45 protein-coding genes are annotated in these 46816 nt (G+C 61.5%); 31 read left to right on the forward strand and 14 right to left on the reverse strand.

Annotated features, from left to right (window positions below):
- The 7 genes from AC6CDK_RS05140 to AC6CDK_RS05170 all read right to left on the reverse strand — a co-directional run.
- Positions 1-329, reverse strand: a 329-nt coding sequence (locus AC6CDK_RS05140) for an AIR carboxylase family protein (protein ID WP_496639758.1), incomplete at its 3' end; no start/stop codon positions are given.
- Positions 330-355: 26 nt separating this feature from the next.
- Positions 356-919: a peptidoglycan-associated lipoprotein Pal gene (gene pal, locus AC6CDK_RS05145; protein ID WP_192905410.1), complete on the reverse strand. Its 564-nt coding sequence runs from the start codon at positions 917-919 to the stop codon at positions 356-358.
- 170 nt (positions 920-1089) lie between these two features.
- The gene (locus tag AC6CDK_RS05150; RefSeq protein WP_039643700.1) at positions 1090-1437 is read right to left on the reverse strand and encodes a hypothetical protein; all 348 of its coding nucleotides are present in this window, start codon (positions 1435-1437) and stop codon (positions 1090-1092) included.
- Between the two features lie 83 nt (positions 1438-1520).
- Complete coding sequence (locus AC6CDK_RS05155) at positions 1521-2669, reverse strand: Na+/H+ antiporter NhaA (protein WP_039643702.1); 1149 nt, start codon at positions 2667-2669, stop codon at positions 1521-1523.
- Between the two features lie 32 nt (positions 2670-2701).
- A complete protein-coding gene (locus AC6CDK_RS05160; protein ID WP_039643704.1) occupies positions 2702-3490 on the reverse strand; it encodes a trehalose-phosphatase in 789 nt (262 codons plus the stop codon).
- A gap of 230 nt (positions 3491-3720) precedes the next feature.
- Positions 3721-4071 carry a hypothetical protein gene (locus tag AC6CDK_RS05165; RefSeq protein ID WP_226048325.1) on the reverse strand — a complete coding sequence of 117 codons (351 nt, stop codon included), beginning with the start codon at positions 4069-4071 and terminating at the stop codon, positions 3721-3723.
- 286 nt (positions 4072-4357) lie between these two features.
- Positions 4358-5806 (reverse strand): tetrathionate reductase family octaheme c-type cytochrome, encoded by a 1449-nt coding sequence (locus tag AC6CDK_RS05170; RefSeq protein ID WP_192905412.1) that lies wholly within the window; start codon positions 5804-5806, stop codon positions 4358-4360.
- A gap of 203 nt (positions 5807-6009) precedes the next feature.
- On the opposite strand from AC6CDK_RS05170, the gene AC6CDK_RS05175 reads away from it, so the two are divergent.
- Both AC6CDK_RS05175 and AC6CDK_RS05180 read left to right on the forward strand, forming a co-directional pair.
- Positions 6010-6972: a hypothetical protein gene (locus tag AC6CDK_RS05175; protein WP_192905413.1), complete on the forward strand. Its 963-nt coding sequence runs from the start codon at positions 6010-6012 to the stop codon at positions 6970-6972.
- A 172-nt stretch (positions 6973-7144) separates the two neighbouring features.
- On the forward strand, positions 7145-9415 hold the full coding sequence (locus AC6CDK_RS05180) for a sensor histidine kinase (protein ID WP_226048326.1): 2271 nt from the start codon (positions 7145-7147) through the stop codon (positions 9413-9415).
- A gap of 59 nt (positions 9416-9474) precedes the next feature.
- Here the strand turns inward: AC6CDK_RS05180 and AC6CDK_RS05185 are convergent, their stop codons facing one another.
- On the reverse strand, positions 9475-10389 hold the full coding sequence (locus AC6CDK_RS05185) for an HDOD domain-containing protein (RefSeq protein WP_192905415.1): 915 nt from the start codon (positions 10387-10389) through the stop codon (positions 9475-9477).
- A 358-nt stretch (positions 10390-10747) separates the two neighbouring features.
- On the opposite strand from AC6CDK_RS05185, the gene AC6CDK_RS05190 reads away from it, so the two are divergent.
- Complete coding sequence (locus tag AC6CDK_RS05190; RefSeq protein WP_226048327.1) at positions 10748-11176, forward strand: hypothetical protein; 429 nt, start codon at positions 10748-10750, stop codon at positions 11174-11176.
- On the opposite strand, the gene AC6CDK_RS05195 is transcribed toward AC6CDK_RS05190, so the two are convergent.
- Positions 11131-11670, reverse strand: a complete 540-nt coding sequence (locus AC6CDK_RS05195) for a cytochrome C (RefSeq protein WP_192905417.1) — start codon at positions 11668-11670, stop codon at positions 11131-11133. The genes AC6CDK_RS05190 and AC6CDK_RS05195 overlap by 46 nt on opposite strands.
- Before the next feature lie 264 nt (positions 11671-11934).
- On the opposite strand from AC6CDK_RS05195, the gene AC6CDK_RS05200 reads away from it, so the two are divergent.
- Positions 11935-12087, forward strand: coding sequence for a hypothetical protein (locus tag AC6CDK_RS05200; protein ID WP_158514093.1), 153 nt, complete (start codon positions 11935-11937; stop codon positions 12085-12087).
- Positions 12088-12254: 167 nt separating this feature from the next.
- On the opposite strand, the gene AC6CDK_RS05205 is transcribed toward AC6CDK_RS05200, so the two are convergent.
- Complete coding sequence (locus AC6CDK_RS05205; RefSeq protein WP_039643717.1) at positions 12255-12635, reverse strand: hypothetical protein; 381 nt, start codon at positions 12633-12635, stop codon at positions 12255-12257.
- A 516-nt stretch (positions 12636-13151) separates the two neighbouring features.
- On the opposite strand from AC6CDK_RS05205, the gene ald reads away from it, so the two are divergent.
- Positions 13152-14249 (forward strand): alanine dehydrogenase, encoded by a 1098-nt coding sequence (gene ald, locus AC6CDK_RS05210; protein WP_192905418.1) that lies wholly within the window; start codon positions 13152-13154, stop codon positions 14247-14249.
- An 8-nt stretch (positions 14250-14257) separates the two neighbouring features.
- Here the strand turns inward: ald and AC6CDK_RS05215 are convergent, their stop codons facing one another.
- The 3 genes from AC6CDK_RS05215 to AC6CDK_RS05225 all read right to left on the reverse strand — a co-directional run bounded on the left by AC6CDK_RS05215 (position 14258) and on the right by AC6CDK_RS05225 (position 17515).
- Positions 14258-15325 carry a 3-deoxy-7-phosphoheptulonate synthase gene (locus tag AC6CDK_RS05215; RefSeq protein WP_192905419.1) on the reverse strand — a complete coding sequence of 356 codons (1068 nt, stop codon included), beginning with the start codon at positions 15323-15325 and terminating at the stop codon, positions 14258-14260.
- Between the two features lie 125 nt (positions 15326-15450).
- Positions 15451-16056 carry a nicotinamidase gene (locus AC6CDK_RS05220; protein ID WP_039643723.1) on the reverse strand — a complete coding sequence of 202 codons (606 nt, stop codon included), beginning with the start codon at positions 16054-16056 and terminating at the stop codon, positions 15451-15453.
- Between the two features lie 13 nt (positions 16057-16069).
- Positions 16070-17515, reverse strand: coding sequence for a nicotinate phosphoribosyltransferase (locus AC6CDK_RS05225; protein WP_039643725.1), 1446 nt, complete (start codon positions 17513-17515; stop codon positions 16070-16072).
- Between the two features lie 331 nt (positions 17516-17846).
- Between AC6CDK_RS05225 and AC6CDK_RS05230 the strand changes: the two genes are divergently transcribed.
- On the forward strand, positions 17847-19409 hold the full coding sequence (locus tag AC6CDK_RS05230) for a sensor histidine kinase (protein WP_192905420.1): 1563 nt from the start codon (positions 17847-17849) through the stop codon (positions 19407-19409).
- 47 nt (positions 19410-19456) lie between these two features.
- A complete protein-coding gene (locus AC6CDK_RS05235) occupies positions 19457-19867 on the forward strand; it encodes a response regulator (RefSeq protein WP_039643729.1) in 411 nt (136 codons plus the stop codon).
- An 88-nt stretch (positions 19868-19955) separates the two neighbouring features.
- Here the strand turns inward: AC6CDK_RS05235 and eno are convergent, their stop codons facing one another.
- A complete protein-coding gene (gene eno / locus AC6CDK_RS05240; RefSeq protein ID WP_039643731.1) occupies positions 19956-21242 on the reverse strand; it encodes a phosphopyruvate hydratase in 1287 nt (428 codons plus the stop codon).
- A gap of 224 nt (positions 21243-21466) precedes the next feature.
- On the opposite strand from eno, the gene AC6CDK_RS05245 reads away from it, so the two are divergent.
- The 24 genes from AC6CDK_RS05245 to AC6CDK_RS05360 all read left to right on the forward strand — a co-directional run.
- Positions 21467-23878, forward strand: coding sequence for an HD family phosphohydrolase (locus tag AC6CDK_RS05245; RefSeq protein ID WP_039643732.1), 2412 nt, complete (start codon positions 21467-21469; stop codon positions 23876-23878).
- The gene (ybeY, locus tag AC6CDK_RS05250) at positions 23775-24227 is read left to right on the forward strand and encodes an rRNA maturation RNase YbeY (protein WP_039643734.1); all 453 of its coding nucleotides are present in this window, start codon (positions 23775-23777) and stop codon (positions 24225-24227) included. Before AC6CDK_RS05245 ends, ybeY begins: the two co-directional genes overlap by 104 nt.
- Entirely contained in the window at positions 24220-24990 is a 771-nt protein-coding gene (locus AC6CDK_RS05255; protein WP_275451505.1) for a diacylglycerol kinase, read from the forward strand. The genes ybeY and AC6CDK_RS05255 overlap by 8 nt, the downstream gene beginning before the upstream one ends.
- A gap of 67 nt (positions 24991-25057) precedes the next feature.
- Positions 25058-25912, forward strand: coding sequence for a hemolysin family protein (locus tag AC6CDK_RS05260; RefSeq protein ID WP_039643737.1), 855 nt, complete (start codon positions 25058-25060; stop codon positions 25910-25912).
- Complete coding sequence (gene lnt, locus AC6CDK_RS05265; protein WP_192905421.1) at positions 25912-27471, forward strand: apolipoprotein N-acyltransferase; 1560 nt, start codon at positions 25912-25914, stop codon at positions 27469-27471. Before AC6CDK_RS05260 ends, lnt begins: the two co-directional genes overlap by 1 nt.
- 83 nt (positions 27472-27554) lie before the next feature.
- A protein-coding gene (gene prfB / locus AC6CDK_RS05270; protein ID WP_145915386.1) for a peptide chain release factor 2 occupies positions 27555-28674 on the forward strand; the annotation gives its coding sequence in 2 pieces (ribosomal slippage) (positions 27555-27623 and positions 27625-28674; 1119 coding nt in all).
- Positions 28675-28680: 6 nt separating this feature from the next.
- Positions 28681-29484, forward strand: coding sequence for an NlpC/P60 family protein (locus tag AC6CDK_RS05275; RefSeq protein WP_192905423.1), 804 nt, complete (start codon positions 28681-28683; stop codon positions 29482-29484).
- 15 nt (positions 29485-29499) lie between these two features.
- Positions 29500-30741, forward strand: a complete 1242-nt coding sequence (locus tag AC6CDK_RS05280; RefSeq protein WP_192905424.1) for a DUF1015 domain-containing protein — start codon at positions 29500-29502, stop codon at positions 30739-30741.
- Positions 30742-30771: 30 nt separating this feature from the next.
- Positions 30772-31263, forward strand: coding sequence for an EVE domain-containing protein (locus tag AC6CDK_RS05285; RefSeq protein ID WP_066357226.1), 492 nt, complete (start codon positions 30772-30774; stop codon positions 31261-31263).
- Between the two features lie 19 nt (positions 31264-31282).
- Positions 31283-31753, forward strand: coding sequence for an FKBP-type peptidyl-prolyl cis-trans isomerase (locus AC6CDK_RS05290; RefSeq protein ID WP_039643746.1), 471 nt, complete (start codon positions 31283-31285; stop codon positions 31751-31753).
- Between the two features lie 25 nt (positions 31754-31778).
- Positions 31779-32744, forward strand: coding sequence for a hypothetical protein (locus AC6CDK_RS05295; RefSeq protein WP_066357227.1), 966 nt, complete (start codon positions 31779-31781; stop codon positions 32742-32744).
- A 75-nt stretch (positions 32745-32819) separates the two neighbouring features.
- Positions 32820-34031, forward strand: a complete 1212-nt coding sequence (locus AC6CDK_RS05300; RefSeq protein ID WP_192905425.1) for an RCC1 domain-containing protein — start codon at positions 32820-32822, stop codon at positions 34029-34031.
- A 153-nt stretch (positions 34032-34184) separates the two neighbouring features.
- The gene (gene lysS, locus AC6CDK_RS05305) at positions 34185-35660 is read left to right on the forward strand and encodes a lysine--tRNA ligase (RefSeq protein WP_039643752.1); all 1476 of its coding nucleotides are present in this window, start codon (positions 34185-34187) and stop codon (positions 35658-35660) included.
- Positions 35661-35748: 88 nt separating this feature from the next.
- Entirely contained in the window at positions 35749-37020 is a 1272-nt protein-coding gene (locus AC6CDK_RS05310; RefSeq protein WP_039643755.1) for a lipoprotein-releasing ABC transporter permease subunit, read from the forward strand.
- Positions 37013-37687, forward strand: a complete 675-nt coding sequence (locus tag AC6CDK_RS05315; protein ID WP_192905426.1) for an ABC transporter ATP-binding protein — start codon at positions 37013-37015, stop codon at positions 37685-37687. The genes AC6CDK_RS05310 and AC6CDK_RS05315 overlap by 8 nt, the downstream gene beginning before the upstream one ends.
- Before the next feature lie 66 nt (positions 37688-37753).
- The gene (bamA, locus tag AC6CDK_RS05320) at positions 37754-40051 is read left to right on the forward strand and encodes an outer membrane protein assembly factor BamA (protein ID WP_039643758.1); all 2298 of its coding nucleotides are present in this window, start codon (positions 37754-37756) and stop codon (positions 40049-40051) included.
- A gap of 38 nt (positions 40052-40089) precedes the next feature.
- Positions 40090-40608, forward strand: coding sequence for an OmpH/Skp family outer membrane protein (locus AC6CDK_RS05325; protein ID WP_039643760.1), 519 nt, complete (start codon positions 40090-40092; stop codon positions 40606-40608).
- 1 nt (position 40609) lies between these two features.
- Entirely contained in the window at positions 40610-41653 is a 1044-nt protein-coding gene (lpxD, locus tag AC6CDK_RS05330; protein WP_192905427.1) for a UDP-3-O-(3-hydroxymyristoyl)glucosamine N-acyltransferase, read from the forward strand.
- Between the two features lie 100 nt (positions 41654-41753).
- Complete coding sequence (gene fabZ, locus AC6CDK_RS05335) at positions 41754-42206, forward strand: 3-hydroxyacyl-ACP dehydratase FabZ (protein ID WP_010942905.1); 453 nt, start codon at positions 41754-41756, stop codon at positions 42204-42206.
- On the forward strand, positions 42207-42977 hold the full coding sequence (gene lpxA / locus AC6CDK_RS05340; RefSeq protein WP_039643765.1) for an acyl-ACP--UDP-N-acetylglucosamine O-acyltransferase: 771 nt from the start codon (positions 42207-42209) through the stop codon (positions 42975-42977).
- Entirely contained in the window at positions 42974-43906 is a 933-nt protein-coding gene (locus tag AC6CDK_RS05345; protein WP_039643766.1) for a Gfo/Idh/MocA family protein, read from the forward strand. Before lpxA ends, AC6CDK_RS05345 begins: the two co-directional genes overlap by 4 nt.
- A gap of 88 nt (positions 43907-43994) precedes the next feature.
- Positions 43995-45086 carry a DegT/DnrJ/EryC1/StrS family aminotransferase gene (locus AC6CDK_RS05350; protein WP_192905428.1) on the forward strand — a complete coding sequence of 364 codons (1092 nt, stop codon included), beginning with the start codon at positions 43995-43997 and terminating at the stop codon, positions 45084-45086.
- 66 nt (positions 45087-45152) lie between these two features.
- Positions 45153-46307 carry a lipid-A-disaccharide synthase gene (lpxB, locus tag AC6CDK_RS05355; RefSeq protein WP_192905429.1) on the forward strand — a complete coding sequence of 385 codons (1155 nt, stop codon included), beginning with the start codon at positions 45153-45155 and terminating at the stop codon, positions 46305-46307.
- Positions 46307-46816: ABC transporter transmembrane domain-containing protein (locus tag AC6CDK_RS05360; protein WP_496639762.1), on the forward strand; the 510-nt coding region annotated here is incomplete at its 3' end. The genes lpxB and AC6CDK_RS05360, both read left to right, overlap by 1 nt.

Below are 46816 nucleotides of genomic sequence, written 5' to 3' on the forward strand. Positions count from 1 at the left end.
CCCGAAAGGGGGCCGTTGCCGAGCGGCAGGCCGATGACAGGCAACCGCGTGTGTCCGGCGATCACGCCCGCCAGGTGGGCGGCCACGCCGGCGCAGCCGATCAGTACCTGCACCCCTTCCGTATGGGCCCGGTCCAGGTAGGTGAGGACCTTGTCGGGGGTCCGGTGGGCTGAGGCCACCACGATCTCGCTCGGGATGCCGAGCTCGGTCAGGGTGTCGCGCACCTTCACCACCGTGGGCAGATCATTGGGGCTCCCGGTCAGGATTCCCACCAGCGGCGCGCGGTCGGCGAGAGTGCCGGTTGCGCTCGATGTTGCGGCTTTTTCCATTGCTATCTCCTTGCGAATGGGCAGATTCAGCGCTTGGGGATGAACTCGACGCGCCGGTTCCCGGCCCAGGCGGACTCATCGTGGCCTTCGACGGCGGGCTTCTCTTCTCCGTAGCTCACCACGGTCATGCGACCCGCATCGATGCCGAGAGTCTGCAGGTACTTCATGGCAGATTTGGCCCGCTGCTCCCCCAGGGCGAGGTTGTAGGCGTCGGATCCCCGTTCGTCGGTATGTCCTTCGAGGGTGACCGCCACTCCGGGGTTTTTCCGGAGCCATTCGGCATTGGCGGCCAGGATTTCCCGGGCCGCAGCGGTGAGGACCCAGGCGTCAAAGTCGAAGTAAACGGTTTTCAGGGGACTTGCCTGGGCCGCAGTGCCGGCCGGTGCTGTGCGATCCTCGACAATGTCCGCTGCGGCAATGGGTTCGTGTGCGTCAATCGTCGCTGCCGGCGGCGCAGCAGGTTCCGTGGCAGGGGGCTGGGCCGATGCGGAGGTGACCGCCGGCTCCGGCACGATGAGCTCCTTCTTGGCACAACCTGTGGCACAGGCGATGCTGAAAACGACGAGAAGCGTGGCGCGTAGGTATTTCATTGGATTCTCCTTGAGTGTGGTGGTCATGCAATGGTCAGATCGCGGCCGGCGAGGACATGCCGGACGCACGCATGCGCAGGCACGGGCGACAATGGCAAACCTCCCGTGTCGCGTGCCCTGCACTGGGAACGACTATGCGTTGCTGCAGTTACTCTTGCGTCGGTGATGCGTCAGGCGATGTTCTGGGGGGGGACGGAAATCTCCGGATACACCTGTGGCGGCAGCCGGAACGGCTCGGCGAACAGGAGGCGGGATTCGCTGGGCTGGTAGATGGGAACAAGCCCGCTGGGGCAGAAGTAGGTGGTATAGTCGATAAACGAGTGCTTCGGCGGCTTGAAGTCGTCAATATCCGCCTGGGCGCCGTCCGCCTCGATGTTGGCGCTGCAGCAGAAGGCAATCTGCTCCTGAAGGGGGGCAAAGGCCTGCCCCGTGAGCATGAGGGAGCAGCCCGCCACGTGGAGGATAACGATAAGCAGCAGGAGCGCCTTGGCTCTTTTCTGACAACCGTGACGGTACATGGCCGGATCTTTCCTGGAAGATCATGAATCATCCGCATCTTAATCAGGGACGCACATTTGTCAAGATGCAATTTCCGGCCAACTCAGGGGATGCGTCGCACGTTCAGTGCCCTTCCGAGCACGATCGCCACAATGGAGATACCTCCCGACAAAAGGGCTCCCATTTTGGCGGACCCCTGGATGTCCGGCTCGATAAAGGCCACTCCAGCCACAAACAGGGCCACGGTGAGGCCGATGCCCGCCACCAGCCCCGTCATTGCCAGTTCCTTGGCACCGACCTGTTGCGGAAGGGGAAAACCGAGGGTTTTGCCAATGTATCCCATGACAAAGATACCGAGAGTCTTGCCGATAACGAGCGATGCCAGCACGAGCCAGGTTGCCGACCCCACGGACGAAAAGCCGACTCCCGCATTGGCAAGGCCAAACATGAAGAGGCCGAAATCCACGATGACCTTCCAGTCGTGCTCGAATCGGGCGAGGGTCGAGCTGTCATACGGATCGGCCTCGAACAGGTGAGCCGTTTCACGGGGGGGATGGGGCAGGAAGGGGATGATGAAGACGAGGGCAAGGGCGGGATGCAGATGGGCCTTGAACAGGCCGGTCCACGCAAGCCCCCCCCCCACGATGACATAGGGCCAGTAGTTTCTCAATTTCAGGCTTCTGAGGATGTAGGCGGCAACCATGCCTGCAACCGTCAGGAAAAGCCAGGCCGGTTCGCTCGGATGGCTCGGGTCGGGATAGAACACGGCAATGATGGCAAGCCCTATGGCATCGTCCGCCACGGCGAGCAGAAGCAGGAACGATACCGCCGGGTGCCCGGCTCCAAAGACGAGCCGGGCCACCAGCCAGGCCAGCGCGATGTCGGTGGCGGTCGGAATGCCCCAGCCGCGTGTCAGCTCCGGGCCGCCGATGACGGCATTGAGCCCCAGATAGACGAGCACCGGGCCCACCACCCCCCCGAGAGTTGCCAGAAGCGGATTGACCGCCTTTCGCAACGGGTTCAGATCGCCGCCCGGCAGGCAACTCTGGGTTATTTCCACAGCAGCGATACCGAAAAAAAGGACCATGAACAGCTCGTTCACCACGAAGTGGAAGCTCATCCCTCCGAAGAAAGGCTGTTCAATGAAGGAGTGGTAGCCGGCCGGGTCAAAGTTGGCCCAGAACAGGGCAACCACGACCCCTGCGATCAGCGGTACCGAAAATTCACGCAGCAGATTGATCCTTTTTCTCAAGCTCTATCCTTTCAGTCAGCCATACGCGACTGCTATGCGGCATTGCAGAGCCGGCGTCCCGCCATTCTCATCCGATGGTGCTCGTCGATTCCCGCCAGATCGCGTACGTGACGGGCCAGGGACCTTACGTCCACTACCGGTCGCGCCCCCGGCACGAGCGGGTCCCTGCCGAGGCTGAGCGCAGTTCCCCCCTGGTTGAGGGTCCAGCGCAGGGCCGTGGCGTCGTTCTCGTCACTGCCGGCACAGACCACTTCTCCGCGGTATCCCAGGAACCGGCACAGCGCGCGGGCGCCGAACTCCATGGTGATCTCGGGAAGGAACTGGATCTCCACCATGGTGGTATTCCGGTAAAGGGCCACCCTCCACCCCTTGAGCACGGCGGCGAGTCGGGCAAAGAGCGTCTGGCGCGCCTTGGTGCTCGCCTCCTGGGTGTGGAGCGCCGCGGACCAGCGCCGGTCTTCCAGTTCCACGCCCGGCAGGTCGGCGACTGCCCGCAGCGCAGGCAACAGGGCGTCGCGGGTTTCCATCAGCATATCCTTGGGCTTGCCCGAAAGGGTCATTGATTCGCCGCCCGGAATGTGCCATTCGGTCCCGCAACTGCCGCCGAGGTAAATGCCCTCGATTGGCACGCGGGAAACCAGGTCGTCGAGGGGACGGCTGGACAGAACAGCGACACGGTGGCCGGGGAGCGCGGCAAGTTCTTCCAGGAACTGGCGCGTCACCCGGTGCAGGCGAGCCTTGGCGTAGCAGGCTCCGGCCGCGGTGAGCGTCCGGTCGAAAGAGAAAATCCAGAGACGTTTCAAGGTATCTGTAGCAAGCATCGTTGCACCTCCGTTTTCCCGGGACCGCGGTGGGCGGTTTCCCGGAATGCTGTTGCGGCCGAGATTAATGGTAAAAAACGGCCGAGCGCACTATCGGTTGACAGGGACGGGGAGAAACGGTGAATCAGCGCCGGCTGGCGACAAACCAACGACCGGCAGCGCTCTGATCTGACCGGGCCCGGTGAACGAGCGGCCGGTGGGAACGTCATGGCACCGAGGGCTGATTCGCTTCAGACCTGATTCTGTGGTGGGACAAACCAGTCAAGATAGACCTGGGGCGGTGCGCTCAGGGGGTCGTGAGCAGCGAGCAGGGCGAAGGACGGGCAATAGGCCAGGAGGAACGTCTCTTCCGCACAGCAGGGGGGCAGGTCCCCGTGGGCGGAGGAGCACTCGGACGCCGGTGGCGAGCCGCCGTCGTTCCGCTCTTCGTCCGTGGGGCAGAGCCGGTCGGTATCGTGGTGGTGGGACGAATCGACCACCGTGGGGACGACCAGGTGACACGCCACGCCGAACCCCGCGGTGGAGAAGAGGACGATTGCTGTCGCCAGAACTGCCGCCAGGCAGGTATGGAAGATACTCATGGTATGCATACAGGTTATTTTGTACAACATTATGATAATTTTTGTCAAGAACAAGGGAGGCCGGTGCCGCTGAAGCCGTTTGAGTAACTTCGGTAATTGATCAGTCGGTTGATGTCGAAAAGGCCCCGGGTTACGCTGCTCTGACAGCGGGATGCCGGCTGTCGCGAGCCTGCAGCCGTGGAACGGCGTGTGCCCCGTGTGCCAGCGAGGGGCAGGAACGCTGAATGAAATATAATGGCGGAAATGAAAGAGGGCGGCCCGTGGGCCGCCCTCAATGCGAGGCGGTCTATTTTTTTGCAGCCCTCTTTGCGAAGCGTCCGCCGGTCTGCATCGGGTCCCCTTTGTACCCCAGGGCCTTCCAGTTCATCCGGTTGCCCCCCATGTGGCACTCACCGCACTGCAGCGCCTTGTCCCCAGTCGCCACCTCGTGGTTGATGCTGCCGTAGAAGGCGGTGTTCACGAACTGGTACCTGCCGCTGTAGGGGACCTGGGATCCCTTGGCGCCTTTCTTCAGGGCGTTTTCCCAGTCATAGTCCTTCCAGAGCGCATTGTGGGTCTGGGGAATCAGGAGGCAGTTGCTGAGCGAATCCATGGGCTGTTTGCCCGTGTGGACCTTGAAGGGGAAAATTCTGGCTTTCTTGTCAGTGATATCCCCGAGCGGCTTGGAGATGTTGACCACCTTTGTCGGGTCCTTGACCTTCTGCCCCTTCAGGTAGCGCTCGATGGAGCCGTTATACCAGGCATAGGTGGGGATGACGTCCTTGCCCCAGGTAAAGGTTCCCTTGTGCTTCATGAAGGTCTCCTTGTCGAACTGCTCGCCGGCTTCGATATCCTTGCCCACGTCTGACCAGTCCCAGCTCATCTTGGTTGCCTGTCCCTTGGCAAAGACCGGAATGTGGCAGGTCTGGCAGGCAACCGTGGCCAGGTGCCGGTTGATGAGGGCTCCGTTTTTCGACTTCTGGTGAGGGGCATTGGCGCCGGTGTGGCAGTCCTCGCACGCAACGCGCTCCGAATAGGTGGCAAGGAACGTGGATGCCCCGGCGATCTGGTGATGGCTCGTCTTGTGGCACTGCTGGCAGGTCATTCCCTGGCCGCCGCTCTCGGTGGTGCCCATGTGGACGTCATGGTCCCGCTTGGGCTTCTCCATGGTCGAGTCGAGATCGCCGTGCTTCACCGCGTCGCCGCCGCCGCCGTAGAAGTGGCAGACTCCGCAGTTCGCAAGCCCCGGCTTGCCTACTTTCTGGGCCGCCCTTTCCAAGTCGAGCTTGCCGGCCGCAATGGCCTTGGGGTCGGGTTGGCCGGCCAGCCCCTTTTTGTACTGCCGGTCGCTGGTGTGGCACACGAGACAGTCGATGTTGTTCTTGTTGGTGAAGTCGAAGGTGTTGTCGGTCCAGCCATAGCTCGGATGGCATTTGGCGCAAAATTCCTGGTTGTCGCACCGGTCACCCCCCTCGATGGAGATGCAGAAATTGTTGATCAGGTTCGCCTTGCCATACTCGACCGTGCTCTTCTCCAGCCCCTTCACCAGTTTGGGCGGTCCCTTCCACTTCCAGTGGGGAGAGGAAAGAACCTGATCCCCGGCCTCGGTGTGGCATTCGAGGCAGGCCTTGGTCACGTCCTGGCCGGTCTTGAAGGGGCCCTTCACGAACTCCGCGTGGTCTGCGCCGGCAAAGGCGCTGATGGCAGCCATTGTGATGACTGATGCTGCGATGATTGATCCCGTTTTCACTCTCATGCGCTGATTACCCCCGTTGTACAAGCTTTATATGTAAGGCAGCATATATGAACATATGTATAATTTTGTGTCAACATTTTGTTTAGTTGCATCAGTCCGTTCCGTATCCGCACATACGGCACGAAGGACTGGACAGTCTCGCGTGCAGCGGAGTAGTATGCACTGGTGAGATAACCGCCATCCGCAAAGAAAGAGCATAACCCGTGAAAAAAAGAGTGATTGCCATGGCCTGCGCGGCCATCATGCTCGGCCATGGTGCCGAGGGGAACGCTTCCGAGGTGGCGGGTGCGCCGCCGGAATCGCTCACCTGCGAGGAGTCGCTTGAGCGCCGGCAACAGCTCGTGGAGGAGCTTCAGGCTCTCCAGGTCAGGCTGGAGCAGAAAATCCGGGAGATGGAGTGCAGTCCCACCGTTTCCGGCAGCGAACTGCTGGCGAAGAACGTGCGGCACCTGCAGGAACTCTCGGCCAACACCCGCGCCCAGCGCCAATCCATGGCCGATTTCGAAAAATTCGTCACCTGGATGAGTTCAAGTCTGGCCGGCTACGAAAAGTACATCCAGGCCGGCTCCATGGTGGCAGGCTTCGCCCGGGTCCTGCCGATCCCCTACGCGGGACAGGCATCGGTCCTGACCAAATTCGTTTCCCAAGGGGTCCTCTCCCTGAACGCCGCATCAGGTTCCATTGCCTCGTACCTCAAAATCTCAGACAGGTACCTGGCCATGGTCGACGCCATAGATCCCGCCCGGCCCGATGCCGCCCGGGTCTCTGCCGCTGCCCGCTATGCGGATGGCGAGCTCCTGCGCGCCATGACCGATGTCCAAGCTAAACTGCGGACTTCGGCCGATGTCTCAGCGTCCACCCTCTCGTTCCTGGAAACCCTTGATCATTACGCTGGGAATACCGATGAATACTGGGCAAAGACAAAGGCTTTCGTCACCCGCAACGACGCCTATAAAAACGATAAAAGCTATCTGGCCACCAGTATCGAGGGGCTCAGGAACCGCACGGCAGGCTTCAACGGGCGGCTCAGACTTTTCGAAGAGGCGGCGAAAAAGGATCTGCCCCTCATCAAGAACCTGGTGGCCTATGATGATCTCATGCGTGAACTGGACAGGAAAAGGGCGTCCGGTGGCGGGAACGGCGCGACGACACATGTCGTAAATTGACTTGTATAATTGACAATGCGAATATTTAAATGTAATGTTGTTTACTCATTGGTTTTATCGATAGCGCGAACGGCCATGACCCCGGGAGGGGCTTTTATACGCAGGTCTGACGGCGTTTTGCCACGCTTCGGCAAGAACCGCGTGGGTCCGGGTAATGAATCTCAAACAGAGAATGACACTCGCCATATCGGCGTTGATGGTTTTGTTCGCCGTGTTTATGGCGGTAGTCGCGGTCGGCTATTTCGAGCGCAAACTCAACGAGACCATTATCGATCAGCAAAGCTCGCTGGTCAGTTACATTGCCGGTGAAATCGACAACACCCTCGGCATTGCCCAGGGCCTTCTCGTTGCGAGCGCAACCTTTGTTCCCGTCGATGCCCTTGATTCCCCGGAGCGAACCCGGCGCTTCCTCCAGAGCAGGACGAGCCTCAACAAGTTGTTCGGCAACCGCCTGCTGGTCGTCTCCGCCGACGGACGGCTGGTCGCCACGTCCCATACCGTTGCCGGTAGCAAACCTCCGCCCAATTTTACCGACACCCCTTTTTTCCGCGAAACCCTCAGAAAGCGAATTCCCCTCATCTCCGAGATAACGACCTGCTGCATCTCACCCCATTCTTCGGAAATCGTCATGACCGCGCCGATCTTTGGCGCGGGCAACGAGGTGCGGGGAGTTCTCGCCGGGACCATAGCCCTGCGCGAAACGAACCTGCTGTCGCGCTTCGGTTCCCTTCGCATCGGCAAAAGAGGCTATCTTCAACTGGCAACCGCGGGCCAAGCCTTGATCCTGCACCCTGAACGGGAGTGCATTCTCCAACAGGTCGGACCCCTTCACGGTGATCTTGTGGCGGATGCTGTCACGGGATTTTCAGGCACCCGGCGAACGGTGAACAACAGGGGCGTTCCCATGTTCACCACGGCGCGCAAGCTGGCGTTGAAGGATTGGGTCGTGATGGCCAACTATCCCGAAAAGGAAGTGTTGGCGCCCATACGCGCCGCCCGGGTTGTCATGGGGATTACGACGGTAGCGGGGATTGGCGCGCTGATTGTTCTCATCTCCCTGTCGATTCGGTACCTCACTCGGCAACTCACCGCGTTCACCGGCCACATCCGCGGGCTTTCCGAAAAGGAGGGCGCTGACCGCCGGTTTCCCGTGCCCGATACCGGCGACGAGATCGCCGCCCTGTCAACTGCCTTCAACGAGATGGTAACGTCTCTTGATCAACGGACCGAGAGCCTGCGCGAGAGCGAAGAGCGTTTCCGCAGCACGTTCGAGCAGGCTGCGGTCGGTATTGCCCATGTAGATATGGATGGACGGTTCATCAGGCTGAACAGCCGCTTCAGTGACATCCTCGGCTATGCCGGGCACGAGTTGCTCGGCATGACCGTTACCGACATCACCTGTCCGGAAGATCTGGAGAGCTGCCGGGCTTGCCGGCAGCAACTTCTTGGAGGAAAGCGTTCGTGCGCCACTGAAAACCGCTATCTCCGCAAGGGGGGGACACGGGTCTGGATCAACCAGACGGCATCGGTGCTGCTTGATTCATCGGGCACGCCTAAGTATTTCATCATGGTCATCGAGGATATTTCGGCCCGGAAAGGGGCGGAGGAAGAAGTCCGCCGTCTCAACACCGGTCTCGAAAAACGGGTTGCCGAGCGGACCGCTGAACTCGAATCGGTCAACGCCCGCCTCATGGCGGAAATCGAGCAGCGGGCCCAGGCACAGGAGGAGATCGGCTGGCTGAACGAGGACCTCATGCGGCAGAAGGCGGCCCTGGAAGCCGCCAATCGCGAGCTTGAGGCGTTCAGCTACTCGGTATCCCATGACCTGCGGGCGCCTCTGCGGCACATTGCCGGATATGGCCTCGCCCTTCGGGAAGACTACGGCGGGCAGCTCGACACCCAGGCCCTTGAGTACCTCGAACGGATGAATGCCTCCGCTCGGCGGATGGAACACCTGATCGAGGCCATGCTCAACCTGTCGCGGCTGGGGCAGGGCGATGTCATGCGGGTGTCCATCGACATGAGCGCCATGGCCCGCGAGGTCGTGGCCGAATTGCAAGAGGCCGAGCCGGACCGGAATGCCGTGATTGCCATTGCCGATGGGATCGCCGCCAAGGGGGATCCCCACCTGATGCGCATTGTTCTGGAAAATTTGCTTGGAAACGCATGGAAATACACGAGCAGATCGTTGCTGGCCGAAATCGAGTTCGGTGTCCTGGCTGGCGGGCAACCGGTGTTTTTCGTGCGGGACAATGGGGCGGGATTCGACATGGCCTTTGCCGATCGGCTGTTCGGGCCGTTCCAGCGGTTGCACCGCGATGACGAATTCGCCGGAACCGGCATCGGCCTTGCCACGGTCCGGCGCATCATCAACCGGCACCGGGGGCGCATCTGGGCCGAAAGCGCACCAGGTGCAGGCGCCACGTTCTATTTCTCAATCTGACAGTTCTGGGGTGGAAAAGGGAAGATCCGCCCGGCGGTGGGTGAGGGGCGACGGGAAGCTCAGAGGAGGAACAACTCGTCAACGGCTGCCCGGATTTCAACGATGGAGCCGTCAAGTTCGGCAACGATCAGCTTTTCGTCAAAATCCGACCCGCCCAGCGACCGGCGGATAATGCCCCATGACGGGTGATTTTCGAGAAGCGTGCGGATCGAGTCCACGGGTTTGTGCCCCTCAAACCCCAGGCGCCGCAGGGTGCAGTACTCGTCCGCAAAGGCGACCATGGCCACGATGGCGGCCTGTTTGTAAGGCACTGCCTCGATGTCGTGGTGATACAGAATTGTGTCGCAGATAAATTCGTTCAGATTCCACCGCTTGGCTAGAGCGAATCCCACTTCGCAATGGGATGTTCCGAACAGCCTCTCCTCTGCCTGGCCGAAGGTGATCTTTTCATCGTCGACCAGCGTGACTACCTGGGAGAATTCCTTGCCCCTGAAAAAATTGATGAAAACCTCGCCCACATCGTGGAGCAACCCTGCCACATAGACGTTGACTGGATTGAGGAATCCGGTGCGTTCGGCAATGAGCTTGGCAATGCGGGCAACGCCCAGGGAATGAGCCCAGAGGGTGGAGCGGTTGAGGGGGCCTTTGCCCGTTTTGAACAGATCCACGATGGCACAGGTGAAAATCGCTTCCCTGAGCAGATCGAGACCCAGGTAGATGACGGCATCTCTGATTGAACTTATCGGGCGGGCGGCACTGTACAACGGTGAATTGGCCAAGTGCACCACCCGGGCGGTCAACACCTGGTCCTGCAGAAGCAAATCCGCCACTTCGTCGATGGCGACGTCGGGGTCGTTAAGCTTGCCTGCTATTCGCAGAACAATGTCAGGGACGGTCGGTAGTTCATCGACCCCAGACATGAATTCCCGTGCCAAGGTGAGCCGGGTTTCCACGTCGCGTCCGGAAATTTCCATCAGTAGCCTCCAATAGAACCCATCATATCATATTATTGCCCCTATTTCCATTAGTTAACACCCATAGTGGCCGGTTTGGCGACTCGCCTGCCCGGCACTTACGCGTATCGGTGCACATTCGACACGCCAATGCACAGTAATTGCACCTTGTTAGCCGTTTCAATGGTGTCGAAATTATAATACATGAATTAAAACGAGCTGTTGGCGGTGGCGGTAGAACGGCACGCCTTTTGGTTTCGTCCTGGATATATCATCGACTGATTGGTTCTGGGGAGGAAAAAGCTAGAGTGAGGTGAACCCGGATGGAAAACGGACACAACCATGTATCCTGATTCTAATTGCACTGGTCATGGCTTGCATGGCAACGGCCGTGGGAATTTTCCACCTGGCCTCCCGTGCCGATGACGGGCTGCTGACCAGACACGCGGAGCTTTTTTCCTTCTCGGTGCTCCCCACGGCATCTGTCCGGCACCTGGACTCCGGTGGGCGGAGAGGACGGGAAACCCTCTATACCATGGACCTGGTCTATGAGATGTTCGAGGGGACTGGCGTGGAGCACAGGACCCTTGATACCCTGTGCAGGCAATTGGACATGGACCCGCAGCATGCCCGGCACACGTTGCGGCAGCGGGGCGTAACGATACGTCCGGCCGAAACCCTCGGCACTGCCGCCCGTCGCTACGGCGTCAATCCGATCGCTCTGCTTCAGGCGCTACTCGTGGGGGAAAAGGTGCGCAGCGGTCAACGGCGGATTGAGGAGGCGCCCCGACTGCGCCTCATGCCATAGGGGTGACAATTCATGCAGCTTGCCGTTGCACCAGCCAGTCCCGCGGAGATGGTTTCCATGACCGTCGCCGACGTGCTGGTATGGCATCGCAGGCAAGGAAATACCTCTGCGTTGATGACCGGATTACCACCATGCCAACCCTTTTCGGCATGGGTAGCCTCCAGTGGTCCCAGGTGGCAGCGGGCGCACGTGGAAGGGGTCGTTACGGTGTGCCTGACACCGTCATGCACGGTGGCGTTGTGGCAGGCAAGGCATTCCCGCGAAAGAGAGATCGTGTAGCCGCCAGCCGGCAGGTCATGGAGCTGGTGGCAGGCAAGGCATTCCATTCCTGACCGGGAGATGAGCCGATGGTGCCGGTCTAGATTGGAACCGGCATGACAGGCTCCACAGTCGCTGCTGGTCAGGGTCAGCGCCGAGGTTGCGGGCGGCAGCGAGCAGAGAACCGCCAGTGCCGCTGGTACCGTGGGGCGAAGGGCTCTGAAAAAAGAACGCATGGATATCTCCTCGCAGGGTGGTGTTCTGTCGATTTTGTACAAACGTTAATAACGTATCATGATTAGAATTGACTTATCAAGCAGGATGTTCGCCCTGTTGAATCATGCGATGCCAGGGGGGGTGTCCGGCGGGTGAGATGTGGCCTACTCTCTGGGCTCCGGGCGGGGCAGGCGAGATCCCGAGTCCGTTCGACGACGAAGTCGGGGGGGATGAGGCTGGGGTGGCCGGTGAGGTGAACGGGCATAGCGTCCCGGTCATGGATGATGACAATCAAGCGGCAGGCGCCGGCCCTGCAGTCGGTCTCCAGCATCATCATTTCCGTGCCGACCGGAACAGGTGTCTCGGTCAGCTACGAATGGATTCACGCCAAGCTGAGGGCTGCGGTGCGGCGCGTCCGGATGGCTGCGCTCTGCTGATAAGAAGGAACCTTACAGCATCCTCAAAAAATCATGATACATGAAAGCCAAAGTTTATGCTGTCGCGTAGTTAGCGTGCCTTTTCGTAAGTGCGGATAATTCCTAAGGCATTGCAAAAAAATGTGCGGGGTGAGGGCACTGGCTCTGCGTCGTGCATTCAGGCGGTGCTACTGTTCGAACTGGCTGTCGGTGACCACAGGGACGAGACCGGATTGGAGGCTGCTCTCGACCCGTTGGGCCAGAAGAGATTCCACGAAGGCGAATGCCAGGGTCATCATGCCGTAAATAGCCGTGACGCCGGCAAGCTCATCATAGCGGGCAAGCCCGGGCAGGCACTTGATACAGACTACCAACGCCACCGCACCGAGGGCGCACAGCCCGTGCCGCATCATCCAGCCTTTCTGTCCCGCGATAAGCGCCCTGAGCGCTTCGTCATTCCGGTCACGCAAAAACTCTTGGTAGCGCAGCCAGTCAAGCATGATACGTGGAATCATGACGGCTGAAACGATGGTGGTGAGAACAACCATCATGGTGTAGAGCATTTCCATGTCATCCTCCTTGTCTGCGCGGCGTTCGAATGTGTAGAGCAAAACGCTTGCCGGTGGAATGCCGATGCTCTGACCTGGATGACCTGATGTGGCTATCTGTTTAACATGTTGCAATCGCTACTGTTTATTGTTTTGTGGTGCTGGTGAGGCTTGAGGAGGAGTGCCGTCATTTGGCAATCATGTGTAGCAGAGTGTGTGCTTTATCGTGATATTTAGATTTGTATTGTGTTGAAATAATGGCAGGATATGCGGGTCAATATTTCTTTGAAATAATGACGCGAAATGACAGCGAGGTGGGCAAAACGTGGTGTTATAGCGGGTAATGTGTCGTTGCCAGGCCGTTTGGGCATGGATTTAACGATATTATTTTTTGTTTATATTTTTGCATTAATATAGCTACGAGATATGGCGGGGCGCTGGGCAGGAGGGCGTGGTCGGGTGCGTCATGCCGAATCATCATCCTGGGGTATACTGAAGAACCAGAGCACCTCGTATCCGATAGGGAGGGATTCGGCAATGATCATAGGCGTGCCCCGGGAGATAAAAACCCATGAATACCGGGTCGGCATGACGCCGACGGGCGTGGCGGAGCTCTCGCGCGAAGGACACGGGATCCTCGTGGAGGCAGGCGCAGGCGAGGGGAGCGGTTTTGCCGACGATGACTTTCATCGCTCGGGTGCCCGGGTAGTGAGCCGGAGTGACCTCTTCGGGCGGGCCGAGCTCATTGTCAAGGTGAAGGAACCGCTGCCGGAGGAATACGGACTGCTGCAGCCCGGACAGACGCTCTTTACCTATCTCCACCTGGCCCCCAACGAGGCACTGACCCGTGTGTTGCTGGAACGCGGCATTACCGCCATCGGTTACGAGACGCTGGAGAAGGGGGGAGTGTTGCCGCTGCTTGCGCCAATGAGCGAGATTGCCGGCCGGATGGCCCCCCTGGTGGGAGCGTTTCATCTCCAACGAATCTACGGCGGTACAGGGACCTTGCCCGCAGGCGTTCCCGGCGTGGCTGCCGGCCGGGCGCTCATTCTCGGTGCAGGAGTGGTGGGCAGCGCAGCGTCGCGGGTCTGCCTCGGCCTCGGTATGGAAACAACGGTAATGAACAGGGGGATCGAGCGGCTGCAGCGTCTTGACGACGTTTTCAACGGAAGGCTTCGGACCCTGGTCCTCACGGCCGACGCCCTTGCGGATCATCTTCGGGATGCTGATCTGGTGGTTGGAGCGTTGCTGGTGCCTGGCGGCCGGACGCCGGTGCTCATTACCCGCCCCATGCTCGGGACCATGCGGAAAGGGGCGGTCATCGTGGATGTTGCCGTTGATCAGGGGGGATGCGTCGCCACGAGCCGGCCGACCACTCACGACAAGCCGGTGTACGAGGTGGATGGCATCATCCACTACACCGTGGCCAACATGCCGGGCGCCTACCCCCGCACATCCACCCTGGCGCTCACCAATGCGACCCTTCCGTATGTGCGGCTGCTGGCAAGCCTTGGTATCGAGGATGCTTTGAGGCGCGACCCCGCCCTGGCGAAAGCCCTCAATACCTGGCGGGGCGGCATCGTTCACCGGGCCCTAGCCGAAACCCTCGGGCTGCCCCGCGTTCCCTTTGCCTGACAGCGGGCCTACCCGTGCAGGGGCCTGCCTCCTGCTGCCTTGAGGCGGTCGTGGGCCGAACGCAGGATGCTTTCAGTGGTCTTCCAGTCAATGCACTTGTCGGTGATGGACACGCCGTACCTGAGGGTCGAGAGATCCCTGGGGATCGACTGGCTCCCTTCTTCCAGAAAGCTCTCGATCATGACGCCGGAGATGGACCGGTTGCCGGCAGCGATCTGGTCCACGACGGCTGAGAGCACGTCGGGCTGTTTTTCGTGGCGTTTCTCCGAGTTGCCGTGGCTGCAGTCGATCATGATGGTGGGAAAGAGTCCTCCCTTTTCCAGCATCTCTTCAGTTTTTCTGATGTCTTCGGGGAAATAGTTCGGTTTTTTCCCTCCCCGCAGCACGATGTGGACATCGGGGTTGCCGGTGGTCTGAATGATGGAGGTGCGCCCCTCCCGGTTGACGCCGATAAAGCTGTGGGAATGGAGTGCCGCATTCATGGCGTCGATGGCGATCTGGAGATTGCCGTCGGTGCCGTTCTTGAATCCCACGGGGAACGAGAGGCCGCTGGCCATTTCGCGGTGGGTCTGGCTCTCGGTGGTGCGGGCCCCGATGGCTCCCCAGGAGATGCAATCCGCCAGGTAGTCGGGGGTGATGGGGTCGAGCATCTCGGTGGCCACCGGCAGGAGCATTTCCGTTATTTCGGACAGCAGCCGCCGGGCGATGCCGAGCCCCTTGGATATCTGGTGGGTGCTGTTCATGTCGGGGTCATTGATGAGCCCCTTCCAGCCCACGGTGGTGCGGGGTTTTTCGAAGTAGACCCGCATCACGATGAACAGTTGATCCGACAGTTCGGCCGCCAGCCGCGCCAGCCGCTCGGCATACTCCAGGGCCGATTTCGGGTCGTGGATGGAACAGGGGCCCACTACCACCATCAGGCGTGGGTCCTTGCCCTTGAGGATGTTCTTGATGTGGGCGCGGCTGGAGTTGACGAACTCTGCCGCCTCCTCCGACTGGGGAAATACCTGGCGCAACTCCCCGGGCGCAATGATGGGAGTGATGCTTTTGATCTTCAGGTTGCTCGTGCGGATCATGGGTTTCGTCTCCTTGAACTATATGAAAATACGATAGAAAGATCGAGTCAAGGTAGCAATAGCACGTTTTTCCGGTTTTTGCCAGAACTACGAGTTGACGGATACCACACCTCTTTGTCGTATTTTCACTCCCGCAGCCGTTGCTCCTGTCCGATGTCCTCAAGGGATGTCACCCGCACCCCCGCCCGCATCATGTCCTGCACTGCCCGGCCCGAATCGCCGGGGGCGAGGTCGACCCCCCGTGACGCATCGGCCAGCACGGTGACGATGAGGCCGTGCCGGACTCCTTCCAGGGCCGACTCCTTTACGCAATAATCGGTAGCAAGCCCTCCCAGGTACAGATGGCGGATGCCGCGGCCGGCAAGAAGGGCAGGGAGGGGCGTCCCGTCGGCCGCAGTTCCTTGGAACGCCGAATAGTCGTCACGCTCCGGATCCATTCCCTTCGATATGACGATTGCGTCCCCGGGAAGGGCCAGGTCGGGATGAAACTGCGCGCCGTGGCTCCCCTGCACGCAATGGACCGGCCACAGTCCGCCGTGTTCCTTGAAATGGGACGTGGTCCGGGGGTGCCAGTCCCGTGAGGCGAATATGGGGAGCCCGGCCGCCCGGAAGAGACTGATATAACGGTTGAGAACGGGCACTACGGCGTCCCCGCCGGGGACGGCCAGGCTTCCGCCGGGGCAGAAGTCATTCTGGACGTCGACGATGAGAAGGGCGGCGCTTTTTTCCATGGCATATGCTCCGTTACGGGGTGACGCTGTCGTGATACCCGTGCCGCACCTCCTCCATGAGGCGAAGTCGCAGGTCATTGAGTCCCTGGCTGATGGAAACCTTGTAGCGGTGGGGGTTGATGAACCGGAGGCATCCCTGGGGGAGGAGGGCGAGCTGATCCCGCGACCGGTCGGCCATCCCGTCCAGTGAAGCGGTCCGTGCGGCGGTCCGCCTGCCGTTTTCCATGACAACGGACCGTACGTCTTCAAGGCGGGCCTTCATCGGGATGGCCACATGCTGCAGGGGGTTGGTCGGATCAAAGACCGTATGGCCGGGAAGCACCTCTTCGCCGTCCAGGCAGATTAGGTCCTGAATGAAGGTGCCGTCGGCGGACACGGCCCGCAGGAGCCGCTTCCGGTCAGGCAGGGTCGCCTTGGCCAGGTCGCTCGTTACCTTGAGCCGCGGTCGATCGCCGATCCGCACCAGCTTGTAGACCCCTCCCAGGGCGCCCCCTCCTTCTCCGGCACAGGTGGCGAGCCGGGTTCCCACGCCGTAGATGTCGACGCACCCCCCCTCGGCCCGGATCGATTCTATGACAAACTCATCAAGCTCATTGGAGGCGACGACCCGGACGTTGGGAAACCCTGCCTCGTCGAACAGCCGCCGTGCCTGGCGCGAGAGGTAGGCCAGGTCGCCCGAGTCGATCCGCACCCCGGCCAATTCATGCCCCCGGGCCCGCAACTCCCGCGCAACAGTGACCGCGTTGGGCAGGCCGCTCCTGAGGGTGTCGTAGGTGTCCACCAGGAGGACGCAGGAGTCGGGGAAGACCTCAGCGTATTTCCTGAACGCCGTCAATTCGTCGGGAAAGGCCATGATCCAACTGTGGGCATGGGTGCCGCGCACCGGGATGCCGAACGTTTTGCCCGCCAGGACGTTACTGGTGCTGCGTACCCCTCCCACGTAGGCCGCCCTGGCTTCGCTCAAGCCGCCGTCGGGTCCCTGGGCGCGCCGGAGGCCGAATTCGAGGACTGTTCCGTCCGCTGCCGCGTGGACGATCCGGGCCGCCTTCGTGGCCACGAGGGTCTGGAAATTTATGATGTTGAGGAGCGCCGTCTCCACCAGTTGGGCCTGGGCCAGGGGCGCCTCCACCGTGACCAGCGGCTCGTTGGCAAAAACTGGAGTCCCTTCGGATGGGGCCGTTACCCTGCCCTTGAAACGGAATGAACGGAGAAAATCGATGAAAGCCGGCCGGAAGAGGCCGAGCCCCCGGAGGTACTCGAGCTCGTCTTCGTTGAACTCGAGGTGTTCGAGAAAGTCGAGGGCAGGATCGAGTCCGGCAAAGACCGCATATCCGCCCTGGAAGGGGTTGTGACGGAAAAACAGATCAAAGACTGCCGGCGTCTCTGCCACACCTTCGTCCAGGTAGCCGGCGAGCATGGTCAATTGGTAGAGGTCGGTGAGAAGGGGGGAGTAGCGCATGGAAGAACCCTCCGTGCTCGATTTTCGTATTTTTCGTGAGTATAGCACACATCTTCCGTCAGTGGCCGGGGCGGCGGAGTAACCGTCGCGGAACCGAACCATCCCGGAAAACCCTGGACAAAGCACGGGGTTGCTGGTAGTTCTACGTGCTGGATGCCGAGCTGGACAGGCGGGACATTCCCTTTGGCAATGCTTTAGGGGCGTTTTCACCGGCCTGAATTGCCGCACCCGCAGTCCTGCAGACCTGTCGTGCCGTTGTCTCGCTCGTGCCGGCGTCCCTTTCTCGCGGACACCGGCCACCTTGATAAGTCCGTGTAACCAGGCGGTTCCCATGCGCTCTCCCCTTGCCATAGCCAGGGAAAGACTCTCGGCGAGGATTTTTCTCTCGTTCGGCTTCCTGTTCCTTGTCGTGGTTCTCTTCTTTTCCGGCGTTTACCTCTATGACCGTTGGCAACTGGCCCGCGAAGCATTCATGCGCGAGGGAACCTCCCTTGCGCGAGTGCTTGCCTTCAATGCCCGGGTCGGCATTGTTACCCACAATACAGGGTTCATCAAGGGCGCCCTCGACGGGGTGACCTCTTACGAAGGGGTGGTGTCTGCCGGGGTTTATTCCCCAGAAGGAAAGCCGATCCTCGAAGAGCGCGGGGCTTTGGGCAGCGGGTCCCCGACGTTCCCGCTACCGCCCGATGTGAATGGCGCCTTGAAGATGTCTCCCGGCCCTATCCGGTTCGAGACAGCTAAGACCGTTGAATTCTGGGCGCCAATCATCCTGGAGGCGGGCAGTTTTTCCGAGGAGGAACTCTACTTCGGGGCGAGTTCCCAGGATATTCGCGAGCGCACCATCGGTTTTGGCCGGGTGATCTTTGACAAGGGCAGTGTTACCAATGCCTTCAGGTTTCTGGTGGCCAACAGTATCCTGATTGCGCTGGCGGCAATTGTTCTCTGGGGTATTCTCGCCTATGTCATCGGCCGGAAGATTACCCGCCCCCTCGACCGGCTCACGGACGGAGTGCGTGCGTTGCGTGACGGCGATTTCAGAAAGGTCGACGTCGTGTCCTCTGACGAGGTGGGGCGGCTGGCGCTCGCATTCAACGGAATGGTGGCCGCCCTGGAGCAGCGCGAAGCGGAACGCAGCAGGGCCCAGGAGGCGATCAGCGCTCTCAATAACGAACTGGAGCAGCGCGTCATCGGGCGAACTGCAGAGCTTGAGAAGGCCACCCGGGAGATGGAATCGTTTAACTATTCGGTTTCCCATGACCTGCGTGCCCCGCTGGTAAGGCTCAAGGGTTTTTGTCTGGCGCTGGAAGAGGATTTCAGCGACAAGCTGGACAGCGCCGGCCGGTTCTACCTTGAGAGGATCATGTCCACCTGCGACCAGATGGGGCGTGTCGTTGCCGCGATCATGAGCCTCACCCAGGTGAGCCGTGGCGAGCTCTGCCGTGAAAAGGTGAATCTGAGCCCCATGGTTGAGCGCATCATTGCCGAGTTGCGGGAGAGCGAGCCCCAGCGGCGCGTGACCGTGATCATCGAGCCCGGCGTCCAGGTGGACGCCGATCCCCGCCTGGTTTCGGTGGTGCTCGACAATCTCGTGGGCAATGCCTGGAAGTTCACGGGGGGCAAACCGGAGGGACTCATCGAATTCGGAGCGGTTGCATCAGTCGAAGGGGCGTTTTTCATCCTCGACAATGGTGCTGGGTTCGACATGGCCTATGCCGAACGGCTCTTCCGCCCATTCGAACGCCTTCATGGCCATGACGAGTTTCCCGGCACCGGTGTGGGGCTTGCGCTGGTTAAAAGAATTGTCGATCGCCACGGCGGTTATGTTAGAATCGACAGCGGCGAAGGAAAAGGAACCATGGTTGTCTGCTCGTTCCGGCCTTTGGGCATGGATTGAGCGCGATTCTTGCATTCAGAGGGTAACAGGTGGAGAGGGGGGATGTCATGGCCGGTACCGAAGAAATAACCATGCTGCTCGTGGAGGACAATCCCGACGAGGAGTTTCTGACCCGGCGGGTGCTTAAAAAATTCCCGGTCCTTTCGCGGATCGATGTGGTAAAGGACGGTGTCGAAGCCCTACGCTACCTGACGGTTGCTGAGAACCGGGCTCAGCCCCGGTTCGTCCTCCTGGACCTGAAACTGCCAAGGGTGGATGGCGTCGATGTGCTGCGCGAGATGCGAAAAAGGGAGGAGACCCGCGATATTCCCGTGGTAGTGCTCACGTCGTCGGACCATGAGCGGGACATGGAGGCTTGCGGCAGGCTGGGCGCCGCCCATTTCCTTCAGAAGCCGCTGGATGCGGGAAGGATGTCGGAGGTGCTCGACCGGCTGGGAATCACGGCCCGGGTTGCCTGAACGGCTGATTCCGCTGCCTATCGCCACAAGCAAAAGGCGGGGTTTCCCCCGCCTTTTGCGCGTTCCAGCCGTGCCGGTCGGTGCCGGTTCAGCGCAGGTTGTAGAATACGTCCTTGCCGCGGAACAGGGCGGTCACATCCAGTTCGTCCTCGATCCTGAGGAGCTGGTTGTACTTGGCCACCCGGTCGGTCCGACACAGGGAGCCGGTCTTGATCTGTCCGGCGTTCACGGCTACCGCCAGGTCGGCAAGGGTCGTGTCCTCGGTCTCGCCGGAGCGGTGGGAGATGACCGTGGTGTACCCGGCGCGTTTGGCGGTCTCGATGGCGTCGAGGGTCTCGGTGAGCGTGCCGATCTGGTTCAGCTTGATGAGGATAGAGTTGGCAACTCCCTTGCTGATACCCTCCTTGAGGATCTTCGAGTTCGTTACGAAGAGGTCGTCTCCCACCAACTGGACCCGCTTGCCGAGGCGGTCGGTGATCTTCTTCCACCCTTCCCAGTCGTTCTCGGCCATGCCGTCCTCGATGGAGACGATGGGATACTTGTTGACCAGGTTCTCGTAGAAATCGATCAGTTCGTCTGCGGTCTTTTCTGGTTTGGCCTCGTTCTCCAGGAAGTATGTGCCGTCCTTGAACAGCTCAGACGACGCCACGTCGAGGGCCAGGAGGATGTCCTCGCCCGCCTTGTAGCCGGCCTTGGCAATGGCTTCCATGATGACTTCGAGTGCCTCTTCGTTGGATTTGAGGTTCGGCGCGAAGCCCCCCTCGTCCCCGACGGCGGTGTTGTAGCCCTTGCCCTTCAGGACGCTTTTCAGGGCGTGGAACACCTCGGCCCCCATCCGTAGTGCCTCGGAAAAGCTCCGGGCGCCGGCGGGCATGATCATGAACTCCTGGATGTCCACGTTGTTGTCGGCATGGGCGCCGCCGTTGAGGATGTTCATCATGGGGAGGGGAAGCTCCCGGGCATTGCAGCCGCCGATGTACTGGTAGAGGGGGAGGCCGACCTCTTCGGCCGCGGCTTTGGCAACGGCAAGCGACACGCCGAGAATGGCGTTGGCCCCCAGGGTGCTCTTGTATTCAGTGCCGTCGAGCTCCAGCATCCGCCGGTCGATCCCCACCTGGTCGGTGGCCTCCATGCCGATGAGTTGCTCGGCAATGATATCGTTCACGTTGTCGACGGCCTTGAGAACTCCCTTGCCCAGGTACCGCGAGGTGTCGCCGTCCCGCAGCTCCAGAGCTTCCCGTTCGCCGGTCGAGGCGCCGGACGGAACCGCCGCGCGTCCCATGACGCCGGACTCCAGAAAAACCTCCACCTCCAGGGTGGGATTGCCGCGGGAATCGAGGATCTCCCTCGCGTAAACATCAGTGATTTCACTCATTCATGGCCCCCTTGCTGAAAATGTGACAGGTCGTGCGACCTTGGACAAAACAGAGAAAGTATATAGCAGAGCCCCCATGAAATGGAAACACCTTTAATCCTAAATTGACACGCAGGAAAGAAGAACGATATAGTAATCACTTGGTCAAGCCGGACAACCGTGGGGATGGATCCCCGCTTCAAGGATGTCGAACCGCGGCAACGCTGCGCCAGACAAGTAACTCTATGCCCTCTCAAAGCGGCAACAACGATCGGGATATACGCGGCTCACTGTCGCTCTCGCTGGGACGCCTTGTGGACAACCTGTTCGAACGGTTCTCCAATCCGAGGCACGAAAACAGAAACCGGCGGATCCTTCTGGTCGTTACAGCCATTATTCTCACGTTCATCATTTTCCCCCGCCAGGAGTTCATGTCCGTCCGCCATGAAGCGGGCGACATTGCCTCCACCGATATTCGCGCCACCCGCGACCATCTGCTGGAAGACCGCGCCCTGACCGAACGCAAGCGCAGGGAGGCGGAGGACGCCGTTCCCTTTGCGTACAGTTTCGATCAGCAGGCGGCGGCCGAGCTCGTGACGCGTTTCGAGCAGGCGCTCGTGGTGCTGCGCGAGGCCGCGGCCCATCGAGAGGAAGCTGAACAGACCTCCGTGGATCAGGCGTTGCGCGACATCTTCGGATTCACCCCTTCCCGGACGGAGATTGCCGCGCTCATGCGGCTCGGCTCCAGCTCGGAACTGATCGGGCAGGTGTCTCAACTGGCCGAGCGCCTCTACAGCCACAAGATCATTGCCGACAAGCGGCGGTTTGCCGCCGACAGCTCCCACGGCATTATGCTCGTGGATTCCCGCTCCGGGGAGCCGCTGGGCACGATGGAGTACGTGGTGACGCCGCTCAGCGTCGAAGAGGCCGGGGCGGCGCTCAAGGAGATACGGATCGTTGCCGGCGGGGTTTCATCGCGGGAAACCGATGCGATCAAGGGGCTCGTGGCCAAAGCGGCGAAGCCAAACCTCTCCTTTAACGAGGATCTGACCATCCGCAACCGGATGCAGGCCCGGGAGAGCGTGCGTCCTTCTTTTATCCAGGTCAAGCGGGGCGAAATGATCGTCCGGGTCGGCGAACGGATAACCGAAGACCAGGCCCAGAAGCTCCAGATGCTCTTCGCGGCCCGCCACGGCACTCATCACCTCTTCACCGCCATCGGCATCATGGGGCTTGTGCTGGTCCTCTTCTACTTCCCCTACCGCTTCGCGCGCAAGAACATCCGCAAATTCAACCCGACCAGCAAGGATCTGCTGTTGATCGCCCTGGTAACGGTGGGGCTTTTTTTCGTTTTCAAGATCGGCATGACCGTTTCCGCGGCATTGGGGACGCCGTTCCCCAGCATCGATACCCACGACTATTTCTACCTCTTCCCCTTTGCCGTAGGACCGATGATCATCCGGATCATCCTCAATTCCGAAGTGGCCATGGTCTATGCGGCCATCACCGCACCCCTTCTGGGGATCATGTTCAACAACAGCCTCTTCGTGGTGGTCTACGCCCTTCTGGGTGGTATCGCGGGTGCCCACGGCGTGCGCCACTGCAAGGACCGCAGCCGGATTTACACCGCCGGCCTCAAGGTGAGCGTGGTGAACCTGGCCATGGCCTTTTCCTTCCAGGTCATGGGCGACAGCTTCCTCACCATCCAGACCCTCTGGAGCGTCGGTTTCGCCCTGGCCGGAGGACTTCTCTGCTCGGCCATCGTCACCGGGGTGATCCCCCTGGTCGAAACGGTTTTCCACTACGTGACCGACATCAAGCTGCTGGAGCTGTCCAATCTCAATTCTCCCGTGCTCCGGGAGCTGATGGTCCGCGCTCCCGGCACCTATCACCATAGCGTCCTGGTGGGGAACCTGGTGGAGGCGGCGGCTGAAGCCATCAATGCGAATCCGCTCCTGGCGCGAGTTGCCGCCTACTACCACGATATCGGCAAGATCAGCAAGCCCCAGTATTTCATCGAGAACGTCGGCGGCGGCGAGAATCGCCACGACAAACTGTCGCCCAACATGAGCGCCCTGATCCTCATTTCCCATGTGAAAGAGGGGGTGGAGTTGGCCCGCGAGCACCGGTTGGGGCGGCCGATCATCGATATTATCCGCCAATCCCACGGCACGGCCCTGATCAGCTTTTTTTACGGCAAGGCAAAGAATGTGGCAACCGAGGAGCAGGCGGTGGACGAGCGCGATTTCCGCTATCCCGGTCCCAAGCCCCAGACCCGCGAGGCAGGGCTCGTGATGCTGGCCGACTGCGTGGAGGCTGCTTCCCGGACCCTTGCCGATCCGACGCCGGCCCGCATCCAGGGACTGGTCCAGAAGATCATCAACAATATCTTCATCGACGGCCAGTTGGACGAATGCGAACTGACCCTCAAGAACCTTCACGAGATCGCCAAGAGCTTCAACCAAATCCTTGCCGGCATCTATCACCACCGGATCGATTATCCGGAGCCGGCCTACAAGGAAAAGGACAAAACGCCCGGAGGAAAGAAGACCCTTGAAGGTAGCGATAACGAACAGGCAAAAACGCCATCCGATCGGGACGAGACGCCTAAGAAAGGTGGCGGAGACGATCTTAGGCGCCTTGGGATATCCCGATAGCGAACTGTCGGTGGTCATCACCGGCGATCTGGGCATCCGCCGGGTCAACCGCGACTACCTTGGCAAGGACCGCCCCACCAATGTCATCTCATTTGCCATGGGGGAGGGGGATTTCGGCGACCTCAACCCCGATGTGCTGGGTGACGTGATCATCTCGGCGGACACGGCGGCCCGGGAGGCGGAAGAGGCGGGCATCGCCTTCTGGTCGCGGCTCTGTTTCCTCCTGCTCCACGGCATCCTTCACATCACCGGCTACGATCATGAGCGGAGCGGCGAGACCGAAGCCCGGCGGATGGAGGCAAAGGAACGGGAAGTCTTCGCCCTCCTCGAGAACGGCGGACTTGTCTAGCTCCGGCCAGTGGAAAGACGGGAGGCCGGAAGCGGAACGCCCTGCCGGGGCACCCATCAAGCCCACCCGGTTCATCGATTCGGCCAACTGCGCCATTGACGGGATTCTCTGGGCTTCACGGACCCAGCCGCACATGCGGTATCATTTCCTGGCAGCCCTGGGCCTGCTGGTGGCGGTGCTGTTCCTGCGGGTGACCCCCCTTGAATTCACCCTGCTGGCGGTGTCGGTCGCCTTCGTGCTGTTCGCGGAGCTCATGAATACCGCCGTGGAAGCGGTGGTGGATCTGGTGTCGCCCGGCTACCATCCCCTGGCCAAGATCGCCAAGGACGTGGCCGCCGGAGGGGTGCTCACGGCTGCCATCGGCGCGGCGGTCATGGGATACCTGATACTCTCCAAGTACATTTTTCCGATTTACAAGGAGGCCCTCGCCATGATAGGAACGCCCACGGAGATGGGGACGGTCGTAGCGCTCCTCGTCGTGGTGATTGTCGTGGTGATTCTCAAGTCCTTGTCCGGCAGGGGGACCCCCCTGGAGGGAGGACTGCCGAGCGGCCATGCCGCCGTCGCCTTTGGCATCGCAACGGTGGTTTCCCTCTCCACCCAGGATCCTCTGATTTCAATCCTCACCATCGCTCTGGCAGTGATGGTCAGCCATTCGCGCCTGCTGCTCAATATCCACACCATGCGCGAAGTGGTCTTGGGAGCGATTACGGGGACTGCCGTCGCCGCACTGGTCCTGACCCTGTTCAGAATGCTGAAGTAGCGGTCTGAACCAATTTGATCACGCATAACCATAACCGGCAACCGATGAAAGGGGAGGAAACAGCGCCTTGGACGAAGGCTCAGGCAGGAAAGGGAGCAGTCTGATCGACAGTATCGGCAGGTTCCTCACGGGCAGGAAACGGATCACCGAGGAGGAAATCCAGGAGATCATGGACGCCGGTGAAGAGGAAGGGATCATCAACGAAGAAGAAAACGCGATGATCCGCTCCATCTTCGAGTTGCGCGACACCATCGTCCGCGAGATCATGGTGCCGCGGACCGACATGGCGTGTGTGCCGGTGGATGCCGCGTTGGCGCATGTTCTCAATACCATCATCAGTTGCGGGCACTCCCGCATCCCGGTCTACGATGGCACCGTGGACAACATCATCGGTCTCATCTACGCCAAGGACCTCCTCAAATACTGGGGCATGAGCGAGCCCGCCATCAATCTCAAGCGGATCATGCGGGTCCCCTACTTCATTCCCGAGACTAAAAACCTCGAGGAACTGCTCCAGGAATTCAAGCGGAAGCGGGTTCACATCGCCATCGTCATCGACGAGTACGGCGGCACCTCGGGACTCGTCACCATCGAGGACCTGCTGGAGCAGATCGTGGGGGACATTCAGGACGAGTACGACCTGGAGGATGAATGGCTGGAAGAGGAGCCCGACGGCTCGATCCTGGTCGATGCCCGGCTGCCCATCGAGGAGCTGGAGGAGTATTTCGGCATCGAAGTGGAGCGGGAAAAGTTCGACACGGTGGCAGGCCTCATCTTCCATCTTACCGGGCGGATACCCATGGTGGGGGAGGAAGTCGAGAGCGACACCCTGCGCATGACCGTCCTGGAGGCCGGCGAACGCAACATCAAGAAGGTGCGGATCGCCCGCCGCGGTGACGAGGCCGGGGAGGCCCAACCGTAGTGGATTACCGCAGGTTTCACATGCCCGGCTTCAATGCCGTCCCCCGGCGCGACTACGTCATGGCTGCCCTTTCGGGCGTGCTCCTTGCCGTGTCGTTCCCCACGCCCGGCTTTTCCATCCTGGCGTGGGTGGCCCTGGTGCCGTTACTGCTCGCCTGCGGCCACAAGGCTCCCGCCACCGCGTTCCGGCTCGGCTTCACCGCGGGGCTGGTGGCCTACGCCGGCATCCTCTACTGGATCAACATCGCCGTGGTAGCCTATGGCCGCCTCCACTGGAGTGTCAGCATCGTCATCTTCCTGATGCTGGCGGGCTACCTGGCCCTTTATCCCGCCGTAACCGTCTATGTCGTCAGGTGCGGCGAAGAGCGGGGGATCACCGCGCTTCTTGCGTTTCCGGTGGTCTGGGTGGGGCTGGAGTATGTCCGATCCTTTCTGCTTACCGGTTTTCCCTGGGCCAGCCTCGGGTACTCCCAGTACCGGACCCTGCCACTCATCCAGATAGCGGACCTGACCGGCGTCTATGGCCTTTCGTTTCTCATCGCTCTGAGCAATGTGGTCCTGTACCGGATCATCCGCGGCTTCGCGGCCCGCGAACGGGCACCCTATCCGGTGAAGAGCGCGGCTATCCTGGTTCTGCTCCTGATCGCAACCCTTGCCTATGGCTTCAATCGCCTGCACCGTCCCGAGGCGGGGGCTCCTTTCTCCGTGGCCTTGATTCAGGGCAACATCGACCAGAGCGTAAAGTGGGACCCGGCGTTCCAGGAGGCGACGGTGGCGGTGTACGAGCGCCTGTCCCGCAAGGCGTGCAGCACTGGCCCCGCGGATCTGGTGGTCTGGCCCGAGAGCGCGGTGCCGTTCTATCTCCAGAACGAGGAGAAATACGCGTCCCGCATCCGGAATCTGGCGAGGGAGCTGCGCAGTTGCACGGTTGTGGGGAGCCCGGCCTTTGAGCGGGACGGCGAAACGATCCGCTACCTGAACAGCGCCTTCCTCCTGTCTCCGTGGGGGGACGTGATGGGCCGCAGCGACAAGATCCACCTGGTTCCCTTCGGCGAGTACGTGCCCATGGCGAAGTTTCTCCCCTTCGTCAACAAGATCGTGGCCGGCATCGGCGATTTCTCGCCCGGAGCCGGGATTGCCTCCCTTGAGACGGGAAAGGGGGCCATCGGGGTGCTGGTCTGCTTCGAGGGTATCTTCCCCGAACTGGCCAGGGGGTACGTGCGGGCCGGAAGCAGGATTCTGGTCAACATCACCAACGACGCCTGGTACAAGCGATCTTCCGCCCCCTACCAGCATCTCTCCATGACCGTCTTCCGCGCCGTGGAGAACCGGGTTCCCCTGGTGCGGGCCGCCAATACCGGCATCACTGCCATCATCGACAGCAAGGGGCATATTCTCAGGATGACCGGCTTGTTCGAGGAGGCAATTCTTACCGGCGAGGTGCGACTGGGAGAGGGGGGCACCATCTACAACCGTTATGGCGACGTCTTTGCCATGGCCTGCCTGGCCTGTGGCGCACTGATAGCACTGCGTGCCCATCGCAGGGCCGGCAGCGCCTGACGGGATGTCCCGGACATTTTCCGGCACCGTGTACCGTTCCGCACCGGTGTCGCACATATTGTGGCAACAACAAGGAGTCAACGATGTTCAGAGAAGAAGTTGCACGGGTCGAAAATCTCGGGGAGCGGATCGCCAAGCTCCGGGGGTCTCTTTGACATAGACCGCAAGCGGGAAGACATTCAGGAACTGGAGGCGCAGATCGCCGCCCCCGGTTTCTGGGACAATAACGAGGAAGCCCAGAAGGTCCTGCGGGAGAGAACCCGGATCGAAAAGCTCATCGATCTGTGGGATCGTCTCAACCGCCAGACGGACGACATCCGCGTCCTCATCGAATTGGGGGAGGAAGCCCAAGACGGGGCGACGCTCGACGAAGTCCGCGCCCTCAACGACTGCCTTGAGCGCGAGGTGGATGGGGCAGAGTTTCAGCGCATGCTGTCGGGCCCCCACGACAAGAACAGTTGTTTCGTTTCCATCAATGCCGGTGCCGGCGGAACCGAGGCCCAGGACTGGGCCGAGATGCTGCTGCGGATGTACCTGCGCTACTGCGAGCGCAAGGGCTGGAAGACCGAAATCACCGACTTCCAGGCGGGAGACGAGGCAGGGGTGAAGTCAGCGACCTTTACGGTTGACGGTGAGTACGCATACGGCTATCTTAAGGCCGAGGCCGGGATTCACCGCCTTGTGCGGATTTCCCCCTTCGACAGCAACGCCCGCCGGCATACCTCCTTTGCCTCGGTGTTCGTTTTCCCCGAAATCGAGGACGACATCGAGATCAAGATCGCCGAGTCGGATCTGCGGGTCGACACCTACCGTTCCAGTGGCGCCGGCGGTCAGCACGTGAACACCACCGACTCCGCCGTCCGGCTTACTCACCTTCCCACGGGCATCGTGGTTGCCTGCCAGTGCGAGCGAAGCCAGCACCTGAACAAAGCCACGGCGCTGCGGATGCTCCGGGCGAAGCTCTACGAAAAGGAGCTCCAGGAGCGCGAAGCCCAGGCCTCCGAACTGGCCGGCGAGAAAAAGGAGATCGGCTGGGGAAGCCAGATCCGCTCCTATGTGCTCCACCCCTACAAGATGGTCAAGGACCTGCGGACCGGCGTCGAATCGGGCAACCCCGACGCGGTCCTGGACGGTGCACTGGAGGATTTCGTCGTGGCGTTCCTCATGGGGGTGCGGCGCGATGTGAAAGACTCCGACGAGTAAGGCGCGATGGTGAAAAAACTAACCCTCTTTCTCGTGTTTGTCGCAGTGGCCTTTGTGACGGCCACGGGCTGCGCCATGCCCCGGGCGGGTCTCTCCCGCGTGGGCCATGCCATCCAGGTGGGGGCCTTCTCCGACGTGAAGAACGCCGAGCGTCTTACGGCAAGGCTCCAGGTTCGCGGCATCGATGCGTTCTATTTCAAGCGTGACAACGGCCTCTATGCGGTCCGCTTCGGCGACTTCCCCTCCCTGGAGGCTGCCCGGAGGGAGGCCCGCAGGCTGGTGGCCGACGGCATGATCGGCTCCTACTTCATCGCCTCGCCGGAAAACCTGCCCGTCGCGAAGCGCGAAACGGTCATCCGCAAGGAGCCCGCCGCGACCATCGGCCGGCCGAAGCCCGACCAGCCCCGCAGCCGCCCCGACAACGACCGGGGCAACCGGGACATGGGGGCCATTGCCGCCCGCACTGCGGAGCGGTTCGTTGGCATCCCCTACCGCTGGGGCGGGGATACCGTCGTGGACGGGATGGACTGCAGCGGGTTCGTCAGGGCCGTGTACAACCTCTGCGGGGTCAACATTCCCCGAACCTCCCGCGAGCAGTTCAAGGTGGGCGACCCGGTCGGGCGCGGGGATCTGCGCGACGGCGACCTGGTCTTCTTCGGCGCCTCCGATGACAGCATCAACCACGTGGGGATCTACGTGGGTGACAACCGCTTCGTCCATGCCCCCCGCCGCGGCGACGACATCAAGGTTTCGTCCCTTGACGAGAACTATTTCACCTCCCGTTTCATGGGCGGGCGGCGCTACTTCTAATTTATCGAGGTAACCATGGCTCTGATCAAGCCGTTTCGGGCGCTTCGCCCGCCGAAGCACCTGGCCGAGAAGGTGGCCGCGCTTCCCTATGACGTCATGAACGTGGCCGAGGCCGCAGCCATGGCATCAGGCAACCCCTACAGCTTTCTCCACATCTCCCGGCCGGAGATCGATCTTCCCGCCGAGATGGATCCCTACGCCGAGCCGGTCTACGAAAAAGGCAGGGAAAACCTGCAACGGTTCACGGCCGAGGGCATCCTCGTTCAGGAACCCCGGGAGTGCTACTACGTCTACCGCCAGAAGATGGGAGCGTTCGTCCAGACGGGACTCGTGGTCTGCGCCGGCGTGGACGACTACGAGAGCGGGGTCATCAAGAAGCATGAGCTCACCCGGGCCGACAAGGAAGAGGATCGGGTAAAGCACATCGACTACCTCGACGCCAACGACGAGCCGGTCTTCTATACCTACCGCAACGATCCGGCCATTACCGCCATCGTGGCCCGGGCCGCCTCGGCCGAACCGGCCTACGATTTCACCACCGACGACGGCGTTTCCCATACCCTCTGGGTCGTGGACGACCGGGCGGTCATCGACGAACTCACCGCCCGCTTCGCCTCCATTGCAACCCTCTACGTGGCGGACGGCCATCACCGGAGCGCCGCGGCCGGGCGGGTGCGTGACCTGCGCCGCTCCGCCAACCGCGATCATACGGGTGACGAGGAGTACAACTGGTTCCTTACCGTGATCTTTCCTGACAGCGAAATGACCATCATGCCCTACAACCGGGTGGTGAAGGACCTGAACGGCTTCACCGTGGCCGAGTTCATGGCCCGGGTGGGAGAGCATTTCAGCGTCTCCCCGGAGGAAGGGCGGTTCGAACCGAAAAGCAGGCACCAGTTCGGCATGTATCTGGAGGGGCGCTGGTACCAGCTTGTGCCCAAGCAGGGCTCCTTTGACGAGCATGACGCAGTGTCCCACCTGGACGTCTCCATCCTCCAGAACAACCTCCTGGGGCCGGTCCTCGGCATCCGCAATCCCCGGACCGACCAGCGGATCCATTTCGTGGGGGGCATCCGCGGCACCGGCGAACTGGAGCGCCTGGTGACAGGCGGCGAGTACCGGGTGGCCTTCTCGCTCCACCCCACGTCCATGGCTGAGCTGATGCACCTGGCCGATGTGGGCAAGATCATGCCCCCCAAGTCCACCTGGTTCGAGCCCAAGCTGAGGAGCGGGCTCTTCGTGCACCTCCTGACCTAGGAAGGCGCGTCGCGTGACCCGGGAGGCACCATGAACCGCCAGCGGCGTTTCTGGCTCTTCAAGTCCGAGCCGTCCTGTTTTTCGTTCGACGACCTCGGGAACCGTCCTGATGGCACCGAGCACTGGGATGGCGTGCGCAACTTCCAGGCCCGCAATCTTCTGCGCGACGAGATCAAGCCCGGCGACGGGGTCCTCTTCTATCACAGCAACGTCACCGAGCCGGCCGTGGTCGGCATCGCCCGGGTGGTGAGCGAGGGGTATCCCGACTGGACCGCCCTGGACCCGGCCGGCGAACATTTCGATCCCCGGGCCGGCCGGGACAACCCCATCTGGTATATGGTCGACGTCAGGTACGTGAGGCCTCTCGCGCGGCCGGTGACGCTTGCCGAACTGAAGATGCACCCGGAGGTGGCGGACATGGTCCTCTTGCAGCGGAGCCGCCTTTCAGTGCAACCGGTGACCCCGGCCCAATGGGAGTTCATCCTGAGGCTCGGCGGGATCCATGAGCCGTTCAATCAATAATCCATCTCGGAGGTATTTGGTGAGAAACGTCGAGAAAATTCTCGTACTGCTGCTGCTTCTGGTCGGTATCGTCGTGGCGGCCTGCTCGGACAGGGAAACCAAGCCGGCCGGCGAGGCGAAGCCTGCAAGCGCCGCCGGCGCCTCTGATGCCGTCACGACCGCGTCGGGGCTTTCCTACGTGGACCTTGTCGCCGGGTCCGGTGCGGCCCCCGTGGCCGGTAAACCGGTGAAGGTTCACTACACGGGCTGGCTTGAGAACGGCACGAAGTTCGACAGCTCCGTGGACCGGGGAGAGCCGTTCGTCTTCACCATCGGCGCGGGCGAGGTGATCCCGGGATGGGACGAGGGGGTCATGTCCATGAAGGTCGGCGGCAAACGCCGTCTCATCGTGCCTCCCCAACTCGGGTACGGTGCCGCCGGAGCCGGCGGGGTGATCCCGCCGAACGCCACGCTGATTTTCGAGGTGGAACTGCTCGACGTTGCCTCGTGATAGCGTGCCATGCCAGGGAGGGCGGATGCGACTCGCGCTGTATGTAATCGGTATTCTGCTGGCTGCCGTGCCGGCCATGGCCGGCAGCACCATCACCTACTATCTGGACGGGGCCCGGGTTTCGGGTGAAATAACCACTGTCAGGGGTACGGTGGAAGTCCCGCTACCTTCGACCTACATCCCCGGATCCCTCCGGGTGAGTCCTACCGGTCGCGCCGGCGTGGTCCGCGTGGACGTGGAGCCTCTCCGGCCCGCTGCCGGCGCCGGCAGCGGGATCGCTCGCCTGATCGAACGGCGCAAGGGCCTAGAGGACCGGCTCAGAGCCATCGAAGCGCGGGAAGAGATATTCAAGGCGGCGGCAAAATCGCAAAGCAGCAAGGCGCCGCGAAAGACCAAGGGCAACCCTGAACCCCTCATGTCGGTCAGGAAGGGGACCGAGTACGCCCTGGCGCAGTTGGAGGAGGTCTATCGGGCCCGCCGGCAGACCGAGGAAGGGATCAGGTCGGTGGATGACCGGCTGAAGGCCCTCAAGGCTTCGGAGCCCCCCGGCGGCAGCGTGGCCCGGCTCCGGCTCGCCGGAAAGGGCGGCGTCCGTTACAGCTATCTGGTGAAGGGAAACGGCTGGACCCCCTTTTACGACTTCAGGTTCAACGGCACGGATTCGGTGGAGGTGACGCTTCGGGCCGTTCTCCCGCGGGGCGCCGGGAAAGGGAGCGTCATCCCCCTGTCCATGGCGGATGCGGCCAACGGTGCCACGCCGCTCCCTGCGCCGGAGGACTTCGCTGTCGTGGATCGTCACGTTTTCCCCGTCGAGCGGGTGGAGGACCTTGCCTCGCTCCAGGGAGGCACGGTCTTTTCCTTTCGCAATGCCTCCGCCGCCAGGCTCGTGCCGGGGGAAGGGGCCTGCTTCCGCAAGGGCGAGTATCTCGGCCCGGTGACGTTCGAGGGGGTGTCTCCCGGCGGTCTGTACGAAATCGTGGCCGGCAGATAGGGCACCCGGCACGTAGGTTCCGGAGCAGGATAAGAGTAACGTATCCATGACCAATCACCAGCAGGGGAGAAGACAATGAAGAATATCACCAGCTTTCGCATGGCCGCCGTGCTTGCATCCTGTACGCTCCTTTCCGCCTGCGCCGACGGGGACCTGCCCTTCGCGGACTCCACCAGCATCTCGTCGCCGGCCTATTCCCACAGCGTCGCGTTCCAGAACATGACGACCCTTGCGGTGTGGGGGAATAACGAGTCCGGCCAGCTCGGTGACGGTACAACCACCTCTGCTGCCACCCCCAAGCGGTTCCGGCTCGGCTTTGCCACCTACTCCAGCGGGGTTGCCACCGGAGCCTCCCATACCCTCGCCATCGCGCGGTTCGACAACGTGAGCGGGGTCAGGGCGTGGGGCAGCAATTCGGCCGGCCAGATCGGCCACGATCCCGCAACGGTCCCGACCAGTGCCACGCCGGTGAAGATCGGCGGCTTCGGCGGTGCTGTTCAGCAGGTGGCGGCCGGCGGACTCCATTCCCTGGCTCTGGCCGGGGGCACGGTCTGGGCGTGGGGCAGCAATGGCGCGGGCCAACTGGCCCTGAATCCGATCTCTTCCGCCACCCGCTTCGCCCCCAGGCAGGTGGAGGCGGCAAAGCTCCCCATTACTCCGACCGCCATCGTTGCCGGCGGCAGTCACAGCATCGCTTATACCAGCACCGAAGCCTATGCCTGGGGCAACAACGCCAGCGGCCAACTGGGCAACGGAACCACCCTGAGCAGCCACATGCCTCAAAAAGTCCAGCTTCCCTCCTCCATAACGATCCGCAAGATTTCCGCGGGCGGCAGCCACAACCTGGCCCTGGATTCTACCGGCAAGATCTGGGCCTGGGGGAACAATGCCTATGGTCAGCTCGGCAACGGCACCACCACCAACCAGAGCACCCCTATCCAGTTGACGCCGCCCGCCGGCATTACCGGATTTATCGACGTGTGTGCCGGCCCGTCCCATTCGGTGGCCGTGGCGAACGACTTCACGGTATACGCCTGGGGATTCAATACCCTCGGTCTTCTGTCCGTCGGGACCACCGGGGACCAACTGAGCCCCGCCCAGGTGCGTGATGCATCGAACGCCCCCCTTAGCGACGTGGAGCGGGTGGTGCTCCTCGGGTCGTTCTTTACGATCGTCAAGAAACATGGGCCAGGAGGCTTGTGGTCCTGGGGGTACAACGGCTACGGCCAGCTCGGCGACGGCACGACCAGTAACCGGATCGCGCCGGTGCAGGTGCACCTCCCCTGACCCTGCCTTCAACTATTTGAATATGCAAGCTAAATTGACGGGGTGCGCTCTGTTTGCACCCCGTTTTTCCTTGACTTGGCATGCTCCTTTGGCTAAGTTAACGATTTGTTAAACGGGCCGGAAAACGGCTGCGAGAAAGGGACTGTACGAGCAATGGAAGAGTTGAGTGAGCTGTTGCTCCAGAGACGGCGCAAGGTCGACGCCCTCTGGGAAGCGGGGATCAATCCCTACCCGAATGACTTCAAGCCCCACCATACGTCTGCCGATTTCAGGGAGACCTATGGCACTGTGGATACCATTGAGGATGATCCCCGCAGTTTTACCGTTGCGGGCCGCATCATCGCGCGCCGCTCCTTCGGCAAGGCCGCGTTCATCCAGATCCAGGACCGGAAGGGCCGGATGCAGGTCTACGTACGCAAGGATACGGTGGGCGACGATGCGTTCGATGCGTTCGAAACCTTCGATATCGGCGACATCGTCGGCGTCGGCGGCACCCCGTTCCGGACCAAGACCGGCGAGCTCACCCTCAACGCCACATTCATCCGGCTCCTGACCAAGTCGCTCCAGCCGCTTCCCGAGAAGTTCCACGGCCTCACGGACGTGGAGACGCGCTATCGCCAGCGCTACGTGGACCTCATCGTGAACCCCGAAGTGCGCGAGGTGTTCGTCAAGCGGTCCCGCATCGTCAATCTCATCCGCGAATTCATGGTGCGCAAGGATTTCCTCGAGGTGGAAACGCCCATGATGCAGCCGATCCCCGGCGGCGCCACGGCACGTCCCTTCGTGACCCACCACAATGCCCTCGATATGCAGCTTTTTCTCCGGATCGCGCCGGAGCTGTACCTGAAGCGGCTCGTGGTCGGCGGCTTCGAGCGGGTCTTCGAGATCAACCGCAACTTCCGCAACGAGGGGATTTCGGTGCGCCACAACCCCGAGTTCACCATGATGGAGTTCTATCAGGCCTATGCCACCTTTGAAGACCTGATGGATTTCACGGAGGAACTCCTCTGTCATGTGGCGCAGGACGTGCTGGGGACCCTCGACTTCACCTACCAGGAGATGCCGATCAGCTTCCAGCGCCCCTGGAAGCGGCTCACCGTTGTCGAGGCGATTCTGGAATATGGCGACATCGACGCCAAGTCCCTGGCGGACCGGGATCTGGCCTATGCCTACGCCCAGCGGCTGGGGCTCGACCTGCCCGCCGACGTGGGGTATGGCAAGCTCATCACCGAGATTTTCGAGGAAGTGGCGGAAGCAAAGCTGATCCAGCCGACCTTCATTACCGCCTACCCCACCGAGGTGTCACCCCTTTCCCGCAAGAGCGACAAGGACCCGGAGATCGTGGACCGGTTCGAGCTGTTCATTGCCGGCCGCGAGATGGCCAACGCCTTTTCCGAGCTGAACGATCCCGTGGACCAGAAGGAGCGGTTCCTCGCCCAGGTGGCGGCCAAGGCCAAGGGCGACGACGAGGCCCACTACATGGACGAGGATTACATCCGCGCCCTGGAGTTTGGCCTTCCCCCCACCGCGGGGGAGGGGATCGGCATCGACCGGCTCGTGATGCTGCTGACCGATTCACCTTCGATTCGTGACGTCATTCTCTTCCCGCAACTGCGCAAGGAGAAATAACGGGACTCAGGACTGGGTACTCGGGACCAGTAACCACGATTGTCATGACCAGTCCCGAGTCCCGAGTCCCCAGTCCCGAGGTTCATAGATGCCCTACGAGCTTTTTATCGGTCTCCGCTATCTGAAGGCCAAGCGGAAGTCGACCTTCATATCGATCATCACCTTTATTTCCACCGCAGGCGTTGCCCTGGGGGTGCTCGCGCTCATCGTGGTTCTGGCGGTGATGACCGGCTTCGAAGAGGATCTCAAGGAAAAGATCCTCGGCACCAATGCCCACATCGTGGTGCTGAAATCGAGCGGCGGCATCGAGGACTATCACGCCATGATGGAGCGGCTAAGTGCCGTCAAAGGGGTTAAGGCCGTCACCCCGTTCATCTACAGTCAGGTGATGCTTTCCTCGGGCGGCAACGTTTCCGGCGTGGTGCTCAGGGGGATCGATCCCGCCACCGACCCCCAGGTCACCAACCTCTCACGCTCCCTCGTCGACGGCAAGCTGACCGATCTCACTGCAGTCCCGGCCCCCCTTGCCTCGGCCGAGCCGGCCCGGCCCGGCATCATCATCGGCAAGGAACTGGCGCGCTCCCTCAACCTGTACGTGGGCGACACCCTGAACGTCATCTCTCCGCTCGGCAACATCACCCCCCTCGGCATGGTTCCCAAGATGAAGCAGTTCCGGGTGGTGGGGCTCTTCAACACCGGCATGTTCGAGTACGATTCGACCCTGGCCTACGTGGGGCTCGGCGAGGCCCAGGAGTTTCTTTCGATGGGAAACATGGTCACCGGCATCCAGCTCCGGGTGGCCGATGTCTACCACACGGGAGAGATGGTGCGGGAGATCAACCGCGACCTCGGATTCCCTTACTATGCCCGGGATTGGATGCAGATGAACAAGAACATTCTTTTTGCCTTGAAGACCGAAAAGATGGTAATGTTCATCATTCTGACCCTGATCGTCCTGGTGGCCGCTTTCGGCATTGCCTCGACCCTCTTCATGGTGGTCATGGAGAAGACCAAGGACATCGCCATTCTCAAATCCATGGGGGCGCCAGGGCGGAGCATCATGAAAATTTTCGTTCTCGAAGGGCTCATCATCGGCATCTCCGGGACGGTCATCGGCGTTGTCGGCGGACTTCTGGTGGCGTTGAACCTGGAGCCCATCGTGGGGTTCATCCAGCGGGTCACCGGTTTCGAGCTGTTCAGCAAGGACGTTTACTACCTGGATCATTTCCCGTCCCAGGTCGTGCCGTCCGATGTGCTGCTCATCTCGGTGACGGCCGTGGTTATCTCCCTGGTGGCGACCCTCTACCCGTCCTGGCAGGCATCGCGCCTCCCCCCGGCCGAGGCGTTGCGCTATGAGTAGCCTCATCGAGGTTGTGGACCTCTGCAAGACCTACGGCGCCGGAGACACCCGCATCGATGTGCTCAGGGGGGTCAATCTGGCGGTTGCCGAAGGGGAAACCATTGCCCTGGTGGGGGCATCGGGGGCCGGCAAGAGCACCCTGCTCCATCTTATGGGGACCTTGGACCGGCCGTCGTCGGGGTCGGTGCTGTTCGGCGGCGAGGATGTCTTCCGGAAGAGCGACATGGACCTGGCCGCCTTCCGCAACCGCTCCATCGGCTTCGTGTTTCAGTTTCATCATCTGCTGCCTGAGTTCACGGCAGAGGAAAACGTCATGATGCCGGCCCTGATCGGCGGCATGAAGCGATCCGCGGCGCTTGTCCCGGCCCGGGAGCTGCTTTCGGAGGTCGGCCTTGCCCACCGGCTCACCCACAAGCCGGGGGAGCTGTCCGGCGGGGAGCAGCAGCGGGTGGCCATCGCGCGGGCTCTGGTCCTGTCGCCCCGGCTCCTGCTGGCCGATGAGCCGACCGGCAACCTGGACATGAAGACCAGCGACGAGGTTCATGAAACGCTTTCCGAAATCAACCGGAAACGGGGCCTGACCCTGGTGGTCGTGACCCACAACGAGCGGCTCGCTTCCCGCATGGGGCGGACTGTCCGGCTGGTGGACGGCCGCATCGAGGAGTAGCACCCTTTCGTCTCAACAGGCAGCACGTAGGGCAGCGCAGTTAAAATCCACATTTCCGGGGTAGCGGTGCGACGGCTACAAGCGACTTCACTAGGAATCATTGCCGCAGTGGTGCTGAACGTTCAGGGCGTTCGGGCCGAGGGTGAGAAAATCATCGATGTCCGGGTCAACGGGAACCGGCGGGTCGAGACGGCTGCCATAACCAATGCTCTTTCGCTCAAGACGGGCGATCTGCTCTACGCCGAAAAGGTGGATGCCGATGTGCGGGCTGTTTACAAGCTCGGGCAGTTCATCGACGTGCGGGCAGAGACCGAGCAGGGCGACGGCGGAGTGGTCCTGGTCTATACGGTGCAGGAGAAGCCCATTATCCGCGAGATCAGGATCGAGGGTAACAAGGAGCTTTCCACCGACAAGGTGCGGGACGCCCTGGGACTCAAGGCGAACTCCATCTTTTCCCAGAAGGAGTTGACCCTGGCTGGCAAGCGGGTCAAGAAACTCTACGGGGACGAGGGCTATTACCTGGCCGAGGTCACCACCCGGAGCGAGAAGCGTTCCGACACCGACGTGCGGGTGATTGTCTCGGTTGCCGAAGGGGAAAAGGTCCTGATCAAGTCGATCCGCTTCGAAGGAAACAAGGCGTTCAGCGCAAGCAAGGTTCGCGGGGTCATGGAAACCAAGGAAAAGTGGTTCCTGTCCTGGCTTACCGGTGCCGGCACCTATAAAGATGAAGTGGTGAAGAACGATGTGAACCTCATCGCCGATCTCTACTTCAACAACGGCTACGTCAACGTCAAGGTCGGCGAGCCCCAGGTGACGCTCAACGAGGACAAAAGCGGCCTCATCGTGACCATCGGCATCACCGAGGGGGACCAGTTCAGGACCGGAAGCATCGGCTTCAAGGGGGATCTGCTGGAAAAGGAAGAGGACCTCGCCAAGGGGCTCAGGCTCAAGTCGGGGGACATCTTCAGCCGGGCGAATCTCCGCACCGACGTTATGGCGCTCACCGATCTCTATGCGGACAAGGGGTTCGCCTTTGCCAACGTGACGCCGCTCACCAAGGTGAACCCGGAGACGAAGACCGTGGACCTGACCTTCGAGTTCGAGAAGGGGGACAAGGTTTTTTTCGATCGGATCAACGTCAGCGGCAACACCAAGACCCGCGACAAGGTCATTCGCCGCGAGCTGAAAGTGGCCGAGGGCGAAACCTACAGCAGCACCGGCCTCAAGCAGAGCAAGCAGCGCCTCATGAACCTGGGGTTCTTTGAGGAAGCGGCAATCTCCACGGTCAAGGGGAGCTCCGAGAACAAGCTGGACGTGAACATCGAGGTGAAGGAGAAGCCCACCGGTACCTTCAGCATCGGTGCCGGCTACAGTTCCCTGGACGGCCTTATCGGCCAGGGCTCCGTTTCCCAGGGCAACTTCCTCGGTTTGGGCCTCAGGGCCAACCTAGCCGCCTCCATCGGCGGCAAGTCGTCCACGTTCAACCTGGGTCTCACCGACCCCTATTTCCTCGATACCCGCTGGACCCTGGGGGGCGACCTCTACCGGACCGAGCGCGACTACCTCGACTTCACCCGCCGGGCAACGGGCGGCGACATCAAGGCGGGGTATCCCCTGAGCGACACCATGAGGACCCTGTGGGTCTACAAGTATGAACAGAAGGAAATCTTCGACATCTCACCGGCCCTGCGGGTCGTGCCCGAGACCGACTCCACCACCAGCTCCATTTACGTGAGCCTGACCAGGGACACCACCGACTACCGTCTCGATCCCACCCGCGGCATGGTCAACAACCTCTCGGTCGAGTTTGCCGGACTCGGCGGCACAAACCGGTTCCTCCGCTACTACGGCGACACCTCGGTCTTTTTCCCGACCGGCTTCGGGACGGTGCTGAGCCTGCGGGGCACCCTCGGCTACATCCAAGGGCTCGGGGGCAAGGACATTTCCATCGACGAGCGCTTCTTCGCCGGCGGCATCAATACGCTGCGGGGATTTGAGGGCCGAAGCGTGAGCCCGTCCATTATCACCTACGTGCCGACCACCGACCCGCTGACCGGCCTCCCCACGACAAACCCCGAACGGGCCTTTGTCGGCGGCGACAAGGAGGCGATCCTTAACGTGGAATACACGATTCCGCTGCTCAAGGATGCGGGCCTCAAGGGGGTCCTCTTCTTTGATGCGGGCAATGTGTACGGCGAGAACCAGGATATGTTCTCCAGTGTCCTGATGAGCTACGGCGCCGGTATCCGGTGGGTGTCCCCCATGGGTCCGCTGCGGCTTGAGTACGGCATTCCGCTCAACCCCCGCGACGGCATCGACAAATCGAGCGGGCGGTTCGAATTTTCAATCGGGAGCTTTTTCTAGAGTTCTCGGGTTTCAGAGCACCAGCTAAAGGAGAAACAATGAAAAGAATCATTGCAGCCACTGTCGTTACGTTGTCGCTCATGGCCGCCTCCGCTTTCGGGGCGGAAGGGGGCAAACTCGGCTTCATCGACATGCAGAAGGCCCTCAACCTCTCCGAAGCGGGCAAGGAGGCCAAGGAGCAGCTTGCCGCAAAGGTGAAGAAGTACCAGGACGAAATCAACCTCAAGCAGGATGAACTCAAAAAACTGAAGGACGACCTGGAAAAGCAGAGCGTGCTCCTGTCCGATTCGGCGCGTAGCGCCAAGGAAAAGGACTACCAGCAGAAGCTCAAGGAGTTCCAGCGGTTCACCAAGGATGCCCAGGACGAGCTCCAGGCCAAGGACGAGGAGTTCACCAAGCGGATCATCGAGGAGCTCGAGCGGGTCATTCAGGATTTCGGCCGCAAGAGCGGCTACACGATCATCTTCGTGAAGAACGAAAGCATGATCTTCGCCGATGATAAGGCCGACCTGACCGATGACGTTCTGAAGATTTTCAACTCCTCCCGGAAGAAATAAGATGACCGTGCGCAAGACGCTACAGGAACTGGCAGACTACCTGGGTGGAACGCTGGCCGGCGACGGCTCCCGGGAGATCGTCGGCGTGGCGAGCCTCGACGATGCCACTGACAGTCAGATCACGTTTCTCGCCAATCCCCGCTATGCGCCGAAGGTTGCCTCCACCAGGGCAGGGGCGGTCATTCTGCCGCCCGGCGCCGAACGGCACGGCCACAACGCCATCGTGGTTTCCAATCCCTATCTGGCGTTCGCCCGGCTGCTGACCCTTTTCTACGTGGCTCCCCGCGCGGCCCGCGGGGTGATGGCCGGAGCCCATGTCGGCCGGGGCGTGAAACTCGGCTCGGAGATAACGATCCACCCGGGTGCGGTGGTCGGCGATAACGTGACCATCGGCGACCGGGTGACGCTCCATCCGGGAGCGGTGCTCTACGAGGGGGTCACTGTCGGCGACGACGTCACGCTCCATGCCAATGTCACGGTCTATCAGGGGTGCCGCATCGGCAACCGGGTGACGATCCACGGTGGGACCGTCATCGGTTCCGACGGCTTCGGCTACGCGCCCGACGGCGACGGCTGGTACAAGATCCCCCAACTGGGCAACGTGGTGATCGAGGATGACGTGGAAATCGGCGCCAACGCCGCCATCGACCGTGCCGCCCTTGCTTCCACCGTTATCGGCAAAGGGGCCAAGATCGACAACCTCGTCATGATCGCCCACAACTGCGTCATTGGCGAGAACTGCATGATCGTCTCCCAGGTGGGCATTTCGGGGAGCACCAAGCTCGGCAGACGGGTGACGCTCGGCGGGCAGGTGGGAGTGGCCGGGCACCTTGAGATCGGCGATAATGCCATGGTTGGCGCCAAGTCGGGTGTTCCCGGCAACGTGCCGTCGGGCACCATCGTGAGCGGCATTCCCGCCTTTGATCACCGGGAGTGGCTCCGTGCCTCGGCGGTTGTGCCGAAACTCCCTGAAATGAAGCGGGCTGTGGCTGCCCTGGAAAAACGGCTCCGCGAGCTCGAGGAGAAGCTGGAATCCGCAGGCTAGCCGGCTCCGCACCGGTTTGTTTCTTTCATTTCGGTCGTGTAATCGAGAAAACGCGACTGTCCTCCGGGCGGTCCGTTTTTCTCTTTTGAGGAGCGTGAACATGGAAACAGTCTTTGATATCAACGAAATCATGAAGATTCTCCCCCACCGCTACCCCTTCCTCCTGGTGGATCGGATCGTGGAGTACGTTGCCGGCGAGCGGATCGTGGGGATCAAGAACGTCAGCATCAACGAGCCGTTTTTCCAAGGCCACTTTCCTGGACATCCGGTGATGCCGGGAGTCCTGATCGTTGAGGCCATGGCCCAGGTGGGGGGAATCTACGCCTATGTGACCTTGGGTGACGAGGTTCGCGACAAGGTCTGCTACTTCGCCTCCATCGACAACGTCAAGTTCCGCAAGCCGGTGGTGCCGGGAGACCAACTGCGGATCGAAGTGACGATCTCCGGTTGCAAGCGGGGTATCTGGTGCTTCAGTGCCAGGGCCACCGTGAACGGCAAGCTGGTCACCGAGGCGGAGCTCAAGGCGACCTTTGCCGACAAGGAAAAGCTCTAAATGATTCATCCTACGGCAATCGTGCATCCCGGGGCGGAAATCGCCGAGGGTGTAGAAATCGGCCCCTATGTCATTATCGGGGAGCACGTTCGTATCGGACGGGGCACAACCGTTGGACCCCACACCGTCATTGACGGCTGGACCGAGATCGGCGAGGACAACCGGATATTCAATATGGCCTCGGTGGGCGGCATTCCCCAGGACCTGAAGTACCGGGGAGAGGAAACCTGGCTGCGGATCGGCAACCGTAACGTCATTCGCGAGTTCACGACGCTCCAGCCCGGGACGGTCACCGGCATCGGCGAAACGGTAATCGGTGACGACAACCTGTTCATGGCCTACTGTCATGCGGCCCATGACTGTGTGATCGGCAATCGGGTCATCATGGCCAACGGATCGACACTGGCCGGCCATGTGGTTGTCGAGGATTTCGCCATCCTCGGCGGGCTTTCGGCGGTTCATCAGTTCGTCAGGGTGGGCGAGAGCGCCATGCTTTCCGGAGGAGCCATGGTTGTGCAGGATGTGCTGCCGTTCACCATCGCCAGCGGCAACCGGGCGATTTCTTCCGGTCTCAACACGGTGGGGCTCCGACGGCGCGGCTTCTCCGAGGAGCTCGTTGGCCGGATCAAGAAAGCCTACCGGCTCGTGATCCGGTCCGGCCTCAAGCTGGAGGAGGCGTTGCGCCGCATCCGCGAGGAAATCCCTCCCTCGCAGGAGATCGATCACTTTGTTACTTTTGCCGAGAAATCGGAAAGGGGACTCTGCAGATGACGGACAAACTACGGACAGCGGTTATCGGCGTCGGTTACCTGGGACAGTTTCACGCGGAAAAGTATGCCCAGCTTCCTGATTCCGAGCTGGTGGCGGTGGTCGACACCGACATGAACCGGGCCGCAGAGGTGGCGGCCAAGGTCGGTGCCAGCCCCTGCGCCGATTACCGTGAGCTGTTGGACCGGGTCGACGCCGTGAGCATTGTGGTGCCGACTCAGTACCATTTCGAGGTGGCGCGGGCGTTTCTGGACCGTGGTGTCCACGTGCTGCTGGAAAAACCGATTACCACCACCATCGAGGAAGCGGATGAGCTGATCCGCATTGCCGATGAGCGGAAGGCGGTGTTCCAGGTGGGTCACCTTGAGCGCTTCAATCCGGTGGTCATGGCCCTTGACGAGCTGCTGACCGGGCCGCGCTTCATCGAATCGCTGCGGATCGCGCCGTTCAAGCCCCGGGGGACCGATGTGAACGTGGTGCTCGACCTCATGATCCACGACATCGACATCATCCAGCACATCATCGATTCGCCCGTGAAGCAGGTCAATTCCATCGGTGCGCCGGTCTTCACCGACGAGGAAGATATTGCCAATGCCCGGATCCAGTTCGAGAACGGCTGTGTGGCCAACGTCACCGCCAGCCGGATCAGCCTGAAGAGCGAGCGCAAGATGCGGATCTTCCAGGCCGACTCCTACATTACGGTCGACTTCCAGAATAAATCCCTGGCAGTCTTCCGCAAGGGGAGCGGCGAGATGTTCCCCGGCGTACCGAACGTGGCCATGGACCAGAAGACGTTCGAGCAGGGCGATGCCCTGAAGAGCGAGATCGCCTCGTTCCTGGAGTGCATCAGGACCGGGGCGACTCCGGTGGTGAGCGGCCGGGACGGCAAGCGGGCGCTGGAGACGGCGCTCATGATCACGAAACAACTGTAGACGCGTTGAAGCGTTAACGGATTGATACGTTTGATCTGATGGTCAAACACCACGTCCGCGTTTCAATGCGTATCCAAGGAGGAAGACAATGATTCCAATGGTAGACCTCAAGGTCCAGTACCTGAAGCTTAAAGACGAGATCGACCGGGGCATTCTGGAGGCCCTGGAGAAGACCCAGTTCATCCTCGGTCCCAACGTGAGCGCCTTCGAGGAGGAGGCTGCGGCGTACCTGGGCGTGAAGCACGCCATCGGGGTGGCCTCCGGCACCGACGCCCTTCACCTTGCCCTGGCCGCGGCCGGCATCAAGGAGGGAGACGAGGTGATCACCTCCCCCTTCACCTTCATTGCAACGGCCGAGGCCATCCGCTACGTGGGGGCGACGCCGGTCTTCGTCGACATCGACCCGCGCACCTACAATATCGATCCTGCAGCCATCGAGGCGGCCATCACCCCCAGGACCCGCGCCGTGCTGCCGGTCCACCTGTTCGGCCAGCCCGCCGACATGGGGGCCATCGAGGCGATCTGCGCCAGGCACGGTCTCCTCCTGGTCGAGGATTGCGCCCAGTCCTTCGGCGCCGCCGCGGCCGGCCGGATGACCGGTTCCATCGGCGCTCTGGGGGCCTTCAGCTTCTTCCCCAGCAAGAACCTTGGGTGCTACGGCGACGGGGGCCTCGTGACCGCCTCCTGCTCCGAAACGGCCGAGATGGTCAAGGTGCTCCGCAACCACGGGAGCAAGGTCCGCTACCACCATTCGGTCATCGGCTACAACAGCCGTCTTGACGAGATCCAGGCCGTGATCCTGCGTGCCAAGCTCAAGCATATCGACGAGTACAACCAGGGGCGGCGCCGGGTGGCTCACCTCTACTCGGAACTGCTGGCCGGCACCGGCATCGTCACCCCTTACGAGGACGGCAAGGGCGTTCACGTCTATCACCAGTACACCCTGCTCACCGAGCGGCGCGACGACATCATGAAGGCCCTGACCGGCGCGGGCATCGCCTCCGCCATTTACTATCCCATCCCGCTCCACAAGCAGGATGTCTTTGTCGCACAGTACGCCGGCCTGACCCTGCCGGTGACCGAGGATGCGGCGGCCCGCTGCATGTCGCTCCCCATCTTCCCCGAGATGACCGAGGAGCAGGTGCGCGAGGTGGTCGGGGTCATCAAGAGCGCGCTCTAGCTGCGACACCTGCCACGACACTGAACACGGAGACGCCCTGCGGGGCGTCTCTGCCATTTTTGACGGATGACAGAAAACACATCACATCGAATCATGATCGTGGCCGGCGAGGCCTCGGGCGACCTCCACGGGGCCGGGCTGGTCAGGGAAGCGCTCCGTCTTGACCCGACCCTCTCTTTCTTCGGCATCGGGGGCCCCCGCATGCGGGAGGCCGGGGTGGAGACCCTGGTGGACTCCTCGGAGATGGCGGTGGTGGGTATCGTGGAGGTACTGGCCCACATCGGGGTGATCTCCCGGGCCTTCATGACGCTCAGGCGGGTCATCGCTTCGAATCCGCCCGATCTCCTGATTCTCATCGACTACCCTGACTTCAACATGCTGCTTGCCCGGGTGGCCCGGCACCACGGCGTCAAGGTGCTTTACTACATCAGCCCCCAGGTCTGGGCCTGGCGGACCGGGCGGGTCAAGACCATCGGTCGGCTGGTGGACCGGATGGCCGTGGTGTTTCCCTTTGAGGTGCCCTTTTACGAACGGGCCGGGGTGCCGGTCAGCTTCGTGGGCCATCCCTTGGCGGACCGGGTGCGCCCGACCATGGGGCGTGACGAGGCCCTGGCCTCCTTCGGGCTCGATCCGGGGCGGCGGGTGGTGGGGCTCTTCCCCGGCAGCCGCCGCGGGGAGATTGCCAAGCTCTTCCCGGTAATCCTCGAAAGCGCGCAGTTGTTGCGGGAACGCTATCCCGGCCTCCAGTTCATCCTGCCGCTGGCATCGAGCCTCACCGACGGGGACATTGCTCCCCAACTGGAGGCATCGGGCCTTGACGTGACCGTGGCCCGGGACCGGGTGTACGACGTGATGCAGGTGTGCGATGCCATCGTGACCGTGTCCGGCACCGTGACCCTGGAGATCGCCCTCATGGGCGTGCCCATGGTGATCATCTACAAGGTGTCCCCGCTCACCTACCAGGTGGGTAAGCGGCTCATCCGCGTGGACCACATCGGGATCTGCAACATCGTGGCCGGCGCGCGGGTGGTGCCGGAACTGATCCAGGACGAGGCATCGGCCGACCGAATCGCCGCCGAGATCGGACGCTATCTGGATGATTCCGCCTATGCCGAGAAAACCCGCGCCGGGCTTGCCATGGTCAAGGAAAAGCTCGGTACCGGCGGCTGCTCTGAACGGGTGGCGGGAATCATTCTGGAAATGCTCGGAAAGCAGGTCTAATGGAAACCTTCAAGCGCATTCTGCATTACAGCAAGCCCTACTGGTGGCGGATCGTCATCTCCATGGCAGCGTCACTCTGCGTCGGCGGTACCGATGCGGCCATCGCCTGGATGGTGGAGCCGCTGCTGAAGAAGATCTTTTCCGAAAGGGACATGACGATTTTCATCCTCGTCCCTGTGGCCCTGATTATCGTCTTCCTGTTCCGCGGGGTGGCCCGGTTCCTCCAGGGCTACTATGTCCAGACCGCAGGTCAGCTGGCCATCCAGGACATCCGCAACGAGGTGTACCGCAAGCAGGTAGGGCTGCCCCTGCGCTATTTCACCGATAATCCCACCGGGACCCTCATGTCCCGGATCATGAGCGACGTGGGCCAGATGCAGCAGGGGGTAGCAAATATCGTCACGAGCCTGTTGCGAGACGGCGTGACCGCCATCGGCCTGCTGGGCGTCATCTTCTACCGCAACTGGCAGCTGGCGCTCATCACGTTTATCGTGCTCCCCCTTACGGCC

The sequence above is a fragment of the Geobacter sp. PheSNFMC genome, from assembly GCF_059620965.1.

Bases quoted from the DNA above. Each gene is read 5' to 3' on its own strand.
- pal (WP_192905410.1), bottom strand. From the start codon at position 919: ATGAAATACCTACGCGCCACGCTTCTCGTCGTTTTCAGCATCGCCTGT.
- AC6CDK_RS05150 (WP_039643700.1), bottom strand. From the start codon at position 1,437: ATGTACCGTCACGGTTGTCAGAAAAGAGCCAAGGCGCTCCTGCTGCTT.
- AC6CDK_RS05160 (WP_039643704.1), bottom strand. From the start codon at position 3,490: ATGCTTGCTACAGATACCTTGAAACGTCTCTGGATTTTCTCTTTCGAC.
- AC6CDK_RS05165 (WP_226048325.1), bottom strand. From the start codon at position 4,071: ATGAGTATCTTCCATACCTGCCTGGCGGCAGTTCTGGCGACAGCAATC.
- AC6CDK_RS05170 (WP_192905412.1), bottom strand. From the start codon at position 5,806: ATGAGAGTGAAAACGGGATCAATCATCGCAGCATCAGTCATCACAATG.
- AC6CDK_RS05180 (WP_226048326.1), top strand. From the start codon at position 7,145: ATGACACTCGCCATATCGGCGTTGATGGTTTTGTTCGCCGTGTTTATG.
- AC6CDK_RS05185 (WP_192905415.1), bottom strand. From the start codon at position 10,389: ATGGAAATTTCCGGACGCGACGTGGAAACCCGGCTCACCTTGGCACGG.
- AC6CDK_RS05190 (WP_226048327.1), top strand. From the start codon at position 10,748: ATGGCAACGGCCGTGGGAATTTTCCACCTGGCCTCCCGTGCCGATGAC.
- AC6CDK_RS05195 (WP_192905417.1), bottom strand. From the start codon at position 11,670: ATGCGTTCTTTTTTCAGAGCCCTTCGCCCCACGGTACCAGCGGCACTG.
- AC6CDK_RS05200 (WP_158514093.1), top strand. From the start codon at position 11,935: ATGACAATCAAGCGGCAGGCGCCGGCCCTGCAGTCGGTCTCCAGCATC.
- AC6CDK_RS05205 (WP_039643717.1), bottom strand. From the start codon at position 12,635: ATGGAAATGCTCTACACCATGATGGTTGTTCTCACCACCATCGTTTCA.
- ald (WP_192905418.1), top strand. From the start codon at position 13,152: ATGATCATAGGCGTGCCCCGGGAGATAAAAACCCATGAATACCGGGTC.
- AC6CDK_RS05215 (WP_192905419.1), bottom strand. From the start codon at position 15,325: ATGATCCGCACGAGCAACCTGAAGATCAAAAGCATCACTCCCATCATT.
- AC6CDK_RS05220 (WP_039643723.1), bottom strand. From the start codon at position 16,056: ATGGAAAAAAGCGCCGCCCTTCTCATCGTCGACGTCCAGAATGACTTC.
- AC6CDK_RS05225 (WP_039643725.1), bottom strand. From the start codon at position 17,515: ATGCGCTACTCCCCCCTTCTCACCGACCTCTACCAATTGACCATGCTC.
- AC6CDK_RS05230 (WP_192905420.1), top strand. From the start codon at position 17,847: ATGCGCTCTCCCCTTGCCATAGCCAGGGAAAGACTCTCGGCGAGGATT.
- AC6CDK_RS05235 (WP_039643729.1), top strand. From the start codon at position 19,457: ATGGCCGGTACCGAAGAAATAACCATGCTGCTCGTGGAGGACAATCCC.
- eno (WP_039643731.1), bottom strand. From the start codon at position 21,242: ATGAGTGAAATCACTGATGTTTACGCGAGGGAGATCCTCGATTCCCGC.
- AC6CDK_RS05245 (WP_039643732.1), top strand. From the start codon at position 21,467: ATGCCCTCTCAAAGCGGCAACAACGATCGGGATATACGCGGCTCACTG.
- AC6CDK_RS05275 (WP_192905423.1), top strand. From the start codon at position 28,681: ATGGTGAAAAAACTAACCCTCTTTCTCGTGTTTGTCGCAGTGGCCTTT.
- AC6CDK_RS05280 (WP_192905424.1), top strand. From the start codon at position 29,500: ATGGCTCTGATCAAGCCGTTTCGGGCGCTTCGCCCGCCGAAGCACCTG.
- AC6CDK_RS05285 (WP_066357226.1), top strand. From the start codon at position 30,772: ATGAACCGCCAGCGGCGTTTCTGGCTCTTCAAGTCCGAGCCGTCCTGT.
- AC6CDK_RS05295 (WP_066357227.1), top strand. From the start codon at position 31,779: ATGCGACTCGCGCTGTATGTAATCGGTATTCTGCTGGCTGCCGTGCCG.
- AC6CDK_RS05300 (WP_192905425.1), top strand. From the start codon at position 32,820: ATGAAGAATATCACCAGCTTTCGCATGGCCGCCGTGCTTGCATCCTGT.
- lysS (WP_039643752.1), top strand. From the start codon at position 34,185: ATGGAAGAGTTGAGTGAGCTGTTGCTCCAGAGACGGCGCAAGGTCGAC.
- AC6CDK_RS05310 (WP_039643755.1), top strand. From the start codon at position 35,749: ATGCCCTACGAGCTTTTTATCGGTCTCCGCTATCTGAAGGCCAAGCGG.
- AC6CDK_RS05315 (WP_192905426.1), top strand. From the start codon at position 37,013: ATGAGTAGCCTCATCGAGGTTGTGGACCTCTGCAAGACCTACGGCGCC.
- AC6CDK_RS05325 (WP_039643760.1), top strand. From the start codon at position 40,090: ATGAAAAGAATCATTGCAGCCACTGTCGTTACGTTGTCGCTCATGGCC.
- lpxD (WP_192905427.1), top strand. From the start codon at position 40,610: ATGACCGTGCGCAAGACGCTACAGGAACTGGCAGACTACCTGGGTGGA.
- fabZ (WP_010942905.1), top strand. From the start codon at position 41,754: ATGGAAACAGTCTTTGATATCAACGAAATCATGAAGATTCTCCCCCAC.
- lpxA (WP_039643765.1), top strand. From the start codon at position 42,207: ATGATTCATCCTACGGCAATCGTGCATCCCGGGGCGGAAATCGCCGAG.
- AC6CDK_RS05345 (WP_039643766.1), top strand. From the start codon at position 42,974: ATGACGGACAAACTACGGACAGCGGTTATCGGCGTCGGTTACCTGGGA.
- AC6CDK_RS05350 (WP_192905428.1), top strand. From the start codon at position 43,995: ATGATTCCAATGGTAGACCTCAAGGTCCAGTACCTGAAGCTTAAAGAC.
- lpxB (WP_192905429.1), top strand. From the start codon at position 45,153: ATGACAGAAAACACATCACATCGAATCATGATCGTGGCCGGCGAGGCC.